Annotated in this window: 57 protein-coding genes (2 of these 57 running past the window's edge); 17 read left to right on the top strand and 40 right to left on the bottom strand. The window is 69.4% G+C overall.

Going from position 1 to position 55,942, the window contains the following annotated elements; all coding sequences use genetic code 11:
• The 9 genes from EV643_RS26505 to EV643_RS26545 form a co-directional block, all read right to left on the bottom strand.
• Positions 1-158 carry the start of a PH domain-containing protein gene (locus tag EV643_RS26505; protein WP_238165821.1) on the bottom strand. The gene continues 289 nt to the left of window position 1, outside the view, so the window shows 158 of its 447 coding nt (coding positions 1-158); it begins with the start codon at positions 156-158; its stop codon lies off the left edge, out of view.
• 17 nt (positions 159-175) lie between these two features.
• The gene (gene hisG, locus EV643_RS26510; RefSeq protein WP_133802864.1) at positions 176-1,024 is read right to left on the bottom strand and encodes an ATP phosphoribosyltransferase; all 849 of its coding nucleotides are present in this window, start codon (positions 1,022-1,024) and stop codon (positions 176-178) included.
• Positions 1,025-1,072: 48 nt separating this feature from the next.
• A complete protein-coding gene (locus EV643_RS26515) occupies positions 1,073-1,336 on the bottom strand; it encodes a phosphoribosyl-ATP diphosphatase (RefSeq protein WP_133802865.1) in 264 nt (87 codons plus the stop codon).
• Positions 1,337-1,397: 61 nt separating this feature from the next.
• Positions 1,398-1,745: a sec-independent translocase gene (locus EV643_RS26520; protein WP_133802866.1), complete on the bottom strand. Its 348-nt coding sequence runs from the start codon at positions 1,743-1,745 to the stop codon at positions 1,398-1,400.
• A gap of 68 nt (positions 1,746-1,813) precedes the next feature.
• A complete protein-coding gene (locus EV643_RS26525) occupies positions 1,814-3,427 on the bottom strand; it encodes a S1C family serine protease (RefSeq protein WP_133802867.1) in 1,614 nt (537 codons plus the stop codon).
• Positions 3,428-3,503: 76 nt separating this feature from the next.
• Entirely contained in the window at positions 3,504-4,568 is a 1,065-nt protein-coding gene (locus tag EV643_RS26530; RefSeq protein ID WP_133802868.1) for a sigma-E factor regulatory protein RseB domain-containing protein, read from the bottom strand.
• Between the two features lie 3 nt (positions 4,569-4,571).
• Positions 4,572-5,180 (bottom strand): anti-sigma factor family protein, encoded by a 609-nt coding sequence (locus tag EV643_RS26535; protein WP_133802869.1) that lies wholly within the window; start codon positions 5,178-5,180, stop codon positions 4,572-4,574.
• A complete protein-coding gene (gene sigE, locus EV643_RS26540) occupies positions 5,177-5,884 on the bottom strand; it encodes an RNA polymerase sigma factor SigE (RefSeq protein ID WP_133802870.1) in 708 nt (235 codons plus the stop codon). The genes EV643_RS26535 and sigE overlap by 4 nt, the downstream gene beginning before the upstream one ends.
• 159 nt (positions 5,885-6,043) lie before the next feature.
• A complete protein-coding gene (locus EV643_RS26545; RefSeq protein ID WP_202869771.1) occupies positions 6,044-6,265 on the bottom strand; it encodes a biotin/lipoyl-binding carrier protein in 222 nt (73 codons plus the stop codon).
• A 118-nt stretch (positions 6,266-6,383) separates the two neighbouring features.
• On the opposite strand from EV643_RS26545, the gene EV643_RS26550 reads away from it, so the two are divergent.
• On the top strand, positions 6,384-6,995 hold the full coding sequence (locus EV643_RS26550; protein ID WP_133802872.1) for a GNAT family N-acetyltransferase: 612 nt from the start codon (positions 6,384-6,386) through the stop codon (positions 6,993-6,995).
• Here the strand turns inward: EV643_RS26550 and EV643_RS26555 are convergent.
• Positions 6,978-7,859: an SIS domain-containing protein gene (locus EV643_RS26555; RefSeq protein WP_133802873.1), complete on the bottom strand. Its 882-nt coding sequence runs from the start codon at positions 7,857-7,859 to the stop codon at positions 6,978-6,980. The genes EV643_RS26550 and EV643_RS26555 overlap by 18 nt on opposite strands.
• Before the next feature lie 101 nt (positions 7,860-7,960).
• On the opposite strand from EV643_RS26555, the gene EV643_RS26560 reads away from it, so the two are divergent.
• From EV643_RS26560 to EV643_RS26570, 3 genes are all read left to right on the top strand, one after another.
• Positions 7,961-8,743 carry a DeoR/GlpR family DNA-binding transcription regulator gene (locus tag EV643_RS26560; protein ID WP_133802874.1) on the top strand — a complete coding sequence of 261 codons (783 nt, stop codon included), beginning with the start codon at positions 7,961-7,963 and terminating at the stop codon, positions 8,741-8,743.
• Positions 8,744-8,926: 183 nt separating this feature from the next.
• A complete protein-coding gene (locus EV643_RS26565; RefSeq protein ID WP_133802875.1) occupies positions 8,927-9,607 on the top strand; it encodes an O-methyltransferase in 681 nt (226 codons plus the stop codon).
• A 128-nt stretch (positions 9,608-9,735) separates the two neighbouring features.
• Positions 9,736-10,797, top strand: coding sequence for a Fic family protein (locus EV643_RS26570; RefSeq protein ID WP_133802876.1), 1,062 nt, complete (start codon positions 9,736-9,738; stop codon positions 10,795-10,797).
• A 3-nt stretch (positions 10,798-10,800) separates the two neighbouring features.
• Here EV643_RS26570 and EV643_RS26575 read toward each other — a convergent pair whose 3' ends face one another.
• From EV643_RS26575 to glgC, 8 genes are read right to left on the bottom strand one after another with little or no spacing between them, the layout of a single operon-like run.
• Positions 10,801-11,523 carry an alpha/beta hydrolase family protein gene (locus EV643_RS26575; protein WP_133802877.1) on the bottom strand — a complete coding sequence of 241 codons (723 nt, stop codon included), beginning with the start codon at positions 11,521-11,523 and terminating at the stop codon, positions 10,801-10,803.
• The gene (locus tag EV643_RS26580) at positions 11,516-12,535 is read right to left on the bottom strand and encodes an amidohydrolase family protein (RefSeq protein WP_133802878.1); all 1,020 of its coding nucleotides are present in this window, start codon (positions 12,533-12,535) and stop codon (positions 11,516-11,518) included. The genes EV643_RS26575 and EV643_RS26580 overlap by 8 nt, the downstream gene beginning before the upstream one ends.
• Positions 12,535-13,053, bottom strand: coding sequence for a 3-hydroxyanthranilate 3,4-dioxygenase (locus EV643_RS26585; RefSeq protein WP_133802879.1), 519 nt, complete (start codon positions 13,051-13,053; stop codon positions 12,535-12,537). The genes EV643_RS26580 and EV643_RS26585 overlap by 1 nt, the downstream gene beginning before the upstream one ends.
• Positions 13,054-13,058: 5 nt before the next feature.
• Positions 13,059-13,484 (bottom strand): RidA family protein, encoded by a 426-nt coding sequence (locus tag EV643_RS26590; protein WP_133802880.1) that lies wholly within the window; start codon positions 13,482-13,484, stop codon positions 13,059-13,061.
• Complete coding sequence (locus EV643_RS26595; RefSeq protein WP_133802881.1) at positions 13,481-14,989, bottom strand: 2-hydroxymuconic semialdehyde dehydrogenase; 1,509 nt, start codon at positions 14,987-14,989, stop codon at positions 13,481-13,483. Before EV643_RS26595 ends, EV643_RS26590 begins: the two co-directional genes overlap by 4 nt.
• Entirely contained in the window at positions 14,986-16,290 is a 1,305-nt protein-coding gene (locus EV643_RS26600; protein ID WP_133802882.1) for an FAD-dependent oxidoreductase, read from the bottom strand. Before EV643_RS26600 ends, EV643_RS26595 begins: the two co-directional genes overlap by 4 nt.
• Positions 16,287-17,549, bottom strand: coding sequence for a kynureninase (kynU, locus tag EV643_RS26605; RefSeq protein ID WP_238165838.1), 1,263 nt, complete (start codon positions 17,547-17,549; stop codon positions 16,287-16,289). The genes EV643_RS26600 and kynU overlap by 4 nt, the downstream gene beginning before the upstream one ends.
• Positions 17,550-17,554: 5 nt before the next feature.
• Entirely contained in the window at positions 17,555-18,820 is a 1,266-nt protein-coding gene (gene glgC, locus EV643_RS26610; protein WP_133802883.1) for a glucose-1-phosphate adenylyltransferase, read from the bottom strand.
• A gap of 228 nt (positions 18,821-19,048) precedes the next feature.
• On the opposite strand from glgC, the gene EV643_RS26615 reads away from it, so the two are divergent.
• Both EV643_RS26615 and glgA read left to right on the top strand, forming a co-directional pair.
• The gene (locus tag EV643_RS26615; protein ID WP_133802884.1) at positions 19,049-19,588 is read left to right on the top strand and encodes a GNAT family N-acetyltransferase; all 540 of its coding nucleotides are present in this window, start codon (positions 19,049-19,051) and stop codon (positions 19,586-19,588) included.
• Between the two features lie 18 nt (positions 19,589-19,606).
• Positions 19,607-20,764 carry a glycogen synthase gene (glgA, locus tag EV643_RS26620; protein WP_133802885.1) on the top strand — a complete coding sequence of 386 codons (1,158 nt, stop codon included), beginning with the start codon at positions 19,607-19,609 and terminating at the stop codon, positions 20,762-20,764.
• Positions 20,765-20,873: 109 nt separating this feature from the next.
• Here the strand turns inward: glgA and EV643_RS26625 are convergent, their stop codons facing one another.
• A complete protein-coding gene (locus tag EV643_RS26625) occupies positions 20,874-22,397 on the bottom strand; it encodes a leucyl aminopeptidase family protein (RefSeq protein ID WP_133802886.1) in 1,524 nt (507 codons plus the stop codon).
• Positions 22,398-22,539: 142 nt separating this feature from the next.
• On the bottom strand, positions 22,540-22,707 hold the full coding sequence (locus EV643_RS26630; RefSeq protein ID WP_012923066.1) for a DUF3117 domain-containing protein: 168 nt from the start codon (positions 22,705-22,707) through the stop codon (positions 22,540-22,542).
• A gap of 164 nt (positions 22,708-22,871) precedes the next feature.
• Between EV643_RS26630 and EV643_RS26635 the strand changes: the two genes are divergently transcribed.
• Positions 22,872-23,669, top strand: a complete 798-nt coding sequence (locus EV643_RS26635; protein WP_133802887.1) for a PaaX family transcriptional regulator — start codon at positions 22,872-22,874, stop codon at positions 23,667-23,669.
• A 33-nt stretch (positions 23,670-23,702) separates the two neighbouring features.
• Positions 23,703-24,494 carry an enoyl-CoA hydratase/isomerase family protein gene (locus tag EV643_RS26640; RefSeq protein ID WP_133802888.1) on the top strand — a complete coding sequence of 264 codons (792 nt, stop codon included), beginning with the start codon at positions 23,703-23,705 and terminating at the stop codon, positions 24,492-24,494.
• Between the two features lie 38 nt (positions 24,495-24,532).
• On the opposite strand, the gene EV643_RS26645 is transcribed toward EV643_RS26640, so the two are convergent.
• Both EV643_RS26645 and EV643_RS26650 read right to left on the bottom strand, forming a co-directional pair.
• Entirely contained in the window at positions 24,533-25,897 is a 1,365-nt protein-coding gene (locus tag EV643_RS26645; protein ID WP_133802889.1) for an FAD-binding oxidoreductase, read from the bottom strand.
• Entirely contained in the window at positions 25,894-26,319 is a 426-nt protein-coding gene (locus tag EV643_RS26650; protein ID WP_133802890.1) for a DoxX family protein, read from the bottom strand. The genes EV643_RS26645 and EV643_RS26650 overlap by 4 nt, the downstream gene beginning before the upstream one ends.
• A 114-nt stretch (positions 26,320-26,433) precedes the next feature.
• On the opposite strand from EV643_RS26650, the gene EV643_RS26655 reads away from it, so the two are divergent.
• Positions 26,434-29,619 (top strand): ATP-binding protein, encoded by a 3,186-nt coding sequence (locus tag EV643_RS26655; protein ID WP_133802891.1) that lies wholly within the window; start codon positions 26,434-26,436, stop codon positions 29,617-29,619.
• Here EV643_RS26655 and EV643_RS26660 read toward each other — a convergent pair whose 3' ends face one another.
• From EV643_RS26660 to EV643_RS26700, 8 genes are all read right to left on the bottom strand, one after another.
• Positions 29,620-30,180: a DNA-3-methyladenine glycosylase I gene (locus EV643_RS26660; protein WP_133802892.1), complete on the bottom strand. Its 561-nt coding sequence runs from the start codon at positions 30,178-30,180 to the stop codon at positions 29,620-29,622.
• Positions 30,177-30,590 (bottom strand): SRPBCC family protein, encoded by a 414-nt coding sequence (locus EV643_RS26665; protein ID WP_202869772.1) that lies wholly within the window; start codon positions 30,588-30,590, stop codon positions 30,177-30,179. Before EV643_RS26665 ends, EV643_RS26660 begins: the two co-directional genes overlap by 4 nt.
• Positions 30,591-30,646: 56 nt before the next feature.
• Entirely contained in the window at positions 30,647-33,436 is a 2,790-nt protein-coding gene (locus EV643_RS26670) for a DivIVA domain-containing protein (protein WP_166665589.1), read from the bottom strand.
• A gap of 105 nt (positions 33,437-33,541) precedes the next feature.
• Complete coding sequence (locus EV643_RS26675) at positions 33,542-34,420, bottom strand: LOG family protein (protein WP_133802895.1); 879 nt, start codon at positions 34,418-34,420, stop codon at positions 33,542-33,544.
• A gap of 43 nt (positions 34,421-34,463) precedes the next feature.
• Complete coding sequence (gene dapE / locus EV643_RS26680; RefSeq protein ID WP_202869773.1) at positions 34,464-35,525, bottom strand: succinyl-diaminopimelate desuccinylase; 1,062 nt, start codon at positions 35,523-35,525, stop codon at positions 34,464-34,466.
• On the bottom strand, positions 35,512-36,222 hold the full coding sequence (locus EV643_RS26685) for a VOC family protein (protein ID WP_133802897.1): 711 nt from the start codon (positions 36,220-36,222) through the stop codon (positions 35,512-35,514). The genes dapE and EV643_RS26685 overlap by 14 nt, the downstream gene beginning before the upstream one ends.
• Before the next feature lie 929 nt (positions 36,223-37,151).
• Positions 37,152-39,272 carry an HNH endonuclease signature motif containing protein gene (locus tag EV643_RS26695; protein WP_238165822.1) on the bottom strand — a complete coding sequence of 707 codons (2,121 nt, stop codon included), beginning with the start codon at positions 39,270-39,272 and terminating at the stop codon, positions 37,152-37,154.
• A 107-nt stretch (positions 39,273-39,379) separates the two neighbouring features.
• The gene (locus tag EV643_RS26700) at positions 39,380-40,105 is read right to left on the bottom strand and encodes a CGNR zinc finger domain-containing protein (RefSeq protein WP_133802899.1); all 726 of its coding nucleotides are present in this window, start codon (positions 40,103-40,105) and stop codon (positions 39,380-39,382) included.
• A 96-nt stretch (positions 40,106-40,201) separates the two neighbouring features.
• On the opposite strand from EV643_RS26700, the gene EV643_RS26705 reads away from it, so the two are divergent.
• A complete protein-coding gene (locus tag EV643_RS26705; RefSeq protein WP_133802900.1) occupies positions 40,202-40,861 on the top strand; it encodes a maleylpyruvate isomerase family mycothiol-dependent enzyme in 660 nt (219 codons plus the stop codon).
• Positions 40,862-40,898: 37 nt separating this feature from the next.
• Here the strand turns inward: EV643_RS26705 and EV643_RS26710 are convergent, their stop codons facing one another.
• The 5 genes from EV643_RS26710 to EV643_RS26730 are packed head-to-tail and all read right to left on the bottom strand — an operon-like array spanning position 40,899 to position 46,091.
• Complete coding sequence (locus tag EV643_RS26710; protein ID WP_133802901.1) at positions 40,899-41,975, bottom strand: hypothetical protein; 1,077 nt, start codon at positions 41,973-41,975, stop codon at positions 40,899-40,901.
• Positions 41,948-42,958 (bottom strand): DUF5005 domain-containing protein, encoded by a 1,011-nt coding sequence (locus EV643_RS26715; RefSeq protein WP_133802902.1) that lies wholly within the window; start codon positions 42,956-42,958, stop codon positions 41,948-41,950. Before EV643_RS26715 ends, EV643_RS26710 begins: the two co-directional genes overlap by 28 nt.
• A 16-nt stretch (positions 42,959-42,974) precedes the next feature.
• Entirely contained in the window at positions 42,975-43,775 is an 801-nt protein-coding gene (locus tag EV643_RS26720; protein WP_133802903.1) for a carbohydrate ABC transporter permease, read from the bottom strand.
• Positions 43,765-44,727 (bottom strand): carbohydrate ABC transporter permease, encoded by a 963-nt coding sequence (locus EV643_RS26725; protein ID WP_133802904.1) that lies wholly within the window; start codon positions 44,725-44,727, stop codon positions 43,765-43,767. Before EV643_RS26725 ends, EV643_RS26720 begins: the two co-directional genes overlap by 11 nt.
• Positions 44,727-46,091 (bottom strand): ABC transporter substrate-binding protein, encoded by a 1,365-nt coding sequence (locus tag EV643_RS26730; protein ID WP_133802905.1) that lies wholly within the window; start codon positions 46,089-46,091, stop codon positions 44,727-44,729. Before EV643_RS26730 ends, EV643_RS26725 begins: the two co-directional genes overlap by 1 nt.
• A 213-nt stretch (positions 46,092-46,304) precedes the next feature.
• Between EV643_RS26730 and EV643_RS26735 the strand changes: the two genes are divergently transcribed.
• The 3 genes from EV643_RS26735 to EV643_RS26745 are packed head-to-tail and all read left to right on the top strand — an operon-like array spanning position 46,305 to position 48,974.
• Positions 46,305-46,925: a KpsF/GutQ family sugar-phosphate isomerase gene (locus EV643_RS26735; protein WP_133802906.1), complete on the top strand. Its 621-nt coding sequence runs from the start codon at positions 46,305-46,307 to the stop codon at positions 46,923-46,925.
• Complete coding sequence (locus EV643_RS26740; protein WP_133802907.1) at positions 46,922-47,926, top strand: ribokinase; 1,005 nt, start codon at positions 46,922-46,924, stop codon at positions 47,924-47,926. The genes EV643_RS26735 and EV643_RS26740 overlap by 4 nt, the downstream gene beginning before the upstream one ends.
• Before the next feature lie 49 nt (positions 47,927-47,975).
• A complete protein-coding gene (locus EV643_RS26745) occupies positions 47,976-48,974 on the top strand; it encodes a LacI family DNA-binding transcriptional regulator (protein WP_133802908.1) in 999 nt (332 codons plus the stop codon).
• Between the two features lie 139 nt (positions 48,975-49,113).
• Here the strand turns inward: EV643_RS26745 and EV643_RS26750 are convergent, their stop codons facing one another.
• From EV643_RS26750 to EV643_RS26760, 3 genes are read right to left on the bottom strand one after another with little or no spacing between them, the layout of a single operon-like run.
• Positions 49,114-49,464, bottom strand: coding sequence for a hypothetical protein (locus tag EV643_RS26750; RefSeq protein WP_133802909.1), 351 nt, complete (start codon positions 49,462-49,464; stop codon positions 49,114-49,116).
• A gap of 41 nt (positions 49,465-49,505) precedes the next feature.
• Positions 49,506-50,399, bottom strand: coding sequence for a Rossmann-fold NAD(P)-binding domain-containing protein (locus EV643_RS26755; RefSeq protein WP_133802910.1), 894 nt, complete (start codon positions 50,397-50,399; stop codon positions 49,506-49,508).
• Complete coding sequence (locus EV643_RS26760; protein WP_133802911.1) at positions 50,396-51,250, bottom strand: phosphotransferase family protein; 855 nt, start codon at positions 51,248-51,250, stop codon at positions 50,396-50,398. The genes EV643_RS26755 and EV643_RS26760 overlap by 4 nt, the downstream gene beginning before the upstream one ends.
• Before the next feature lie 146 nt (positions 51,251-51,396).
• On the opposite strand from EV643_RS26760, the gene dapD reads away from it, so the two are divergent.
• Both dapD and EV643_RS26770 read left to right on the top strand, forming a co-directional pair.
• On the top strand, positions 51,397-52,338 hold the full coding sequence (gene dapD / locus EV643_RS26765; protein ID WP_133802912.1) for a 2,3,4,5-tetrahydropyridine-2,6-dicarboxylate N-succinyltransferase: 942 nt from the start codon (positions 51,397-51,399) through the stop codon (positions 52,336-52,338).
• A gap of 169 nt (positions 52,339-52,507) precedes the next feature.
• Complete coding sequence (locus EV643_RS26770; protein WP_238165823.1) at positions 52,508-53,479, top strand: VldE C-terminal domain-containing protein; 972 nt, start codon at positions 52,508-52,510, stop codon at positions 53,477-53,479.
• A gap of 102 nt (positions 53,480-53,581) precedes the next feature.
• Here the strand turns inward: EV643_RS26770 and fdxA are convergent, their stop codons facing one another.
• Positions 53,582-53,908, bottom strand: a complete 327-nt coding sequence (gene fdxA, locus EV643_RS26775) for a ferredoxin (protein WP_131285641.1) — start codon at positions 53,906-53,908, stop codon at positions 53,582-53,584.
• Between the two features lie 115 nt (positions 53,909-54,023).
• On the opposite strand from fdxA, the gene EV643_RS26780 reads away from it, so the two are divergent.
• Both EV643_RS26780 and EV643_RS26785 read left to right on the top strand, forming a co-directional pair.
• Positions 54,024-54,953: a GNAT family N-acetyltransferase gene (locus tag EV643_RS26780; RefSeq protein ID WP_133802914.1), complete on the top strand. Its 930-nt coding sequence runs from the start codon at positions 54,024-54,026 to the stop codon at positions 54,951-54,953.
• Between the two features lie 11 nt (positions 54,954-54,964).
• On the top strand, positions 54,965-55,405 hold the full coding sequence (locus EV643_RS26785) for a type II toxin-antitoxin system PemK/MazF family toxin (RefSeq protein WP_133802915.1): 441 nt from the start codon (positions 54,965-54,967) through the stop codon (positions 55,403-55,405).
• A gap of 115 nt (positions 55,406-55,520) precedes the next feature.
• On the opposite strand, the gene EV643_RS26790 is transcribed toward EV643_RS26785, so the two are convergent.
• Positions 55,521-55,942, bottom strand: the end of a protein-coding gene (locus tag EV643_RS26790) for a VanW family protein (protein WP_133802916.1). The gene runs 1,342 nt beyond the window's last position; 422 of the gene's 1,764 nt are visible here — the last part of the coding sequence; the start codon falls outside the window, past its right edge; its stop codon occupies positions 55,521-55,523.

Below are 55,942 nucleotides of genomic sequence, written 5' to 3' on the forward strand. Positions count from 1 at the left end.
GTGACCCGCTGGAACAGGCTGAACGTCGCCCGCGACTCGTCCGGCAGCCGGAACCAGATCACCCCGAAGACAGCGACCACCGACACCGCCATCGCCGTCGTCACCGCCGCGATGATCCGCGGATGAAAGGTCCACAACTGCCCGGTCTCCGCGGTCATGGCCGGTCCGGCCGCCATCAGATCCGGCAGGCGTGGATGTCGGTGGTGAGGATCGCGCGGGCGCCGACCTCCCACAGCTGGTCCATGATCCGCTGGGCGTCGGCTCGGGGCACCATCGCGCGGACGGCGACCCAGCCTTCCCGATGAAGCGGGGAGACCGTCGGGGATTCCAGACCGGGCGTCAGCGCGTTCGCGGCCTCGACCGATTCGGCGCGGATGTCGTAGTCCATCATCACGTAGTTGCGCGCGACCAGGACGCCCTGCAACCGGCGTACCAACTGCTCCAGACCGTTCGGGGGGTACTCCACTCCGCTGCGCTTGATCAGCACCGCCTCGGACTTGAGGATCGGGTCGCCGAACACCTCCAGGCCCGCCTGCCGCAGCGTCGTACCGGTCTCGACGACATCCGCGATCACGTCCGCGACCCCGAGCTGGACAGCGGTCTCGACCGCCCCGTCGAGCCGTACTACGGACGCCTCGACACCGTGCTCGGCGAGGTGGTCCTGCAGGACTCCCGCGTACGACGTGGCGATCCGCTTGCCGGCCAGGTCCTTCACCGAGTCCGCGATCCCGGGCGGCCCGGCGAACCGGAACGTGGACGAGCCGAACCCGAGTTCGACGATCACGTCCGCCTCGGCGTGCGAGTCCAGCACCAGGTCACGGCCGGAGATGCCGACGTCGAGGGTGCCCTCGCCGACGTACACGGCGATGTCGCGCGGGCGGAGGTAGTAGAACTCGACCTCGTTCGCGGAGTCGGTCAGCGCGAGGTCCTTGGTGGTCCGGCGCTGCTTGTAGCCGGCCTCGGTCAGGATTTCGGTGGCGGCCTCGCTCAGCGAGCCCTTGTTCGGTACTGCGACGCGCAGCATGGGATACGGCCTTTCTGAAGATGTGGTCCCGGGAATCCGCAGTGACTCCTACAGATGTCGGTACACGTCGTCGAGGTCGAGGCCGAGAGCGTGCATCATCACCTGAGCGTGGTAGAAGAGCTGGCTCAGCTCCTCCGCGGCCCGCTCCTTGCTCTCGTGCTCGGCCGCCATCCAGGACTCGGCGGCCTCCTCGACCAGCTTCTTGCCGATCGCGTGCACGCCGGCGTCCAGCGCCGCCACGGTCCCGGATCCCTCCGGCCGCGTCAGCGCCTTCTCACCCAGCTCGGCGAACAACTCCTCAAACGTCTTCATCGCGCGCCCAGCCTAGAGGTCCCGCCCCAACCCGCTCGCAACAGGTCTCGGCTGGCGGACGTCAGGTCGACTCGGGGTCGAACGGAGCTCGTTGTCCGGCGGGGAGCCGTTGGGGGGTGTCGTAGTCCATCGAGGACGAGACGGGCTTGTCGTCGTCGAAGTCGTCGTCGATGCCTTCGAGCAGGTGTTTGCGGACGAAGCTGCGGGGGTTCAGGTCGCGGACGTCGAGGTCGGCGAACTCCGGGCCGAGTTCGTTGCGCAGGTCGTTCTGGGCGTTGGTGATCACCTGCCGGGCCTGACGGAGCAGCCGTCCCGCCGTCCGGGCGAACTCGGGCAGCCGGTCGGGCCCGAAGAGGAGTACGGCGATGATGGCGATCACCACCAGCTCAAGCGGCCCGATGCCGAACATGGCCCCACCTTTCGCTTCCGTTTGCCCGCGGACAGCGTAGCCGCCCCCTGGTCAGGCTGCCTTCCCGGTCAGCCGATCTGCTGGCCCAGGGTGACGTTGGCCTGGCGGGGTTTGCCGCCGCGCTCGTAGTCGAGGCGGATGGTCTCGCCCGGCCGGTGGGTGCGGATCGCGACGATCAGGGCCTCGGCGCTGCCGACCAGCTGGTTGTTGATCGAGGTGATCACGTCACCGGGCCGCAGGCCGGCGCGCTGAGCGGGCGAGCCGGCGTTCACCTGATCGACCCGCGCACCGTCTCCGTTGAACTCCATGTCGACGTTCGCGCCGATCACCGGGTACGACGCCTTGCCGTCGGCGATCAGCTGCTGCGCGGTCCGCCGGGCCTGGTCGATCGGGATGGCGAAACCGAGACCGATGTTGCCGCTGGAGCCCTCCGTCGCCCCGCGGACGGTCGCGATCGCGGAGTTGACCCCGATCACGCGCGCGTTCATGTCCACCAGTGGTCCACCCGAGTTGCCGGGGTTGATCGCGGCGTCGGTCTGAAGCGCGTTGATGTAGGAGATCTCGCCCTCGCCACCGGCGGTGACCGGACGGTTCTTCGCCGACACGATGCCCGAGGTGACCGTCCCGGCCAGGCCGAGCGGCGAGCCGATCGCGACCACGTCCTGCCCGACGATCGCCTTGTCCGACTGGCCGAACTGCACCGACGGAGCCGCCAGCCCGACCACCTGGACCACGGCCAGGTCGTACGCCGGTGAGCGGCCGACCAGCCGGGCGGTCGAGGTCTTGCCCTTCTCGGTCACCACCTGGATCGAACCGCCCTGGGCCGCCCCGGAGACGACGTGATTGTTGGTCAGGATGTGGCCGGCGTTGTCGATCACGAAGCCGGAGCCGGTCGCGTTCGAGTCGTCCGCGCCCTCGACCTTGAGCTGGACCACGCTCGGCAGCAGCGTCGCCGCCACCGCGGACACCGACCCGCTGCGGATCTTCGGGTCGGCGCCGGTCCCGATCGCCGGGCCGGACTGGTCGTCAGCCGGGGCGTTGTTGTCGAGCGCGACGACGGTGGCGGCCGCACCGGCGCCCGCGATCAGGCCGACGATGAGGGCGACGATCGCGGCGATGGTCATCACCCGGCTGCTCTTCGGCGGCGGGGCCGGCGTGTAGGCGCGGGCCTGCTGCTGGTGCCAGTCGAGCGGTGGGGGCGGCACGTAAGTCAACTGTTGCGTCGGCCATGCCTGCCCCTGGTACACCGGGCGGAAGGCCGCCTGCCCGTTGCCGGAGCTGCTGCCCTGCCCGAAGCTGCGCTGTGTCATGGACCGCTCGGCCTGCCGGTACTGCGAGTTCCCGCCCGGCCGCGCCAGCGGCGTCGTACCGCTCCCCGGCGCAGGCGGCGTCAACGCCGAAACCGGAGGTCCGGAACCGGCCGCGCCCGCAGGTCCGGAGCCGGCCGCGCCCGCAGGCCCGGAGCCGGGCGCGCCGGAACTCGCCCCGTTCGAGCTGAGCGGGGCGCTTGCGGCGGCGGTCAGAGGCGTGGTGACCTCCTCGGAAGGGAGCGGCTTGGTCGCCTCGTCCGGGGGTACTACGGGGCCTGCCACCGGCCGGTCGGTGGTGAACTCGCGGGTTGCAGCCGGATCCGCTGGATCGCGCGGCATCCGCTGTGTCGGCTCGGCGTCATCGGAGCTCACGGTGCCCGCCTCACGTAGTCGTCGTCGTGGTCGGAGCGGCCCCGTCCGGTGTGCCGGGAAGGGCCTCCAGGATTGATTATCCCAGCTTCCACGAGAGCGCACTCATCGGAGTGAGCCAAGTCGCCATCCGGGCCAGTCCGGTACCGATCCGCTGGACGGCCGTGACGTTCACCGGCTGCTCGTGAGGGAACGCCGCGACCACCTGCTCGAGTACGTCGGCCGGCGCGTCCCCGACCACGGTGTAGACGATCCCCCCGGACGACCAGATCGCGTACGACGGCATCCCGTGGCGCACGTAGACGCCGGGCGTCCCCGTCGCCGTGTAACCCGCCAGGGCGGCCGGATCGAGGGTGCCGCGCTGTTCGAAGACGGACACGTTGAAGAGGCCGTCGGAGTACGAGAACTGCAGTGAACCGGTCGTGGTGTCCCGGCGGACGTCGTACAGCTTGAGCGACGACGGCAGGTCGGTCGAACACGTCCAGCCCTGCGTCCGGAGGTCGTCCACGCGTCCCATCCCGACCGATTCGGAACCGGGCGTCATCGGCGGCAGATGCCCGAGGAACTCGGCGCCCTCGATCGTCAGCTCGGTGAACACGGTCGCCCGGACCAGCGTCTTGCCGTCCGTGCTGAACAGCTGCCGCTGCAGCAGCAGCCCGGTCGCGTGGTCGATCCAGAACCGCGCCGCCAGGGTCTGGTCACCGCGCAGCGCCTCGACCAGCACCGCAGTCCGCCCGATCGTGTCCGTGCAGCACTTGTAGACCAGCTCGTACGTCGCCTGCAGCAGCGCGAGTGGTCCGCCGTCCACAGCCGGGCTGGCCCCTTGTCCGGCCCGCTGCACGAACCCCTTCGCGCCGGGCGAGGACGACGAGCCGATCACGCTGATCTCGGACCCCTGCGACGCGGCGTGCACGATGTCGAGCATCGCCGAACTGGACCCCTGTGGTCCCCACGCGGTGACGATCTGGGTGCCGTGGAACGACACGTGATCCGGCGCGTGCGCGGCACGCTCCAGCCAGCTGACGGCCGACGGCGAGTCCTCGCGTGACCCGGTCGGAACCGGTACGGCGGCCGCGGTCGGCAGGGGCAGGCCCATCCCGATCAGCGCGGTGCTGACCAGGACGGCGAGCCGGGAAAGGCTCACGGTTCAGCGCCCCGTCAGGGCCACCGGCTGGTACGTCGGATTCAGTCCGGCGTACACAGCCCCGTTGTAGGAATTCAGCAGCGCCACCGGGTCGGCGAACGGGCTCCCGCTCGTCGTCGCGGCGTGGTCCGCCGAGAAGCTCGCTACCGGCGGCTGCAACGCGGGCGGCTGCTCTCCACGCGCCGGGTCGCCCAGGACGAACGCCGTACCGAGCAGTGAGGCGACAGCGGCAGCAGACCCGGCCGCACCCAGCACGCCCGTACGCCGCCGCGACCGTGTGGCCCGTACGCCCGGGCGGGTGGCACCGCTTCGTCCGGCCGGAAACGCGGACCGCTGTGGGCTCAGCGACACCACCGGGGTGAGCACCGGGCGGACCTCCTCGCGCGGCTCCACGGAGAACGCGGAGACGCCGAGCAGGCGCTGCATCAAGTCATCGGACGGCTCCGGAGCAGCCAGCGCCGCCATCCGGGCCTTCAGCCGGCGCTGGGCCTCCACCTCGGCGCGGCAGTCGTCACAACCGACCAGGTGGCTCAGCACCTTGTCCCGCGAGTCGTGGTCCAGCTCGCCGTCGACGGCGGCGCTCAGCTTGTCGAGCGGGTGCTGCAGTGTCACCGGGCGTCACCTCCGGCGAGGAAGGCGCCGTCGGCAGGCGGACCGCTGATCCGGGAATGACCGGATCGCGGAGCGCGGTGCTCCAGGTGCTTGCGCAGCATCGAGCGGCCGCGGTGGATCCGGCTGCGCACGGTGCCGAGCTTGACGTCCAGCACCTCGGCGATCTCGTCGTACGTCATGCCCTCGATGTCGCACAGCACCACGGCCGCGCGGAAGTCCTCCGGCAGCGCGTCCAGCGCGTGCTGCACGTCGTGGTCGAACTGGTCCTGCTCGAGCTTCTCGGCCGGGCCCTCGCCCTTGGCCGGCAGCCGGTCGTGCGCGTCCTCGGGCAGCCCGTCGAAGCGGATCCGCTGCTTACGCCGCGCGCCGTCCAGGAACAGGTTGGTGGTGATCCGGTACAGCCAGCCCTCGAACGTGCCCGGTGTGTAACTGGACAGCGAGCGGAACACCCGGACGAAGACCTCCTGGGTCAGGTCCTCGGCGTCGTGCTTGTTCCCGGTCAGCCGGTACGCGAGCCGGTACACCCGGGCCGAGTGGGTCCGGACGATCTCGTCCCAGGACGGCAGCACCTCAGACTCGGCCTGACTCTCCGGCTGGATGAGTTGCGGCGGCTGATGGGGAGCCAGGGCAGGCGCCACGGAGGTGTCGACCGGCTTCACGGCAACGCCTCCCTGGGTCCTCTCGGCAACGAGCGTGACCACCATGGTGCCGTGTTCACCGTCCTCTGCGCACGTCGGGGACACCCGGGTTAGACCCTGAGATGCCGGTACGACGATCCAACGTGGCGTGTGGACGGGAAGTTCCCGGTGGTCTCTCTCCTCCCAGTAGACGCCTCGGAGACGCCTGCTGGTTGGCGGTGTGGCCTATTTCTCCTCGATCACCGCGATCGGGTCGCCGTCGCGGACGACCTCGCCCTCGGACACCTTCAGCTCGGTGATGGTCCCGGCCACCTCGGCGAGCACCGGGATCTCCATCTTCATCGACTCCAGGATGACGAGGGTGTCCTCCGGGCCCACCGTGTCCCCGGCCTTGGCGGTGACCTTCTGGACGTTCGCCACCAGCTCTGCCACCACGATGTGACTCACGCGCACTCCTCTGTTCCCGGATCCTCGGGCCCGATCCTAGGCCCCCGGGCCGGCATGACGGGCCCGGTACGCTACTACGCCACCCTCGCCGGCCTGACCCGAATCCCGGAGCCCACCCATGCACCCTGAACACACCGAACTGCATGCGTGGGCGCGCGGCTGGGCGATCTCCCGCGCCACGCCGACACCAGTGGAGGTTCCCGGCGGTTACCGGATCGACGTCGGCCTCCCCGGACACCAGGTTCGCTACGTGCTCGCCGCCTTCGACCAGGCGCTGGTGGACAGCCTTCATCACCCCGGCACCTGGCTGAAGATCTGCGCCGAGACGGTTCGGCTGGATCCCCGCTGGCACGTCGAGCCAACCGAGTACCTGATGAGCGCTCCGCTGTCCGGCGGCGTGGTCGCCGTCGCACCGGAGTACCGGCTCGAGGTGGTCGACCAGGCCGCAACCACCGAAGTACGGATCATGGCTGGGGCCGAACTGGCGGCGCGTGGGAAGGCGGCGTTGACCGGTGAGTTCGCGGTGATCGACCAGGTCGAGACAGACCCCGATCACCGCCGTCGAGGGCTCGGCAAATCGGTGATGAGTGCGTTGTCCGAAGCGACCACCCGGCGCGGCGCGACCACGGGCGTACTGGTCGCCACCGAAGACGGCCGGGCGCTGTACAGCAGGCTCGGGTGGACTCTGGTGTCGCCGGTGACCGCCGCGTGGCTAGTCGAGGATTACTGAGCGGGTGAGGCTTCGGGGCTGGTCGGGATTGAGGCCGAGGGACAGGGCCTTGGCGACCGCTACCCGTTGGGCGACCACCAGGGCGGCCATCGGGTCGAGGTCGGGGTGGTGGACGACGGTGGCGCCGGTGGCGGTGACGTCCTCGAGCAGGCCGGCCGGCGGCTCGCCGAAGATCCAGACGCCGCGGCCGGGCTGGGCGATCGCGATCGGGCCGTGCCGGTAGTCCATCGCCGGGTACGCCTCGGTCCAGGCCGCCGCCGCCTCGCGCTGCTTCAGGCCGGCCTCGTGCGCCAGGCCCACGGTCCACCGCGTCCCGACGTACGTGACCTGCTCCAGCTTCGCCAGCTCGTCCACGTCGATCGTCAGCGCGGTCTCAGCATCAGCAGCGGCCTGCGACAGGTCCTGCCCCAGCGACGCCCGGAGCAAGGCCAGCGTCGTGGTCGCGAACCGCGTCTGTACGACGGACTGCTCGTCGGCGAAGTCCAGCAGGATCGTCTGATCGGCCAGCTCGAAGATCGGCGAACCGACCGTCGCGGTGATGGCCACGGTCGGCACGGAGGTCTGCCGGATCAGGTCGAGCACCTCGGTGGTCGTCCCGGATCGGCTGATCACCACGATCACGTCGTACTGTCGCCCGAGCGGGAATTCGGACCCGGCGAACGCATCCGTCTCGCCCAGGCCGAGGTCCTCGCGCAGAGCGGCGTACGCCATCGCCATGAACCAGGAAGTGCCACAGCCCACGGCGGCGACCCGTTGACCGGGCTTGGGCAATGCGCCACCGTACTGCGCGAAACCGGTCGAGACCTGCCGCCAAAGGTCCGGCTGAGTGGCGATCTCGGTGCTCACGAACGGGGTGTCGGTCATGTCTTCTCCGGAGATGTAATGGTCGAAACTGCTCGAACGTGATCGAATGGTGCCAACCGGCAGCCGCCCGGCTGACCGATTGTGTGAAGGAGGAGCCCCGGGTGAAGCGTTATGAACGGCTGAACACCTTGCTCGAGTCGCTCGCGGAAAAGGGCGCCATCGACGTCGACGAGCTCGCCGAGCAGTTGCATGTGTCCGCGGCGACGATCCGGCGCGATCTGGACCACCTCGGCAAACAGCAGCTCCTCACCCGGACCCGGGGCGGCGCGGTCGCGAACGCGGTCTCGTACGACCTTCCTCTGCGCTACAAGACTGCGCGTTTCGCCTCGGAAAAGCAGCGGATCGCGCAGGCCGCGGCCACTCTGGTCCGTCGCGGCATGGTGATCGGGATGAACGGCGGCACCACGATCTCCGAGGTCGCGCGCACCCTGGCGACCCGGCCGGAGCTGTCCGCCGAGCACGGTGAACCCGCCTTCACCCTGGTCACCAACGCACTGAACATCGCCAACGAGCTGATCGTCCGGCCGCACGTGAAGATGGTGCTCACCGGCGGCGTGGCGCGCCCGCAGTCGTACGAGATGATCGGGCCGCTGTCGCACCGGATCCTGGCCGACCTGTCCCTCGACATCGCCTTCCTCGGCGTCGACGGGATCGACGAGACCGGCGCCACCGCCCACCACGAGGGCGAGGCGAACATCAACCAGCTGATCGTCAGCCGCGCGTCCAAGGTGGTCGTGGTGGCCGACTCGTCCAAGCTCGGGCAGCGCGCGTTCGCCCGGATCTGCGAGCTGAGCGAGATCGACACCCTCGTCACCGACGCCCAGGCCGACGAGTCCCAGCTCGGCATCTTCAAGGAAGCCGGCATCGACGTGATCCGCGCCTGATCGCGGGGCTGTTCCCGCGCTCGCCCTCCCGCCGTACCGCATCCCGCACCTCCTTGCGCCAGCCGATCCTTGCCTCAACATAGCGATCATATCTGACTCAAGATAGCGAGTTATGAGCAAGAGTGCGCAGTCCCAGCGCGGGAGGCACGGAATCCGGACCTCGGGACGCTAGGCTTCGAACAGATGAGTACCGCAGCGGCAGGAAAATGGGAGGGCATCATCGCCACCGGCATCGATCCCGCGTCCTGGGCCTACGCCGAGGACTACACCGGTGAGGACGACGTCGTCTCCGGTGCGCGGTCGAGCGCCGAGGACAGCGGGGTGTCACCGATCGGCCCCGGCGCGGCCACGGCCCTGAGCTTGCTCACGGCAGCCGTCGGCGCGAAGGCTGTCGTCGAGATCGGCACCGGGACCGGTGTCTCCGGCCTGGCCCTGCTCCGCGGCATGCGCTCGGACGGCACCCTGACCACGGTCGACATCGACGCCGAGAACCAGCGCCTGGCCCGCAAGACCTTCCTCGACGCCGGCGTCCCATCACGGAGTTTCCGCCTGATCGCCGGTTCCGCCCTCGACGTCGTCACCCGCCTCACCGACGGCCACTACGACCTGGTCTTCTGCGACGCCGACAAGCGCGAGTACACGGCGTACCTGCACGAGGCCCTCCGCCTGCTCCGCCCCGGCGGCGTGGTCGCGTTCAACAATGCCCTCGGCGGCGGCCGCGTCGCCGACCCCGCCCACCGCGACCCCGACACCACCGCGATCCGCGACCTGGTCCGCGCCATCCGCGACAACGACGACCTCGTCTCCGCCCTCCTCCCCTGCAGCGACGGCCTCCTAGCCGCCGTAAAACGCCCCACCTCCTGACCACTCCACGCAGCCGCAGCAGCGCGAAGAGTGAGGTTGGGATCGCGGAAACTACCTAAAGAAACCAACAATCATACTAATCTGGCCCTGGATTAGTATGATTGTTGCTTCTTTTGGGAGGTTTGAGCATGCGGTCCTTCGCGGATCTCGATCGATTGATCGGCCAGGTTCCAGCCTCTGTGGTCATCCGCCTTCGGGACATCGACACCGGTCGCGGCAGCGAGGGCCTCTACCGCCATCAACTCCCTGCCCTCCTCACTGAGTTGGCCGGCCGCGCACGGGTGCAGAGCATCACCGCTTCATCCGCCATCGAGGGCGTTGTCGTTCCGGACATCAGACGGGCCCAGCAGATCATCGACGGCAGTGCCGGAAAGCTGCGCGATCGCAGCGAGCAGGAGTTGGCCGGGTACAGGAAGGCACTCGACTACCTCTTCCAAGAGCACTGGCGCCCGCTGAACATCGGGCTGATCCTCCACCTGCACCGCCTGCTCTGGTCCGAGACCACGCTCAAAGGCGGCGACCTGAAGATCGATGACAACATCGTGGTGGATCGCTCACCGGACAGCACCGTCACGGTGCGGTTCGTGCCGGTCCCAGCGGCCAAGACGGAGAGCTACTTGGTCGACCTCCTCGACCGGTACGAGGCGGCACAGCAAGCCGGCGCACACCATCCGATCCTGCTGGTCGGGCTGGCCGTCCTCGATCTCCTGGTCATCCACCCCTTCGCCGACGGCAACGGGCGGGTCGCACGGGCGCTGACGAACGCACTCCTGCTCGACGCCGGCTACGAGGTGTGCCGCTGGGTGTCGCTGGAGCAGTCGATCGCCGATACCGCGGACGAGTACTACGAGACGTTGCTCCGCTCAACCCACGACTGGCACCAAGACGAGGCCGACCCGTGGCCGTGGCTCGGCTATTTCGTCGGCATCCTGGCGTCGGCATACGAAACCTTCGCCCGCAAGGCGGCCGCCGATCGCTCCGGAACCACGAAGCAGGAGCGGGTCCGGACTTATGTCCTCAGGCACGCGGCACCGGTGTTCCAGCTGTCCGAAGTCCGGGCGGCGCTGCCCGGCGTCAGCGATCAGACCATTCGGCTTGTTCTGGATCAGCTGAAGAATGAGCAACGGCTGATGCCAGAAGGAACAGGAAGAGCCGCGCGGTGGCGGCGGATTCCCTTACCGCGTGTGTAGGTCTCAGCCGGTGAAGCGGGTCAGGTCGGCGGTGAGCTGGTGCCAGGCTGGGGTCAGGGGGTCGATCAGCTCGTAGTGGCCTACGCCGTCCAGGCGGGTCAGGCGGGCTGTGGGGTGGGCGGTCACGAAGGATTCCGAGACCGAGAGCGGGACCCGCTGGTCGTTGGTGCCGTGGATGATGGCGACCGGGGCGATCGGGGCCGGCAGGTGGACCGGGTCCAGGTCGTTGCGGATGCCGTCGCCGATGAAGTCCCGTACGGCGCCTTCGTCGAGCCCCAGTTGATCCGCTAGGAGGAGGTCCGCCACGGGGGCGAGCGCGACCACTCCGCGGAGGCGCACGGGGTTGAAAGTCGCCGCGGCCCAGAGAGCCAGGTGTCCACCGGCGGAGTGGCCGACCAGGACGTAGCCGGCGTGCACGTCGACGAGGTCGGGTAGCCGGTCGAGCGCAGTACGGATGTCGCCGGCGGTCACGTCGGGGTTGCCCGGTTCGCGCCGGTACTCCAGCGACACCACCGGCCAGCCCTCGTCGGCGAGCGCCTCACCGAGTGGACGGGCGTGCGTCCGGTCGTACTCCGGTCGCCAGAATCCGCCGTGGACGTAGATCACCAGCGGCCGGTATTCCTTCGCGTGCCAGACGTCGATCACCTGGTCCGCGTGCTCGCCGTACCGGATCTCCTCGTCGGGGTCCCGCGCCTCGCGGGTCAGGACAGAGCGGTCCTCACTCATGCTGAGACCTCCCTAGGAAGCGCACCGCGTTCGTGGACAGCAACTTGTGTCGTTGTCCATCGGACAGGAAGTCGGCCTTGCGCACCACCTCTCCGGCCGGTCGTTCACCCAGCGGATACGGGTAATCACTGCCCACCACCAGGTGGTCTTCTCCCACAGTATCGACCAGCAGCCGTAACGCCGAGGGCTCGAAAACCACCGTGTCCACGAAGAATCTGCCCAGATAGTGGCTCGGGGCATGTAAAGACCGCCCCCGTACGACGTCGCCGCGGCGCCGCCAGGCGTTGTCCGACCGGCCGAGCCAGAAGGCGAAACTCCCACCACCGTGGGCGAAACAGATCCGCAGCGACTCGGGCAACCGGTCGAACGCCCCGCCGAGGATCATTGCCAGCAGCGACAGATGGGTCTCGGCCGGCATCCCGGTGAGCCAGCGGGCCATCCATCGATCCAGCCGCGGACCGCCCGGCATGTCCCACGGATGAACCAGTACCGGCGCCCCGACCTCGGCGCAGTGATTGAGGAAGGCAACGATCCCGTCATCGTCAAGGTCCCGGTCGCCGACGTGGTTGCCGATCTCCACGCCGACGTGCCCGGCGGCCAGGCAACGGTCCAGCTCGGCACACGCGGCGTCCGGATCCTGCAGCGGCACCTGGCAGAACGGGACGAGCCGCGGGTCGTCGGCCAAGGTCGTGAGCATCAGATCGTTGAAGATCCGCGCCACCTTGATCGCCTGATCGGCCGGCCGGTCGTAGGCGAAGAACACCGGCGTCGGCGACACCACCTGCAGATCGATGCCGTCGGCATCCATATCCGCCCGCCTGGTCCCCGGATCCCACGCCTGTACGCCGATCGGCCGCCACTCGGTCTCCCCCACCATGATCATGGCGGCCCGCTCCGAGTCGACCCGCAACCACGGCCAGCCCGTCCCACCGCAGGCGGCGGCGAGATCCGGCCATCCCTTGGGTACCAGGTGGGTGTGGACGTCGACGGCCGGATCAGTTGCCGAGGGCATCAGCCCTTACCTGGGTGGATGGTGCCGCACTTGGGGCAGGTACGGGCGTCCTCGCTTTCGTAGAAGGCGTTGAAGACCGGCGGCAGATCGGCGACGATGTCGGTCACCTGGAGTTCCACCTCGTGCACGATCGCGTCGCAGTTGGCGCAGTACCAGCGGAACTTCTCCAGCGTGCCCTGCTCCCGGACCCGTTCGATCACCAGGCCGATCGAGTCGGCGTCGCGCTGCGGCGAGTGCGGCATGTTCCGCGGCAGCACCCACATCTCGCCCTCGTTGATGTCCACCCGGCCCGGCCCGTCGTCGGTCATCACGTTCAGGTGCATCGATCCACGCACCTGGTAGAAGAACTCCTCGTACGGATCGACGTGGAAGTCCGTCCGCTGGTTCGGCCCGCCGACCACCATGGTGATGAAGTCGGCGCCGGTCGGGAACATCTGCTTGTTGCCGACCGGCGGCTTCAGCAGATGCTTGTTCTCCTCGATCCACTGCGGGAAGTTCGTCGACTCCAGATTGACCATCACACTCACCTCTCCTGTCCGGTGCGCGGGATCGCCGCGACGGCTTGTATCTCGATCAGCAGCTGGGGATGCGGCAGCTGATGTACTGCGACAGTCGTCCGGGCCGGCCCGGACTCGTCGAAAAACTCGCCATAAACCTCGTTGTACCCACCGAAGTCGTTCATCGACACCAGGTACGCCGTCACGCTGACCAGATCCTCGAGCCCGGCCCCCACCGCGCCCAGGATGTCCCGGATGTTCTCCAGCACGGCCCGAGTCTGCTCACGAATGTCCAGCGACACAGTCCCGAACTCGTCAACCGCCGCCCCCGCGATCGTGTTGTCGGCCCGCCGACTGGACGTCCCCGACACGAACGCAAACCCACCCACAACCTTCACATGCGGAAACCGCCCCCTCGGCACCGCCTTCCCAGGCACGACTTTCGAGCTCATGTCAGGTCCACGCAGATGTTGGTGAGGTCGGAGTAGAAGGCCAGGGAGTGGGTGCCGCCTTCTCGGCCCAGGCCGGACAGTTTCATGCCGCCGAAGGGCGTGCGGAGGTCGCGGAGGAACCAGGTGTTGATCCAGACCAGGCCGACGTCGAGGGCGGCGCCGGCGCGGTGGGCGCGGGCGACGTCGCGGGTCCAGACGGTGGCGGCCAGGCCGTAGCGGCTGTTGTTGGCCAGGGCGAACGCCTCCTCCTCGGTGTCGAACGGGGCGAGGTGGCAGATCGGGCCGAAGATCTCCTCGGTGTTCGTCCGTGCGTCAGCAGGGAGCCCGGTCACGACGGTTGGTTGCACGTAGCAACCGCCGTCGCGGGTGTCGCCGAAGGACGGGATCCCGCCGCCGGTCAGCACGGTTGCCCCTTCGGCCCGCGCGAGGTCGTAGTACGAGAGGACCTTGTCGCGGTGCTGCCGGGAGATGAGCGGCATGTTGAAGGTGGACTCGTCGGACGGCCAGCCGAACGGGAGTTCCGACGCACGCGCCGCCAGCCGGGCGGTGAACTCGTCGTACACCGATCGCTCGACGTACAGGCGTTCGGTGCACAGGCAGACCTGGCCACCGTTGGTGAAGACCGAGCGGACGGATCCCTCGACGGCGGCGTCCAGGTCGGCGTCGGCGAAGATCAAGCCGGCGTTCTTGCCGCCGAGTTCGAAGGAGACGGCCTTGACCCCGTCGGCGGCGGCTTTGGCGATCGCGGAGCCGGTGGTGGTCTCGCCGGTGAAGGTGATCGCGTCGACGCCCGGATGCCGGGTCAGGAACTCCCCCGCCGACGACGGGCCGAACCCGTGCACGAGGTTGAAGACCCCAGCCGGTACGCCGACCGCGGCCATCACCTCGGCGAGAACAGTGGCCGAAGACGGCGTCTCCTCCGAGGGCTTCACGACGACCGCGTTCCCACAGGCAAGGGCCGGTGCGACCTTCCAGGTGAGGAGCAGGAGCGGCAGATTCCAGGGCACGATGATCGCGACCACGCCCGCGGGTTTCCGTACTGCGTAGTTGAGGGCGCGGCGGCCGTCGGGCAGGACGGTGGTATACGACTCGGTCGGCGTGGTGGTCGCGAAGTCGGCGAAGGCCCGGAAGTTGGCCGCGCCGCGCGGGATGTCGAGGGTGCGCGCCTGGCTGATCGACTTGCCGGTGTCGCCCACCTCGGCCGCGACCAGGTCGTCGAACCGCCGCTCGAGCTCGTCCGCGACGCGGCGGAGTACGGCGGCGCGCTCCTGCTCACTCATCCGCCCCCATGGACCCTTCAACGCCTCCCGGGCAGAGGCGACCGCGGCATCCACGACGCCGGAATCGGCTTCGCAAACGTCGAAGATCTTCTGTCCGGTGACCGGGCTCAGTTTGGCGAAGGTCGAGGTGCCTTCGACGAACACGCCGTCGACGAAGTTGCGGAGTACACCCGCTTCACTCGGCTCCCCGGTCAGCAGCTCCGGCCGCCACAGAGTCGCACTCATCGCCGCCTCCCGACCATCCCGGCCACCGCGGCCAGGCCAGCGAGACCAATTGTTGCCCCCAGCACCTGATGCTGCCGGCGGACGCGCCGCTGGACTTCGGCGTACGGGGTGGTGGAGAAGGAGACCAGTTCGTAGCGGGACACGTACTGCCCCGGGAAGGCTCGCTCGAGGGCGTGCTCGATGCGTTTGTTCAACCGGAACACCGGCGACGCCACCTTGTCGCGCATCTCGACGAAGTTGGCCAACGCCATCTCGGCGATCGCCTCGGTATTCACCCGCCGGCGTTTCTCGAACATCCGCAACGTCAAGGCCCACGAACCGCCCGCCTCGGACAGGCAGCGGTCCAGCTCGACCACGTCCTCGAACGCGCAGTTCGCGCCCTGCCCGTAGAACGGCACGATCGCGTGCGCCGCGTCCCCGATCAGCACGGTCCGCCCGTGCGCCTGCCACGGTGTCGTGTGCACCGTGCCGAGTACGCCGACCGGGTTGTGCAGGTAGTCGTCCACCAGGTCAGGGGCCAACGGCAACAAATCCGGGTAGTGCGTGCCGAAGTACCGCTCGATCTCGGCGGCCGAGGTCAACGCGTCGAAGGACCCGGCCGGCCAGAACAACGTGCAGGTGAACGACCGGTCCGGGTTCGGCAGCGCGATCATCATCGACGTCCCACGCGGCCAGATGTGCAAGGAACCCGGATCCAGCGCGAACTCCCCGTCCACCGCCGGGATCGCCAGCTCCTTGTACCCGTAGTCCAGGAAGTCGACGTCCTCGGTCACCAGCCCCTCGGCCACCAACTGCCCGCGCACCGCCGACCCGGCACCGTCAGCACCCAGTACGACGTCCGCCTGCGCGTGCACCGTCCCGGCCGGCGTCTCGAACCCCATCAACCCGGCCTGCGAATCGAGCTCCACCAGCCGGTGCTCGAACCTGACCTCCACGCCCGGCGCCTTCTCAGCCGCGTCCAGCAACGCGTTGTTGAGCGTGCCCCTGCTGATCGAGTTGATCGCCCGATCTTGGGTCGCGCTGTACGGCTGGAAGTCCAACGGCCCTTCGACCGGATGGATCATCCGCCCCTTCATCGGCAGCGCGTCGGCCATCACCTCGTCGACCAGGCCGATCCGCCGCAACGCGTCCAGCCCGCGTTCGGAGATCGCCAGGTTGATCGACCGGCCACGTTCGGCCTGCCCGGTCCGCGGATCCGGGCGCCGCTCGTACAGCGTCACCGGCAGCCCGCGGCGCGCGAGGAAGCAGGCGAGCAGACTCCCGGTCAGCCCGGCACCGACGATCGCGATAGTTTCGCTCATGCGTTCTCCGGTACAGCTTGAGCCAATGCTGCCGCGGCCCGCCAGCAGTCGTGGTACGTCGAGTAGAGCGGGACGGGCGCCAGCCGCAGTACGTCGGGCTCACGCGCATCCGCGATCACCCCGGACTCGAACCGCAACCGCTTCGCCAGCTCCCCAGCCGTTCGAGTCCCGCCGATGCGCAACGACAACTGCGCACCCCGGCGAGCCGGATCGGCCGGCGTGATCACCTGCAACGCGCGCGTGGCGGTGACGGATCCGAGCAACTTCTCCAGGTACGCCGTGAGCCGGATGCTGCGCTCCCGCAGAACGACCATGCCGACCCGATCGAACAGCTCCAGCGACGTCCGGACCGGGCCCATCGAGAAGATCGGCGGATTCGACACCTGCCACGCATCGGCCGACGCGGGCGGCCTCGACTCCGGCGTCATCTCGAACCGGGTGGCCGGCTCGGTGCTCCACCAACCCTCGAACCGCGGCAGCTCCGCCTTCACGTGCCGCTCGTGGACGAAGGCCCCCGCGAGCGCGCCCGGCCCTGAGTTCAGGTACTTGTACGAACACCAGGCCGCGAAGTCCACGTCCCAGTCGTGCAAGGACAACGGCACGTTCCCGGCCGCGTGCGCCAGGTCCCACCCGACCACGGCGCCGGCCGCGTGACCCGCCGCGGTGATCGCGGGGATGTCCATCAGCTCGCCGGTCAGGTAGTTCACGCCGCCCAGCAGAACCAGGGCCACGTCCGAACCAAGCCGGTCCACCACGTCCGCAGTACGGAGGCAGTCTTCACCTGGTCGCGGCCTCACCCGGACGACGGCGTCATCCGCGTCGAAGCCGTGGAAGCGGACGTGGGAGCGAACCGCGTAGCTGTCGGACGGGAAGGCCGAGTCCTCGATCACGATCCGGAACCGGTCGGCGGCCGGCCGGTAGAACGAGACCATCAGCAGGTGCAGGTTGACCGTCAGCGAGTTCATCACGACGGTCTCGACCGGCAGCGCACCGACGAGCCGGGCCGCCGGGCCGGTGAGCAGTTCGTGGTACGGCAGCCAGGGCCGGGGAGCGTCGAGATGGCCTTCCGCGCCGAGCTCGGCCCACGCGTCGAGGTCGGCCAGCAGTTCGGTCCGGGTCGCCTTCGGGCGCAGGCCGAGCGAGTTGCCGGCGAAGTAGGCGACCTCGGGGTAGGAGCCGCCCTGGGCCGGCGGGATGTCGAACAGCTCCCGGTGCCCGGGATCCGCAGCATCCCGGTCGAGCGCATCCGACTCCGGCATCAGGATCAACCGACGCTCTCCTCGTCGGCCGGCTCAGCGGCCTTGGCTGGTTCGATGACCTGTCCCTTGCCGAGCACGGTGACGCCGCCCTTGGACACGGTGAACCCCCGCTCGCGGTCCAGATCCGGGTCGACGCCGATCTGGACGCCGTCCGGGACCACCACGTTCTTGTCCAGGATCACGTTCTTCAGCACCGCGTTCGCGCCGATCTTGCAGTTGTCCATGATCACCGAGCGATCGATCGTCGCCCCCGCGCTGACGATCACGTTGGTCCCGAGGACCGAGTGCTCCACGGTCGCCCCGGACACGATCGAGCCCTGGCAGACGATCGACTCGCCGACGGTCGCGTTGTCGGTGAACTTCGCGCCCGGCAGTTGCGGGTGCGAGGTGAAGATCGGCCAGTCGGAGTTGTAGAGGTTGAACACCGGCTGGATCGAGACCAGGTCCATGTGCGCCTCGTGGTACGAGTCCAGCGACCCGACGTCGCGCCAGTACGACCGGTCCCGGTCGAGCGCACCCGGTACGTCGTTGTCCTTGAAGTCGTAGACCCCGGCCTTGCCCTCGGCAACCAGCATCGGGACGATGTCGCCGCCCATGTCGTGCCGGGAGGCCGGGTTCGCCGCGTCCCGGCGGAGCGCGTCGACCAGGACGTCGGCGCTGAACACGTAGTTGCCCATCGACGCGAACGTCTCGTCCGGCGAGTCCGGCAGCCCGGGCGGATCGGCCGGCTTCTCCAGGAAGTCCGCGATCGTGTGCCCGTCGTCGGCGGTCTTGATCACGCCGAACTCGGACGCCTCGACCCGCGGTACCCGGATCCCGGCGACGGTGACGCCGTTGCCCCGCTCGATGTGGGCGGCGACCATCTGGGAGGCGTCCATCCGGTAGACGTGGTCGGCGCCGAACACCACGATGATGTCGGGTTTGTGGTCGTTGATCAGGTTCATCGACTGGTAGATCGCGTCCGCGCTGCCCTGGTACCACTGCGGGCCGAGCCGCTGCTGGGCGGGCACGCAGGTGACGAAGTTGCCGAGGAAGGTCGACATTCGCCAGGTCATCGTCACGTGCCGGTCCAGCGAGTGCGACTTGTACTGCGTCAGCACGCACAGGTTGCGATACCCGGCGTTGACCAGGTTGGACAGCACGAAGTCGATCAGGCGATAACTCCCGCCGAACGGCACGGCCGGTTTGGCCCGGTCCGCCGTGAGCGGCATCAGCCGCTTCCCCTCGCCACCCGCCAGCACGATTCCGAGAACTCTGGGCGCCTTTGCCATGTCCGCACCTTAACCGTGGAAGCCCCATCGCATAAGACGGTCGGGGGTGTCGCAGACAAGTGTCCCGCGTCGGACGGCCTCTGAGTGATTGCGGTGACCAGGTGCGTGCATCGCAAGGCGGAGGGCCGTCCTCGATGCGGGTTCATCGTGGACGGCCCTCCAACGCGGCGAGGTGCGTGCCTGGGCGCCGCAAGCGCCAGAGGACGTCCGACGCGGGACACTAGCTTCATGCCAACCCTCGTCGTGCCGACCACTGCCGTTCACCGTTCCTTCCTGGAGGCGTGGGACGAGCTGGAGCCGCACGAGGAGCGCTGGATGGGGGCGTCGGGCCTGGGCAAGCCCGACCGGAGCCGGACGGAGGTCGAGGACCCGGAGGTGTTCGCGCAGCTGGTCGAGGAGATCCTGGCCGAGGCCGACGAGGACACCGAACTGCCGGCGGACCTGGTGCACCAGACCGTGTTGTGGTTCGTCGACGGCGACCAATGGCTGGGACGGCTGTCCATCCGGCACCGGCTCACCCCGCATCTGCTCGAACTCGGCGGCCACATCGGGTACGTCGTACGACCGTCCGCCCGGCGGAAGGGGTACGCGACCCAGATGCTGGTCCAGTCACTCCCGTACGCCGCCCGGCTGGGGATCGATCCCGCACTGGTCACCTGCGACACCGACAACGACCCGTCCCGCAAGGTGATCGAGTCGGCCGGCGGCGAACTCGAGGACGAGCGACACGGAAAGCTCCGTTTCTGGGTACCCACCCACGTCAGTTGATGTCATATGGTCGGCTCCATGAAGGTGGCGATCCTGACGCGTGAGTTTCCTCCGGACGTGTACGGCGGGGCCGGGGTGCACGTGGACTTCCTGGTCCGCGAGCTACGCCGGCTGGCCGAGGTGGATGTGCACTGCATGGGCGAACCGCGTCCGGGCGCGCACGCCCACTCCGAGGACGACGCGCGGATGCCGGCCGCGAACGCCGCGCTGCGCGTCCTCTCCACCGACCTCACCATGACGGCCGCGGTCAGCAGCAGCGAACTCGTCCACTCGCACACCTGGTACGCGAACATGGCCGGCCACTGGGCAAAGCTCCTGTACGGCGTACCGCACGTGGTGACGGCGCATTCGCTGGAGCCGCGGCGACCGTGGAAGGCGGAACAGCTCGGCGGTGGATACCGGCTGTCGAGCTGGGCCGAGCGGACGGCGTACGAGGCGGCTGATGCCGTGGTCGCGGTGAGTCGCGGGATGCGGGACGACGTGCTCGACTGCTACCCGTCGATCGACCCGGCCAAGGTGCACGTGATCTCGAACGGGATCGACGCCGACTTCTACCACCCGGACCCCAAGACGAACGTGCTGGAACGCCTCGGCGTGGACCTGACCAGGCCGTACGTCACCTTCGTCGGGCGGATCACCCGGCAGAAGGGCGTGCCGCACCTGCTCCGGGCCGGGCTCCAGCTCGACCCGTCGGTCCAGCTCGTGCTGCTCGCCGGCGCCGCCGACACACCCGAGCTGAAGACCGAGACGGACGGCCTGATCGACGAACTGAAGGCGGCCCGGGACGGCGTGTTCGTGGTCTCGGAGATGCTGCCGCGCGACGAGGTCCGGCAGGTCCTCACCCATGCGCTCGCGTTCTGCTGCCCGTCGGTGTACGAGCCGCTCGGCATCGTCAACCTGGAGGCGATGGCGTGCGAGACAGCCGTCGTCGCCAGCGCGGTCGGCGGGATCCCGGAGGTCGTCGACGACGGCGTGACCGGGACGCTGGTCCGGTACGACGAGACCGACATCCCCACCTTCGAACGCGACCTGGCCGCCGGCATCAACGAACTGGTCGCGGACCCAGCCAAGGCCGAAGCGATGGGCAAGGCCGGCCGCGCCCGAGCCGTCTCCGAATTCGGCTGGGACGCCGTCGCCGACCGGACCTTGGAGCTCTACCGCACCCTGCTGCCGTAGCCCCCGTACCTGCACCACTCACCAACCTCCGCTCCCTGCGCCCGTTCACGCTTGAGCGCGAGCTCGGCGGCGCGGATGCGGTGGGTTGATGAGTGGTGGAGATACAGCCTCAGGCCTTGCCGACTCCTGCGATCGGGGCGTCGCCGGTGAGCCAGGTGGTGAGGAGGCGGGCGCCCGCGCCGGTGGAGCCCAGGGAGTATTCGAACTCGTCCCGCGGGGACTCCGCGATGCTGGACAGGTCGAGGTGCGCCCACGGGACGTCACCGGCGAACGCCTTGAGGAACAGGGCGGCCGTGATCGATCCCGGCCCCTTCGAGCTGTTCACCGAGTCGGCGATCGGGGTCGAGATCAGGTCCACGTATTCGGCTGGCAACGGCATCCGCCAGAGCCGCTCACCCGACACCTGACCCGCGTCGGCCAGGTTGTCGGCCAACGCATCGTCGGTCGAGAACAGACCGCCGTACAACATCGCGCCGAGCGACACCTTGATCGCGCCGGTCAGGGTGGCGACGTCGACGATGACGTCGGGCTTCAACTCCTTCACCCCGTACGCGAGCCCGTCGGCCATCACCAGCCGCCCCTCGGCGTCGGTGTTCTTCACCTCGGTGGTGCGGCCGCCATAGTGCCGGATCACGTCGTCCGGACGGTACGCCGTACCCGACGGCATGTTCTCGGCGGCACAGATCAGGCCCGTGACCTTGACCTTCGTGCCCAGTTCGCGCAGCGCGGACAGGGTGGCGATGACCGAACCGCCGCCGGTCATGTCCCGCTTCATCGAGACCATGCCCTCGCGCGGCTTGAGCGACAGGCCCCCGGTGTCGTACGTGATGCCCTTGCCGACCAGGACGACGTACGGCGTGTCCTTGGTCGAGCCGTCGGGAACGTAGTCCAGCCGGATGAACCGGGGCGGCCGGGTCGAGCCCTGACCGACCGCGAGGATGCCGCCGAATCCGTCGGCGGCGAGCAACTTCTCGTCCCACACCGTCACGGTCAGCCCACCGGTGGCGGCGACCTCGGTGGCGCGCTCGGCGAGCCAGGACGGGTCCTTCTCGTTCGACGGGGTGGTAGCGAACTCGCGGGCCAGCCAACCGGTCCGGCCGATCACTACCCCGCGCTCGATCACGGCGGCCCGGTCGGAGCTGGACCCGTCGGTCAGGGTGATCCGCTCGACCACCGGCTTACCCGGGTCGACCGTCTTGCGGTGGAACGTGAACGAACCGAGTACGACGCCCTCGGCGAACGCCTGCAGCGCCGCGTCCTCGATGCCCTCGGCAACGACCGTGGTCAGCTCCGGCTTGCCGCGGCCGAATCGCGCGATCGCCGCCCCGGCGTGTCGCAGTGCCGCCGCCGACCCGTCACCGGCGCCGACCAGCAGCACCTCGGTCACCTCACCGCTCAGCAGCGGGTACGCCGCGGTCGCACCGGCGGTCGGGCTGAACCCGGTCGCGGTCTGCGCCGCCAGCAGCCGGTCCAGGTCGAGACCGAGCCGCTCACCCGCATCCTTCGCCGCCGCCGGCAGACCGGCCTCGCCGACCACGACCACCCAGCTGCTGGAACCGTGGACGGGGAGCCCGGGCTGCCAGTGCACGGCGGGCAGAGTCGGGAAGACGAACTTGGTGCTTCGGCGAGCCACTGGGGGACCTCACTGGGTTTGATCAAACTGTCGAATACGTCCGGGCAACCGTAACGACCCCGGCCGATGCCTGCGCAGGCACCCACCGGGGTCGTCCAATGTCAGAAGGTGCGCCGGCGCGGGGGCACCCCGCGAGGGCGCGTCAGCCCACTACGGCCTTGAGCGCGTTCCCCAGTTCGGTCGCCTCGTCGGCGTTCAGCTCGACGACGAGGCGCCCGCCGCCCTCGAGTGGAACCCGCATCACGATCCCGCGGCCCTCCTTGGTGACCTCGAGCGGACCATCGCCCGTCCGCGGCTTCATCGCCGCCATGCGCGCACCCCTTCCCTCATCGGTTTTGAGCGACGACACCGCGTGGGTGTGCCGTCGCCGGCGCCACGCGGTGATGCGCCGTCGGCGCGTATCGCAGTGTGTATCAGAACCTATTATCCCCGATCACAGGCCAGAGCCGTGCACCATACGGCAGACTCGGGCACGTGCACGCCCGTTCTGCCCTCTTCGACCTGTACGGCGACCACCTGCGCGCGCGAGGTGGGAGCGCCCCCGTGGCAGCCCTGGTCCGGCTGCTCGCACCGCTCGGCGTCCAGCCGCCCGCGGTGCGCACCGCCGTGTCCCGGATGGTCCGGCAGGGCTGGCTCGAACCGATCCGGATCGAGGGCCAGCCAGGGTACGCGCTGACTGCCCGGGCGCGTCGCAGGCTCGACGACGCCGCGGCCCGGATCTACCGCACGCCCGTCGCCGGTGACGGGCCGGGTGAGTGGGATCGGCACTGGCACCTGTGCATCCTCCGTGAGGTGCCGAACGCGCGCCGCCGCGAACAGCTGGCGAGCCAACTTTCCTTCCTGGGTTGGGCTCCGCTGTCCGACGGCGCCTGGGTCGGGCTGCGCAACGACACCGAGGTGGACCAGATCCTCGCCGCCGAGGACCAGACCGCGGACCGGTTCCGGGCGCCGGTCGACGACGGCGGGCTGGAGTTCGCCCGGCGGGTCTGGCGGCTCGACGACCTCGGCGCGTCGTACGACGCCTGGCTGATCGAGGCGAAGGCGCTGGCCGAGAGCGCCGGCGACGACGTGACCGACGAGCAGGCGTTCGCGGTCCGGTCGGCGCTGGTGCACGAGTGGCGTAAGTTCCTCTTCGTCGATCCGGGGCTCCCGGCCGAACTGTTGCCGGACGACTGGGCCGGGACCAGGGCGGCCGCGTTCTTCGACTTCCACGCGCAACGTCTGTCCCCCGCGGCCGGGCGTTTCGTGGACAACTGCCTGACCAATCACTGACTTTTTCTCACCGAGCGTTGGGAGCTGGCAACGATGAGTGACTCCGTCCGGTACGACGTGGCTGACGGCGTCGGCACGATCACGCTGAACCGGCCCGAGGCGATGAACGCCCTGGACACCCCGACGAAGGTGGCGCTGCGGGACACCGTTCTGGCCGCCGCGGAGGACGACGCCGTTCGGTGTGTCGTGCTGACCGGGACCGGCCGGGCGTTCTGCGTCGGACAGGACCTGAAGGAGCACATCGGGCTGCTCGAGGCGAACGACCTGGACGCGTTGTGGTCGACCGTCCCGGTCCACTTCGCGCCGATCGCGCTGGCGCTGTCCGAGATGCCGAAGCCGGTGATCGCCTCGCTGAACGGCGTGGCCGCGGGCGCGGGCGCGTCGATGGCGTTCGCGTGCGACTTCCGGGTGGTGGCGGACACGGCGGGGTTCAACCTGGCGTTCACCGGGATCGCGTTGTCGTGCGACACGGGGATCTCGTGGACGCTGCCGCGGCTGATCGGTCAGGCGAAAGCGACCGAGTTGCTGTACTTCCCGCGGACGATCCCCGCGGCCGAGGCGATGACGCTGGGCCTGGCGACCAGCGTCGTACCGGCTGGGGAACTCGCGTCGGCCACCGCTGAGCTGGCGGCCAAGCTCGCGAACGGGCCGACGGTGGCGTACGGGTCGGTGCGGCAGTCGCTGGCGTACTCGGCGTCGCACACGCTGGCGGAGGCGCTGCAGTTCGAGGCGGAGAAGATGCAGCTCACCGGCGGTACCGAGGACCACCGCAACGCGGTCGCCTCCTTCGTCGCCAAGGAGAAGCCGACCTTCCAGGGCAGGTAGATGCTGGTACGCCGGTCCGCCGCGTCGGCCGGCCGCGATCACGGGCGGATGTTGGTGGTGCGGTGGAAGATGTTGGCCGGGTCGTAGGCGCGTTTCAGGTCCCGGAGCCGCGCGAGCTTGGCCGGCGAGTACGCCCGGCGGAGGGCGGAGTCGTCCTGGTCGGCGAACGTGTTCACATAGGCGCCGCTGGCGTACGGCTCGAGACCCGCCGCGTACCGGCGGGCGGCGGCGATCCGGGGACCGTCCTCGGCCGGGTTGGTCCAGCCTGCGGCCGTGGTGAACTCGACCAGGGCGTCGCGATGGCTGAACGCCGAGTCCTCGTCGGGCTCGTCCGCGATCGCACCGCCGTTCAGCGTCATCCGCGCCCCCGGCCGGAACGGATCGTTGTCCCAGGCAAGGAATGCGTCGATGGCGGCATCCGGTAGCTCCCGCAGGTAGTGATCCTTGCAGTACCGGCGCATCGCATGCCCCTCGACGTCGTCGTCACCGGTCTGCAGATCCAGGTAGCTGAGTTCGCGGACCTGCTGGGCGACCGGCCGCCCGATCCGCGAGTACGACGCGAGTAGCCGGCGGCCCTCATCCGGATCGCCCACCCAGACGTACCCGATACTCGCCATCGGCCGGGCTAGCCTTGATTCCTTCCCCGCCCCACCACCTCGGTCGTCGTCCCGCCTGCCGACCCTGGCCACTGGTGTCGCCCGTCGGGGAGTGTCCGCGAAGAGGTCCCGCCAGCCGCGCAGCGCCGTACCGGCGTCGTCCAGCTCGTAGATCAGGTCCGCTACCAGCGCGCGAGTACCGACCGGGTGCAGCCGGAACTCGAACTCGGTGACGACGCCGAAGTTCCCGCCACCACCACGCAGACCCCAGAACAGGTCGGGGTGCTCGGTCTCGCTGACCCGCAGTACGTCGCCGTCGGCGGTGACCAGTTCGAAGGACGCGACGTTGTCGCAGCTCAGCCCGTGCAGGCGGGCCAGCCAGCCGATCCCGCCGCCGAGGGTGAGCCCACCGACGCCGGTATGCGACACGTTGCCAGCGGTCGTCGCCAGTCCGTACCGCTGTGCGGCGACGTCCAGCGCGCCGAGCAGGGCACCGCCGCCTACCCACGCACGGCGGCTGCCCGGGTCGACCCGTACAGCGCTCAACCCGGACAGGTCGATCAGCAGGCCGTCCTCCACGACCGGCAGTCCGAGGAAGCTGTGTCCGCCGCAGCGCACCCCGATCTCCAGTCCGGCCTCCCGCCCGTACCGCAGCGCCGCGACCACGTCCGCAGTACTGGCGCACTTTGCGATCAGGGCCGGCCGGCGGTCCACGACGGCGTTCCACACCGCCCGGCCCGCGTCGTACCCACTGTCATGCGGCCGCAACAGCACGCCGTCGAAGCCACGGATCATCACCTCGGTCATCTCAGCGCACTACCTTGAACCGCAGGTGCGTGCCCCTTACCCGCCAGCTCGCGGATCGCGGCGCGCCGGGCCCAGGCGACCAGCCCGGCCAGCAGCAGGAAGCCGAACGGCACCGCTGGCGACGCGCCGAGCACGAACACGGTTGTGACGACCGCGCCCACCATCACACCGGCCAGCCCGAGTGCGGCGAGACCGCTCAGCCGCGGTACCAGCACGCCGATCGCGCCCGCCACCTCGAGCGCGCCGACCAGGTACCGGAACCACTGGCCGATGCCGATCTCGGCGAACATCTCCACCATCACCGCACTGCCGGACAGCTTCATCAGCCCGGCTGACACGAACTCCGCCAGCAGCACCTGCACCACCCACAGTCCGACCGTCGCCGGCCGGACCTTGCGCATCGTGACTGTCGTATCGCTCATCACTGCCTCCTTCGTCGTTGGATACGACAACGGTCGCGGCGCGGGCGGGGTGCGGACATCCGTGCTGGCCACGGATCCACCACGGAACGGGTACGGATCGGACATGATGTTCGCGTGACTCAGGTCGAGGTGTCCGCGCGTGAGGCCGAGGTGCTGGCCGCGCTCGCGGACCATCGCTCCAACGCGCAGATCGCGGGCTTGCTGCACATCTCGGTGCGCACGGTGGAGAGCCACGTGTCGTCGCTGCTGCGCAAGTACGGCGCCGCGGATCGGCGTGAACTCGCGGACCTCGTCGTGTCCGGCCGCGAGCCGGGGTTGGTTGGTCCGGGGATGGCCGGGCCGGGGACGGCCGGGCCGGGACTGGTTGAGCCGGGGGTCGCTGGGCTGCCGGCCAGTCGGACCACGTTTGTCGGGCGGACTGCCGAGTCGACGGCGGCAGTGTCAGCGCTGGAGCAGGACCGGCTGGTGACGCTGCTCGGACCTGGTGGGATGGGCAAGACCCGGCTGGCCGCCGTCGTCGCGGGGGAACTGGCCGTGCCGGGGGCCTTCGTGGACCTGGTACCAATCCGGGACGGCCTGGTCACCTGGGCCGTGGCGGGCATGCTCGGGGTGACCGAGCGGCCGCCGCAGACGTTGGAGCAAGCCCTGGTCGAGCGGTTGCGGGCGGGCCGGTCGCTGCTGGTGCTGGACAACTGCGAGCACGTGATCGAGGAGGTCACCGCCCTGGTCGAACGACTCCTCGCCGCCTGCCCCGAGGCGACTGTGCTGGCGACCAGCCGGGAACGGCTCGGCGTACCGGGTGAGCAAACCGTCCTGCTGCCGCCGCTGGCAGCGGACTCCGACGCGGTCGAGCTCTTCACCGACCGGGCGCGGGCCGTCGATCCGTCCTTCGCCGCTGACCGCGACGACGTCGCCGAAGTCTGCACGCGGCTGGACGGGATGCCGCTGGCGATCGAACTCGCCGCGGCCCGGATCGGTTCCCTCGGCCTGGACGGGCTCCGGACCGCGCTCGACGACCGGCTCCGGCTGCTCGCCGGCGGGCGCGGCGCGGACCCGCGACACCGGTCCCTCGGCGCGGTGATCGGCTGGAGCCACGATCTGCTTGACGACCGGGAACAACTCCTGTTCAGGCGGCTCGCCGTATACGTCGGCGGCTTCGACCTGGACGCGGCCGGCGCGACCAGCCCCGACCTGCCCCGCGGCGAGATCGCGGACCTCCTCGGCCGCCTCACCGACAAGAGTCTGCTGGTACGCCGTGCCTCCCGCTGGCGCCTCTTGGAGACGATCCGCCAGTTCGCCCTGTCCCGCCTGACCGACGCCGAACTGGCAACCGCCCGCCACCACCACCTCCACTGGGCCGCCACCACAGCCGCCACCCTGGAAAACCACCTAGTGTCCCGTGTCGGAGATTGCTTGACAGTGGGCGGTGTCCAGGTGCGTGCATCGCAAGGCGGAGAAGCGGCCTCGATGCGGGGTTCATCGTGGCCGCTTCTCCAACGCCGCGAGGTGCGTGCCTGGGCGCCGCCCACGTCAAGGAATCTCCGACACGGGACACTAGACCCGTCCAACCGCCCCCCGCCCCACCACGAAACGGTCGACGGCTCCGGCTGGCGCTCGGCGTACGACGAGGTAGTCGACGATCTGCGCGTGGCGCTCGCCGGGACCGCTGCGGCGCCGAACTCGACCGCGCATCGGCTGGCGCGCTCGCTGGGCCACCTCACCTTTGCCCGGCGCGGGTTCGTCGAGTCCATCGGTCACTACCGGTCGGCGGCGGACCGGGCCGAGGACGGAGTGGCGGCGGCCCGGGATCTGCGGTCCGCCGCGGACGCAGCCCTCGCGATCGCCGACGGCCAGACCACGGTCGAACTCCTGCTCGACGCCGCCGACCGAGCGGTTGCCGACGGCAACGTCCGCGCGACGATGCTGGCGTCCGCCGTGATCGCGATCAACCGGTACCCAACCGGGCCACTGTTCGACTTCCCCGCAGACCACACCGCGCGCCTGCTGGCGGAGGCGGTGGCCAACGCCGTACCGACAGACCCACATCACGCCACCCCACCAACACGTCCGGCCATCCCCCCGTCAGAAGCGGCGGCCGACGCCGCACCGACGGAACTGCACCTGGCCGTCCCACCAGCGGGGGTCAAGGCCGTACCGGCGGATCCGCAGGTTGCCGCTCTGCTGGCTACTGCGAAGGCGTGGGAGCACGGCGACCGCCGGATCGGTGCTGATACGGCGCTGGCGCAGGAGGCTGTCGAGGCGGCCCGGGTGGCCGGCGACCCGGTCCTGATCGCGGGAGCCCTGGACGCCCTGGGCACCGCGGCCGGGAACGCCGGGCGGCTGCGCGAGGCCCGGTCCTACGCCCTGGAACGGATGCGGCTGGTGGAACCGCTGCCCCGGCACGAGCCGTACGCGGCATCCGAGATCATCGACGCCTACTGGGTCGCGTCCACCACCGCGATCTCGACCGGGGACCTGCCGGCGGCACTGTCGGTCGCGCGTGCCGGGCTCGTGGACGATCCGGTCGGGGACCACGCGTACATCTCGCTGCCCCGGCTGATCCGGGTCTACGCCCTGACCGGGCGGTTCGACGCGTGTCTGGAACAGGCCGACGCGCTGTGGAACCGCTGGCAGCGAGCCGGGTCGCCGCCCATGGAGTGGATGGCGTCCGCGGTGGCTACGGCAGCATTGGTACACGGGCTGCGGGACGACGGATCGTTCGCCGACTGGCAGGCCCGAGCGCGTGAGATGGCGCGAGCCGACGACCCGAACACCGCGTCGTCGCTCGCGGCATCCGCGGCGTTCGCCCAGGCCCGAGTCGCCATACACACCTGGCCCCGCAAGGCCGCCGCCCACACCGGGTCCGGGAACGATGCCGCAGCTACCGGCCCCGGGAATGATGGCGTGCGAGTGGCGTCGGGCGGGCACGACGATCGTGCTGCCGAGCTGGTCTCACAGGCCTTCGCGGACTTCCAGGAACTCTGGTGGGCGCCCTATGCCCGCGCGTCCGGGGCGGAACTCGCCGTGGTGGCCGGCCTGCCGGATGCCGCCGACCGGCTCGTGGCCGCCGCGCCGGCCGGTGCCGAGAACGACTGGGCCGCCGCCTGCCTGACCCGCGCGGCCGCCCGGCTCACCGGCGATCTGGGCGGGATGCGGTCAGCCGTGGCGGCCTTCGAACGCATTGACGCCCGGTTCGAACGGGCCTGCACGCTGCTGCTGACCCCGGACGGCCAGACCGAAGGCCGAGCCGAGCTCGAGGAACTCCGCGTACCGATTCGCGCCGACGACTCCGTCCGGTGATCAGCGGGCGATGCAGTCGGCCAGGTGGTCGTTGACGATCCCGCTGGCCTGCATCAGCGCGTACGCCGTCGTCGGCCCCACGAACACGAAGCCCTTCTTCTTCAGCGCCTTCGACATCGCCACCGACTCTGGAGTGGTCGCCGGTACGTCGGCCAACGTCTTCGGCGCCACCCGCTCCCCCGGCCGGAACGACCACAGCAGCTCGGTGAACTCCCCCGGCTCCATCGCCACCAACGCCCTCGCGTTGGCCATCGTCGCGTTGATCTTGGCCCGGTTCCGGACGATCCCCGCGTCCGCCATCAACCGGTCGAAGTCCGTTTCGTCGTACTCCGCGATGACCTCGGGATCGAACTCCGCGAACGCCTTCCGGAAGTTCTCCCGCTTGCGCAGAATCGTGATCCACGCCAGCCCGGACTGGAATCCCTCCAGCATCATCCGCTCGAACAGCCCGCGGTCGTCCCGGATCTCCTTGCCCCACTCGTTGTCGTGATACTCGACGTACTCCGGCGCGGAGGTCGCCCACCCGCACCGCGGCTGCCCGTCCGGCCCGCTCACCGTCATCGCGCGATCTCCTTCGCCAGCCGCCGCAGCGAGACCCGCATCAACACCTCGAACCCGGGCCGCACGACCCGCCACCCGATCCGCCCCAGCCACCCGAACGGCGGGATCACATCCTCGGACCAGGTGAACCTGCTCCCCGCCCCACTGGGCTCGACCGCGAACGTCCCAGTCCCGCGAACAACCTTGGCGAGGTGCTTCACCGTGCATTCGCGCGGCGGATCCCAGTGCGTGATGACCATGTCGTCAGTAAACCCAACGCCACCGACAGAAGTCCGCGCCGCGACTCCGCCACCCACCCCACGACCGCCGTACTCCGTCGCCCACACCCGCGTCGCCACCATCCACCGCGACTGCCGCTCCCAGTCCACCACCACGCCCCACGCGTCCTCCGGCCCCAACGGCAACACCACTGAAGCCTCCGCATGACACACCGGCACGTCACCCGCCGCTGGACCGGGCGGAGAACTCACCAGCCCGGACGCCGAACGACGTCGCCCTCCGGCGCCGCACTATGCCGCCCGCGATTCCCCTGCCCATCGTCCGAGTCGTCTCCCGACTCACCCGACGATGCCTGGTTGTTCGCCTCCCCAACCGGCCCCTGCTGCTCGGCCGCCTGCGACGGCCCCTCCTGGAACCACGGCTCAGCCTGCCCCTGCACAGCCTGCCCCTGCCCCGCCTGATACGGCACAGCCTCAGTGGGCGCCTGCGTCCCGTACACCCCCTCCGCCTGCTGAGGCTGGGGTTGGTAGGGCGCCTCCGCCTGCCGAGCTTCCGGCTGGTACGACGACGCGGCCTGCTGAGCCTGCGATTGATACGTCGACTCGGCCGGGTGCGCTTCCGGCTGGTACGACGACCCGGCCTGCTGTGCCTGCGGCTGGTACGGCGGCTCAGTCTGCTGGGCCTGCGGGTCGGGCCAGAGCTGGCTCTGAGCCGGAGCCGTCGACGCTGCTTGCCCCTGCGGATCCGGCCAGAACTGCGCCGGCGCCTGCCCCGGCACCGCAGGCCAGAACTCTGCCTTCTCCTGAGCCGCCCCCACCTGCTCCGCTTGAACGGGAGCGCTCGACCGAGCAGACTGCGCAGTCTGATCAGCTGCCGTCTGCGGAGGTGCCGTGTCCGGCCAGAACTGCTGGTTCGCCTGCGCCGGCTCCTGAGCCGGAGCCGGAGTGTGTGGCTGGACCGGGTACTCGGGCTGAGGGGGCACCTGCTCGTCCGCCTGCGCCGGCGCCTGAGGCTCGGCGGAGTACTGGGTCTCGGCCGGACGTTCGGGCTGAGCCGGGTACTCGGCCTGTGCGGGGTACTCGGGCTGAGCCGGGTACTCGGCCTGAGCCGGGTGCTCGGGCTGGGCGGGGTGCTCGGGCTGGGCGGACTCGCCCGACCAGAACTGCTCGGCTGACTGAGCCGGGGGGTCCGTCTGCGGTGGAGGCGAGTCGTACGTCGATGCCTCGGGCTGAGGTGCGGCCTGGGCGGAGGTGTCAGGCCAGAACTGCGCAGTCTGCTGCTGCGGCGGCGCCTCGGGCTGAGGTGCGGCCTGGGCAGGCGTATCAGGCCAGAACTGCGCTGTCTGCTGCTGCGGCGGCGGCGCCTCGAACTGCTGCGCTGCCTGGTACTGCTGCGTCGCCTCGGGCTGCTTCGTCGCCCTGTACTGCCCCGGCGTCTCGAACTGCTGCTGCTCCTCGAACTGCTGCTGCTCCTCGAACTGCTGCGGAGCCTGCGGCTGCTCGTAGGTCTGCGCCTGCTGTTGCACCTGCGGTTCGGACTGAGCGTGCGGCGGTTGAGGCGCGGGCTGGGCTGCCGGCTCGGACCAGCTCTGCGGTGCCGGCTGAGCGGGGGTACCGGGCTGCTCGTCGACCGAGTACGCGGCATGGGGCTCGATCAACGTCGGCGGCTCGTCCTGGTCCGGCTGCTGGTCGATGGCTGAGGGCTCAGCGGGGCTCGGCGGCTGCTGGGGCTGGTAGGACGGCCCGGTCTCGTACTGCGACTCGGGCTGGCGCGGCACGTCAGGGTGGATCGGCCTGTCAGCGTGGATCGGCGGAAGAGGCGGGGCTTGGGCGTAGGGCCGGGCCTCCGTCTCTTGCTGCCCGGGCTGCGCCGCGAAGTAGGCAGGAGCCTGAGGCTGCGGCTCGGTGGGGCTCGCGAGGGCGTTGTCGCGCTGCGGGTCGGACGCCGATGGCTCGGCCTCGGGCTGCGGCTCGAACGATGGCTGAGCCTCGGGCTGCGGCTCGAACGCCGACGGCTGGGCCTCGGGCTGCGGCTCGAACGCCGACGGCTGGGCCTCGGGCTGCGGCTCGGACGTTAGCCGGGCTTCGGGCTGCCGGTCGGACGTCCACGGCTGGGCGTCGGGCTGCGGGGCGGACGCCGACTGGGCATCCGGCTGCTGCGCGGCCGGTGCTGGTCGGGCTTCGCCCTCGATCGGGCCGGGGTACTCGGCCGGTGCCTCAGCTCGGGCGGACGACTCGGGCTCAGGCTGGGCGGCGGACTCAGCGTCAGCCGGGGCCGACGACTCGCGCCGCCACTGGTCGGTCGCATGCGCGCCGGCCGCAAACTGATCCGTCGCTGGCTGCTCCGTCGCAGGCTCGCCCGTCACGGGCTGGTCGGACACCAGCTCGCCGGCCACCGGCTGGTCGGACACCGGCTGGTCGGTCACCAGCCGGTCGGACACCGACTGATCGGGCGCTGGCTGATCGGGCACTGGCTGGGCAGTCGCCGACTGATCGGGCACTGGCTGGGCAGTCGCGGACTGATCGGGCGCTGGCTGGGCAATTGTCGGCTGGGCAATTGTCGGCTGGGCAATTGTCGGCTGGGCGATCGCACGCTGGTCAGCGGCGAGCCGGGCGGTTGCCGGGTCGGCGGGCTGGGCGGTGGCGGGGGTGGCGGGGTCGGGTTGGGCGGATTGTTCGGGGAAGTCGCCGCCTACCAGGATGGGCTTCTGGTAGCCGGTGTCGTCGAAGTCGGCAGGGTCGTAGTCGGCGCGTGCGGTGAAGCCGGCACCCTCCGGACCGTGCACGATCGGGGTGATGGCGCGTTCCAGGTCGGCGATCCGGCGGTCGCGTTCGGCGACCTCGCGGGCGACCCGTTCGAGCAGCGCGTCGACCTCGTCCATCCGGTATCCGCGCAGCCCCACACCGAAGCGCGCCGTCTCGATGTCGTCACCGGTGAGCGCCTGCCGCGCCGGGACGGACACGTCCGGCCGATCGTCGTACGCCGTGCTCATACCGCCCCAGCGCCCGGAGGCGACCACGGCGACTGCTCCGATCAAGAGCACGACAATCAAACCGAAGAACCACATCACGGGACCGATCGTGCCACGCCGGGGTGCTGCAACGCACAATCGATCCGGGATTCAGCCGCCATCCGGGATGACTCAGCTGCCATCCGAGCCCAGCCGGTGCGCCTCACGCCGTTCGCGCGCCTCGGGGCTCTCCGCCTCCGCGACATCGCGCGCCGCAGCCGCGGCGGCTTCCTCGGCGGCCGCGTCGGCGATCTCGCCGGCCTTGAGGATGTAGCTGATCGCCTCGTCCACGTCGTCGGTGATGGTGAACATCTCCAGGTCCGCCGCCGAGATCTTGCCGTCGGCAAGCATGGTCTCGCGCATCCAGTCCACCAGCCCGCTCCAGTACGACGTACCGAAGAGCACCACCGGGAACGACGTCACCTTGCGCGTCTGGGCCAGCGTGAGCGCCTCGAACATCTCGTCCAGCGTGCCGAACCCGCCCGGCATCACCACGAACCCCTGGGCGTACTTGACGAACATCGTCTTCCGGGTGAAGAAGTAGCGGAAGTTCATCCCGATGTCGACCCACTCGTTCAGGCCGTTCTCGAACGGCAGCTCGATCCCGAGCCCGACCGACACGCCGCCCGCCTCGGAGGCGCCCTTGTTCGCGGCCTCCATCACGCCCGGGCCGCCGCCGGTGATCACCGCGAACCCCGCGCCGACCAGTTTGCCGCCGAACTGCTCCGCGGCGGCGTACATGGGGTCGTCCGGCTTCGTCCGCGCGGACCCGAACACGCTGATCGCCGCCCCGAGCTCGGCGAGCATGCCGAAGCCCTCGATGAACTCCGACTGGATCCGCAGCACCCGCCACGGGTCGGTGTGCACCCAGTCCGACGGACCACGGCTGTCCAGCAGCCGCTGCTCGGACGTCGACTGCTGCACCTGGTTGCGGCGCATCACCACCGGCCCGCGCTGCTGGGACGGCTGCGGGACCTGTGGACGATCGGGGTGGATCGACGGATCTGCCATGCCCCCAGATTAGATGCCCGCACCTACCAGGGCTGGACGACGCCTAGGCCGTCAACCAAGTCCTCAACCGTTGTTCACACTGCTCGATCTCCGCCTCCGGGACGAACTCCTCCTGCTTGTGCGCGAGCAGCGGGTCGCCGGGACCGTAGTTCACCGCCGGTACGCCGAGCAGCGTGAACCGCGCGACGTCGGTCCACCCGAACTTCGGCTGCGGCTCCCCTCCCACCACAGCGAGGAACGCCGCCGCGGCCGGCCGCCCCAGCCCGGGCAGACCACCCGGCGCCGAATCCGTCACCTGCACCTCGAACCCGTCGAACACTTCCCGCAGGTGCGCCTCGGCCTCCGCCTCCGACCGGCTCGGCGCGAACCGGTAGTTGACCGTCACCATGCACAGATCCGGTACGACGTTGCCCGCGACCCCACCGCTGATCCCGACCGCGTTCAGCCCCTCGCGGTACTCGAGCCCGTCGATCGGCACCCGGCGCGGCTCGTACGCCGTCAACCGCGCGAGGATCTCCCTGGCCGCGTGGATCGCGTTCTTCCCCATCCAGGAGCGCGCCGAGTGCGCCCGCTCGCCCCGGGTGGTCACCTCGACCCGCATGGTCCCCTGGCAGCCCGCCTCGACCACACCGTTCGACGGCTCCATCACCACCGCGAACACGCCTTCCAGCAACTCCGGGTTGGACCGCGACAGCAGGTACAGCCCGTTCCGCTCGGCCTCGACCTCCTCGCAGTCGTAGAACACGTACGTGATGTCCCGGTTCGGCTCGGCCAGCGTCGCGGCGAGCCGGAGCCCGACGGCGACCCCGCCCTTCATGTCACACGCGCCGAGCCCGTGGATCAGCCCGTCGGCGCGCCGCGCAGGCAGGTTGTCGTTCAGCGGGACGGTGTCGAGGTGCCCGGCCAGCACGACTCGTTCGTCGCGGCCGAGGTCGGTCCGCGCGACCACGGTGTTGCCGTGCCGAAACACCTTCAGATGCGCGTACGCCGAGAGCGCGGCCTCGACCTTGTTCGCGATCTTCTCCTCGGTCCCACTGACCGAGGGAATGTCGACCAGCGCCGCGGCCAGATCGGGTCCGGACTGGGTCAGCTCAAGCTTCGTCATCGGCATCCTCGGCAGCTTCGTCAACGGGCGGCAGGAACACGCAGAACTCGTTGCCCCCGGGATCGGCGCAGACGTGCCAGCCGACCTCGTCATCCTTCGGCCGCAGCAGTGTCGCACCCGCGTCGAGCACGGGCTGCAGCTCGTCGGCGGTGACGTCCCAGTGAATCCGGTTCTTCACCGTCTTCGGCTCGGGCACCGGCATGAACACCCAGTACGGGAACGGCAGCCCCGGCACGTTCTCCAGCCAGTACCACGGGTTGGCCGGGTTGTGGTTGACGTCACCGCCAACCACTCCCGCCCACCATCGAGCCTGCGCTTCCGGGTCAGCCGAGTCCACTATCAACTCCATCAGCCGGTACTGCGGGACGCTGTCGCGTACGAATCCGCAGAACTCCCCGCCCTCCGGGTCCTCCATCACGGCCCAGTGCTGCTCGTCCGTGATAGGGCGCTGCACCTTCGCTCCGAGCTTCTCCAGTTCGTCGATAGAGCTGGTGAGCACGTCCAGGTGAACCCGCTGCTTCACCGTTCGCGGCTCAGGCACCTTGTTGATCCAGACCGTCTTCTCAGGTACGTCGCCAACCAGCACGGTCGGGTTGTCAGCAGGCGTAGTCAGGCCCAGCACCCGCCCCCAGAACGCGGTCATCGCACTGGTCGACCCCACGTCGATGCACAAGTCCTTGTACCTGGCCAAACTCATACCCAGAACACTAGTGCCGCCGACGGACCGGCCCAGAGTTGCGTCGCCCCCCGCCAACAGAACCCGCAGCCCACTCCGGTCACCTCCCGCCCACCCCTCCAACCACCGCCCGCCCCAGCACCACCCGGCACTGCACACCACCCGGCACGAGACCCCCTCAGGACGCGACACCATTCGACGCGGCCCATCGCTCGGGCCGCGACACACCCGGGACGAGTCTCCACTGGGCGCGAGACGCGCTGAACGAGACGGACCTGGTGAAGAAGATTGCAGGGCTGATCGCGGCCGGCCTGCACACCACCGGGACGCCTCACCACCCGGGGTGGCACACCACTCAGGACGCAACGCCGCTGGGCGCGGCACACCACCCCGGGAGCAACACCACCCGGGACGAGGCACCGCCCGAGGTGGCACACCACTCAAGACGCAACGCCGCTGGGCGCGGCACACCACCCCGGCGCGGCACACCATCCCGGGAGCAACACCACCCGGCACGAGGCACCGCCCGAGGTGGCACACCACTCAAGACGCAACGCCGCCCGGCGCAGCACACCACCCCGGGAGCAACACCACCCGGCACGAGGCACCGCCCGAGGTGGGACGCGACACCGCCCAGGACGAGGCACCACCCGAGGTGGGACGCGACACCGCCCAGGACGAGGCACCACCCGAGGTGGGACGCGACACCACCCACCACCCGGGACTTGACCGGACGCGAGACACCGCCCGGCGTGGCCACCCGGCGCGAGGCAACGCTTGGGACGGACACGCTAGGGACGGGATGGGTTGCGTCTGCGCGTGGGCTAGTGGCGCGCGACGGCAGGGGAGGTCGAGTAGCCCGCTGGGGGCCTCACCGACCCCTCCTCGTCCAGGTAGTTGAGGACGGTGTCGACCAGGTAGTCGATGGCGGTCTGGTGGGGCCGCGTGGGTCAGTCGGCTCCGGCGGTGGCGGGTGGTGAGTCGGCGTGCGGTGTGATGGATTGAGTGGGGTCGTCGGCCCAGGGGTCTGGGTAGTCGGCGAGGTTGCGGCGTAGCTGGTCGGCAATGGAATTGCCGAGTGGGCGGGAGAGCTCGCCGAGGGCGTGGGGCACCTGACCGGGTGGGTTGGGCACTGGGTCGGACGGCTCACCTACTCGGTCCGCCCGTTGGGCGGGGTCGATCCCGGGACCGCTGCCGTGCGCGGGATTGCTGTCGGACGGAGGTGGACCACCGGAGGCGGTACTGCTGGCCGGCGCAGGTCTGCTACCGGGCGCGGGACTACTACCGGACGCAGGTGCACCACCCGACGCGGGACTGCTGGCCGGCGCAGGTCTGCTACCGGGCGCGGGACTACTACCGGGCGCAGGTGCACCACCGGTCGCGGGACTGCTGGCGGGCGCGGGTCTGCTACCGGGCGCGGGACTACTACCGGGCGCAGGTGCACCACCCGACGCGGGACTGCTGGCCGGCGCAGGTCTGCTACCGGGCGCGGGACTACTACCGGGCGCAGGTGCACCACCGGTCGCGGGACTGCTGGCGGGCGCAGGTCTGCTACCGGGCGCGGGTCTCGTGCCGGGTGGTTCCACGCCGGTGCCGGTGCCGGGGGTGCCGGGGGTGCCGGTGCCGGGTGGTGGGTTGGTGGACCGGGGGTCTGGTGGTGGGTTGGTGGGGGTGGCCCAGCCGGGGCGGGACAGCACCGGGCGGCCGTTGAGCATGGTGATGGTCCAGTGGCCGTGGTGTACGTCGATGTGATGGGCCTTGCACAGCAGCACCAAGTTCTCGACGCGGGTCGGGCCTCCGTTGGCCCAGTGCACGAGGTGGTGGGCCTCGCACATCGCCGGCGGGGCGCCGCAGACGATGCAGCCCTTGTCGCGGGTGTTCAGGGCGCGGCGCATGGCGCGGTTGACGAAGCGTTCCTCGGTGCCGACATCGAGGGGTTCGGAGTTGGCGCCGAGGACGAGGGGGATGATGCCGGCGTCGCAGGCGAGGCGGCGGATCGCGGCGGCGGACAGGGTGCCGCCGTGGGCGAGGTCGCCGGTGCCGGTGCCGGCGAGCAGGTCGGCCAGGTTGATGGTGACGGTGATGTGGGGTTTGATGCCGCCGTGTCCGGGCGCGGCCGTCCCGGTGCCGGCGGCGACGGTGAGGGCGGTGACGAGGCCGTCGGCGTGGCGTTTGCCGCGGGGGCGGGGATCGGGTTGCCCGTCGGGGGTCTTGTGGGGTTTGGCGCCGGCGAAGATGACGGTCTGGAGGAGTTCGGCGTTGTCGGCGGCGAGGAAGCCGCCGAACTGGATGCCGTCGTCGCGGCGTTTCAGCCACAGGGTTTCCTTGGCGTGGGCGCGTTTCTCGGCCGGTTCGGCGCCGTCGGTGTCGAGCCGGTCCCGGACCTGTTTGCCCATCTTGCGCAGTTCGCCCGGTGACAGTAGTTGCGCGGCTCGCACCATCTGTTCCTCGGCGACCCGCAGATTCTCCACCGGCACGTTCGCCGCGGCCGGGACCCGCTCCAGGGCGTCGATGATCGCCTCGGCCTGGCCCGGATGCAGCACCAGCGGGCCACCCTCCCCGCCATCCTCCACACCACCGCCCGGGGCGGCGGCCGCGGCACCCACATCACCGTCGGCGCCCGAGTCCGCGCCCGTGCCCGCGTCCGTGCCCGCGTCCGAGCCCGTGCCCGCGTCCGTGCCGCCCGGGTCCGCGTCGGTGCCCGTGGATGCGCCGGCGTCCGTTCCCAAGCCCGAGTCCGAGTCCGCGCCCCTGCCCGCGTCGTCGTCGGCGTTCGCGTTGGTGGTGGGGTCGGTGTGCAGGGCTGTGTTCACGGCCTCGTACTTCGTGAGGGCTTTGGCGGTTTTGAGGTCGTGGCGGACGGTGGTGGGGTCGAGGCGGTGGCGGATGGCGATGAGTTGGACGGTGTTGCGGGCGCCGATTTCGGTGGCGTGGCCGTTGGCGTCGAGGGCGGCCAGCAGTTCGAGGCGGTAGGTGTTCATTCGGTTGAGGTCGGCCTGGAGTGTGTCGAGGGCGGACAGCATGTCGCTGCCGCTCATCGACCACACAGGCCGTTGCTCCAACCGTTCCATGACTACAACCGTAGACGACGCCGCCGACAGTTTTGATCCGAAAGCCCTTATCTACAAGGGAATTCAGGATTGTCTGGTTTCGGCCAAGTTGTCCACAGGGCCCAGGTTCAGGGTGTTGGGGAGTGCGTTCTGTGGTAGTGGCGTTGGACTCGGCCTCGGTTGGCGCAGGTGGGGGTGCACCAGGTCTGGCGGGGGTCGGTTTGGACGAAGTACTTGACGCAGCGGGCGGCCGGGCAGGCGCGGAGGCGGTCGCGGTCGGGGCTGGTGAGGAACGTGATGGCGGTGTGGGCGGTGGTCGCCAGGAGGAGGGTGTTCGGGGACTTCAACCGGCCGGACCAGAGGAGGTGGGGGTCGCCGGTGGGGGGCCAGGCGAGGTGTTGGGTGCCCAGGTGGTCTGCGGTCTTGTTGAGGTGTGCGATGGCCGCGGCGGGGGCGAGCAGGTTGGGCACGTCCGCCCGGGTGGGCTGCTGGACGGCGTGAGCGAAGAGGGAACGGATCGCCCGCCGCAACTCGAGCAGACCAGGCCGAACCCGCTCGGGGTCGACGTCAGCTGAAGCGAAGGGCCGCTCGGGGGTGATGCCAGCTGACCGGGCCTGCTCGGGGTCGAGGTCAGCCGAAGCGAAGGGCTGCTCGGGGTCGAGGTCAGCCGAAGCGAAGGGCTGCTCGGGGTCGAGGTCGGCTGAGGTGAAGGGCTGGCCGAGGACTTCGGCGACGAGAGGAGCCGCCTGGGCGATCCATGCTGCCACTCCGTCGACCGTGTCCAGGTCGTCGGCGACGCCGCCGTGGCCGTCGTGGTGGACGGTGCGGGAGAGCTCGAACGCCAGCGCGGTCATACGAACATCCTAATGGGATCCGCCATTGCTGCCATATGGTTCGATGATCTAGAGTCACTAACGCCAACGAGGATGACTACCGTTAGGAGACTCCAGATGCTGAAGCCCGAGGTACGCGCTGCCGCCGACCGACTCAACGCAGTACTGGCCGGGGTTGACGACGACACGGCGCGGGCGGCGTCCGGGCTGCCCGGGTGGTCGCGCGGGCACGTGATGGCGCATCTGGCGAACTTCAGCGACGCGATGACGCGACAGGTGGAGGAGGCGCTCGCGGGACGGCTGGTCGAGATGTACGACGGCGGCCGGCCGGCCCGGGACGCGGCGATCGAGGCCGATTCGGGGAAGTCCGCTCAGGAACTCAAGGACCACGTGGCCGTGGCGACGGGCAACCTGATCGCGGCGTGGGAGAAGGTCGACGACTGGACCCGGCCGGTCACTTATCGGGACAGCGACCTGACCGCAACCGCCTACTGTGGCTGGCGCGAGCTCGAGATCCACACGATCGACCTGGCCCTGGAGCCGACCAGCGACGACTGGTCCGAGGAGTTCTGCCTGCACCTCCTGGACTTCCTCCGCCCGCGCACCCCCGAGGGCATCAAGCTGGTCCTCGATGCAGGCGACGCGAAGTGGGAGAACGGCGACGGCCCGACCCAGGTCGTCGAAGGCAAGCTCACCGACCTGACTGCCTGGCTGGCCGGCCGCGAGCCCCGGCAAGCCCTGGTGGGCGACCTGCCGGAGCTGCAGCCCTGGCCGTGACCAAGCCGAAGCCGGCCCGACCAGCGAGCGGCGCGGATCAGTCGATAGTGAAGTCGTCCAGCTGGATCCAGGTGTCGGTGCCGGGAGCGTTGAAGCCCGCGTAGACGGTGACCTCATGCACCCCGGCGGGGATGGTGACGGTCACCTCGTGGTGGACGTAGCCGGTTGACGCGCCGAAGGTCTTCGAGGCGAGATCCTGAGAGCCGACACGTACTCCGAACCGACCCTGGCCGTCCGGCAGCCCGGCTGACGCGTTGATCCACGAGCCGACCTTGTACGTCGTGCCCGGGACCACCGGCACCTTCTGGGTCAACGCGCTCCAGCCGGTGCCGGAGGTCCGGATCCAGCCGTTGTTCGCGCCGGAGTGGGCGAACCCGAGCCCACGGTCCACCCCGTTCGCCGCCGTCCCCTCGAAGATCCAGGCCGGCTTCCCACTCCCGAACGCCTCGAAGCCGCCATCAGCCAACTGCGCGACGTACCGGACCGCCACCTCGGCGACCGACGTGAAGCTCCGCGTCCCACCCGGCAGCCCGATCACCCGGATCCCGTCCGTTTCGACCGTCGGGAAAGTCAACGTGTACGTCGTATTCGCGCCCGCCGACGCGTCCCCCGGATACGCCGGCGACACCGACTGCGCGCCGACCTCGACCCACGAGCCGTCGACCTTGACCTGCACCCGCGGCCGACCCGTGAAGTACCCGCCCTGCGCCGACACCGCGCCCGAGGTGAACTCGACCCGGTTGATCCGGTGCTTCGCCGGCCACTCGTATCCCCACCACGAAGCACCCTTCACCTCGTCGTCGGAGTCGGTCTCGCTCCCGGTCGTCACCCCGTCGTTCAGCAACGCAAGGCTCCCCGACTGCGACGACTTCGAGATCGCGACCGCACCCGAAGCCGGCGCGGCCAGGTTGGCGTCGGACGGCAGCTCGGTCGCGGGCGCGTCGGAGCCAGGTGTCAGCACCAGTTTCCGCAGGTTGAAGTTGTAGACGGAGGTCCCGATCCCGCCACCACCGCACGGGCACACGTTCGCCTGCAGGTACATCGTCTTCCCGTCCGGCTGCACGAACTTGGACGGGATCGTCACCCCTAGCCGCCGTACTTCGAGGTCGACCACGGGTACCCGCCGAAGTCCTTGCTGAGGAAGTGTTTCCACGGCCCCCACGGCGTCGGCGCCTCGTAGAACTCGAACGTGTACTCCGTCCACGAGGTGTAGACATATCGCTGTTGCGCGGCCAAGTACGTAACCCCGCCTTGGCTGATCACGCTCAAGTTGCTCGCGTTCGTCCCGTACGTCTGTGCGTAGAGCCGGCGCTGATCCGTCAGCACCGGCCGCCGGTCGTCGAGCTTGGACGACCACGTCGGCCTGCCCCGCTCGTTGCTCCCGGCAAAGAATTCCCACGCCCTCCGATCCTGCACCTTGGTCTTCGGAACGCGAGCCAGATACACGCTCTGCGGGTCCGCCACGGTGTCGTCGAAGGAGTCCCGCCAGTTCCCGTCCAACCCGTACGCGTACACGTACCCGTCGGGCGCGGCCGCTCCGCCCTTGCCATAGTCGGCGAACCAGATCGTGGTGAACACGTGGTTCGCGAACATCGGCTTGTTCTTGTCCCACGTCCAGGTCCGCCCGTGATCGGTGGACTTGAGGATCGTCGCGGCCGGTACGTCGTTGAAGTCCAGCGCGAGATCCTGCACCGCCAAGTACATCGTGTCGCCGACGCACACCATGCCGGTGGGCTTGCGGTTGTACCCGCCTCCCGACCAGATCGAGCCGACCTGGTCACCCCGGGCGATCGTCGTACCGGAGAGGTTGCCGGGCTCCCCCTTCACCTCGTTGACCGCGATGTCGGCGAACTCGGCGTCCAGGCTGAACCCCTTGCCGTCCCCGTTCGCGGTGTACAAGTTGCCGTTGCCGGCCCAGCAGGACGGCCAGAGGTCGCCGTCGCTCGCACTCGGCATCCCCTTGGACTCCACCGTGCTGGTGCCGATGTACGTGCTCGCACCACCCGCGGGAGTCGAGCCGCCGGGCGACGATTGGGTCAGGACAGCGGCCGAGCCGAGTACGAGCGGCAGGACGGCCAACAACGCTCCACGTTTCACAGCACAGTCCCTGCTTTCACTTGAGGCCGGTGGTCTTCATCGCGTCGACCAGGCGTTTCTGGCCGGCCACGAAGACCACGACGGTCGGGATCGCCGCGATCACGGCGGCGGCGAGGATCAGGTTCCAGGCCGAGGAGTACTGGCCCTGCATGCCGGCGATGCCCTGCTGGATCATCCGCAGGTCCGGGTTCCGCGTGATCGTGAGCGGCCAGAGGAACGCGTTCCAGTTGGCCAGGAAGAAGAGCACGGACAAGGAAGCGAGTACCGGCCGGCTCAACGGCAGGATGACGCTCCAGTAACGCCGCCAGTACCCGCAGCCGTCCAGGTCGGCCGCTTCCTCCAGCTCGCGCGGGATGCTCAGGTAGTACTGCCGCAGCAGGAAGATGCCGAAGGCATGGAAGATGCTCGGCACGATCAGTCCGGCGTAGCTGTCCAGCAGGCCGAGCTGCTTGGCCACCAGAAACAGCGGCACCAGGATCACCGGCAGCGAGACGAGCAGCGTCGACATGATGGCGGAGAAGATGATCCCGCGACCCGGGAACCGCAGCCGAGCCAGCGCGTACGCCGCCATCGAGTGGAAGAACAACGCGATGATCGTGACGACCACCGACACCAGCGCACTGTTCAGCATGAACCTTGGCAGCGGAACCTTCAGCAGCACATACCGCAGGTTGTCCAACGTCCACGTCGACGGCCACCCCGAGGCGAAGACCTCCTCGGCCGGTTTGAACACGCTGACCAGAACCCACAGCAGCGGCGCCACCGCGATCAACGCCAGTACGTGCGCGAGCACTGGAAGAACGAACCTACTCCTCATCGAAGCGACCTCCCCGGGTCAGCGCGAACATGAGACCCGTACAGATCACCAGCAACGCGACAACCACGGTGGTGAGCGCTGTTGCGTAGCCGATGTTGTTGAAGGTGAAGGCCTGCTCGTAGATGTAGAGCACCACCGTGCTGGTGGACCGGGCCGGGCCACCGGCTGTGAGCACGTAAACCAGGTCGAAGGCCTGCAGCCCGGTCACCGCGCCGATCGTGGAGTTGACCACCACGAAGAAGCTGGTCGGGCGGAGCAACGGCCAGATGACGTAGCGGAAGCGCTGCCATGAGCCGGCCCCGTCGATGTGAGCGGCGTCCTCCAGCTCCTTCGGCACGTCCTTCAGCCCGGCCAGAAACACCAGCATCTGGTAGCCCATGATGAACCACACGCTGATCACCACGTAGGTGCCCAGCGCCAGGGACGGCGTGCCGAGGAACGACACGTCCTCCAGACCGAAAGGCGCCAGCAGGCTCGAGATCGCGCCCCGTTTGTCCACCAGGAGGAACTGCCAGAGCAGGCCGACAACGACCAGACTGACAACGTTCGGCAGGAAGAACGCTGAGCGGACCCAGCCGATACCCTTGAACTTGTTCCGGACCAGCATGGCCAGCGCGAGACTGACCACGAAGGCGATCGGCACGTACGTGATCACGTAGGTTCCGGTGACCTTCAGCGATGCCAGCAGCTGATCGTCCGAGCCCATCAGCTTGTAGTTGGCGAGCCCGACGTACTGGTAGTTGCCGAAGCCGTCCACCTTGAACAGGGCGACCGCGAAGGCGAGCACCATCGGCAACGCGACGAACACCAGCAGGCCGATCACGTCGGGCGCGAGGAAGGCGTACGCCGCTACCGCCTCGCGCTGCTTCCGCGTCAACGACCGCTTCTGCTTCTCCCCTGGCGTCCCAGCCTTCACCAGAGGCTTGGAGCGAGGTGCTGTTGTGGTAGCCATCAGCTGATGGGCGCGCCCTGGTAGGTCTTCAGGAAGGTGTCGATCTTCTCGGCCGCGTCGGCCGCCGCCTTGCCGGGATCAGTCGCGTTCAGCTGGCAGGCCTGGATCGCGTCCGCGATCGGCTGGTACACCTCCGGTGGGAACCGCGGCTCGGGCTGACCGGTCGGGGCGATCTCGCTGACGAACTTCTTCAGCACGCCTTCGGCGAACGCGCCCTGGCTGTCCGCGGCCTGCTGCACCGACTTGCGCGGCGGCACGTTGGTCTTGACCACGGTGTTCCACTGCCGGCCGCGCTCGACGCCCTCGGCATCGGTCGACCCGAGCGCCCAGGCGATGAACTTGGCCGCCGCCTCCGGGTTCTTTCCCTTCGCGTTCGCCACGAAGGCCCAGCCGCCGAGGTCGGTGGCCTGCTTGCCGCCCTCAGGGGTCGGGTGCGGAATGATCCCGTACTTGGTCTTCTGACCCTTGGCGCGCATGTCCGAGACCGCCCAGATGCCGCTCTGCTGCATCGCCGCAGCGCCCGCGCCCAGGTTCGCCAAGACGTCACCACCGCCGCCGCCGAGGGCCTTGCGCGGCGCCACCTTGCTCTGGATCGTGTCCTGCCAGAACTTCAGCGCCTGCACCGCGGCCGGCGTGTCAAAGGCGACCTTGCCGTCCTTGATCACGGCACCGTCGCCCTGCCACAGGAACGGGTACCAGGTGAAGTTCTGGTAGTACCCGGGCGCCGTCTCGAACATCACGCCGTACTTGTTCTTGCCGGTCAGCTTCTGCGCGACGGCGAGGGTCTGGTCCCAGGTCTTCGGCAGGTCCGCCTCGGACAGCCCGGCCTTCTCGAACGCGGCCTCGCTGTAGTACATCGCGAGCGGTTCGATCTCCATCGGCAGTCCGTAGATCTTGCCGTCGACGCTGCGCGCCTCCAGCATGCCGGGCAGGTAGTCGGCCTTCGTCTGGTCGGACAGCTGCGCGGAAAGGTCCTGCAGCACGCCGCCGTTGTAGTAGCGGAGGAAGTCGCCCGGGCTGATCAGGAAGATGTCCGGGCCCTGGCCGGCCTGGAACGCCGTCTGCAAGACGTTGCCGCCGAGATACTCCTTGCCCGGGATGTAGCGGAGCTCGACCTTGACGTCGTTGTTCGCGTTCCACTGCTCGGCGAGGGAGACGAACCACTTGCTCTGCGGGCCGTTGTCGTCGGCCGGTCCGTAGAAGTTCCAGAACGACATTTCTTTGCCGTCGCCGCCACCGCTGGAGTCACCTCCGCACGCGGTCAGCAGCGGTCCGGCGAAGGCCGAGGCCGCCAGCGCGCCGAGGCCACCGCGCAGCACAGAACGGCGGCCAATCGGCCGGTTGAGAAAGGGATCTGCGGACATCAGAAGCTCCAGGGGGTGTGCGTGTCCGGCGGGCAATCGATTTCTCGCAATCTACGAGGAGCGCCGGGAACGGTCAAGAGTCGACGGCCGGGAAGTTTGATCAGATCGAGCAAGCCGCCTTGTTTTGAACAACATGCAGGCGTTGACACTTCTCGCCCTGCTGCCTACGCTGCGGAAATCGATTTCTGACTACAGACCGAAAGCAGGTCGAGGATGCCCGTACCACGAGACCTCGTCACCGAAGGGCTGGCGGCGGCTCGGAACGCGATCGAGACCGAGGCCGCGGCTGTGTCCGCATTGGCCGATCGGCTGGACGGCGTCTTCCTCGACGTACTGATCGCGGTCGCGACCTGCGAAGGGCACCTGGTCGTCACCGGACTCGGCAAGTCCGGTCTGGTCGGCCGGAAGATCGCGGCCACCCTCGCCTCGACCGGGACACCGGCGACCTTCATCCACTCCGGCGACGCGCTGCACGGGGACTCCGGCGCGGTGACCTCGCGCGATCTCGTGCTCGCGTTGTCGGCGTCCGGGGAGACGGCCGAGGTGTGCGCGTTCGCCCGGATGCTGGCCGACCGCGGCATCCCCGTGATCGCGATGACCGGCGCGGAGCACTCCACCCTGGCCAAGCTCGCGCCGTACACGCTCGACACGATGGTGCTGCGCGAGGCCGATCCGCTGAACCTCGCCCCGACCGCGTCGACCACCGCCGCGTTGGTGATGGGCGACGCGCTCGCCTGCGCCCTCGTCGTACTGCGGGACTTCACCCACCACGACTTCGCGAAGTTCCACCCATCGGGCGCACTCGGCCGAAAGCTGCTGGGAGACCAGGCATGAGCCGGTACGACGTGTGCGTGCTCGGGTCGTTCATGAAGGACCTGGTGGCCAGCGCGGAACGGCGACCGCTCCCGGGCGAGACCTTGCACGGAACGGGTTTCGCGGAGTTCCTCGGCGGCAAAGGCGTGAACCAGGCGATCGCCGCGGCCCGGATGGGAGCGCGCACCGCGATCGTCGGCACCATCGGCGACGACCGGTACGGCGAGGAGTTCCTCGAGCTGCTGAAGACCGACGGCGTCGACACCGGCTGGGTGGTCCGGCATCCCGAGCTCGGGACCGGCGTGGGCCTGCCACTGGTGCTGCCGGACGGGAGCAACTCGATCATCATCGTGTCGCGGGCGAACGCGGCGATCACCCCGGACGACATCGAGGCCGCCGGCGAGGTACTGACCGGGAGCCGCGTCCTCAGTGTCCAACTCGAACTCCCGGTCGAGGCGAGTAGGGCTGCCCTCCGGCTCGCCTCGACCGCGGGTGTGACGACGGTCCTCACCCCGGCGCCGGTCGGACCGGTCGATCCGTCTTTGGCGGAGTTCGTCGACATCCTGGTCCCGAACGAGGTGGAGGCCGCTGCACTCACCGGACTCGACTGCGACGACTCGCAGGTGGCGGTGATCGCCCGGAAGCTCGCCGACGAGTGGGATCTGCGTGGGTGTGTGGTGACGCTCGGGTCGCGGGGTGCGTTCGTGCTGGATCGTTCGGCCGAGCTCGAGGTTCGCGTGCCGGCGTACAAGGTCGCCACTGTGGACACAGTCGGGGCCGGGGATGCGTTCTGTGGATCGCTCGCGGCCTCGCTGGCAGAGGGGGCCGGGCTCGCGGACGCAGTACGGCTGGCAAACGCTGCCGGGGCGCTGTCGACGACGGTCGACGGGGCAGCGGCCTCGGCCCCGGATCGGGCCGCCGCCCTGGCCCTGCTGGACGCGGGTGTTGATGCCGGCGTTGACGCGGAGGTTCCGGAGCCAGCTGACGCGTCACGCTTTCCCGTCGGACCGCCACCTTCGTGAGACGCTAGTGCCGTCCAGACGGCAAGCAGGCCTCAAACGGGGAGCGAGCATGACGACGATCTACGACGTCGCGCGTAGATCCGGCGTGTCTCCGGCCACCGTCTCCCGGGTGCTGAGCGGGCGGCGCAACGTCGACCCCGAGCTGTCCGAGAAGGTCCGCGCCGCGGTCGCCGAGCTCAGGTACCGGCCGAACGGCGTGGCCCGGAACCTGCGGAAGGCGAGTACCAACCTCTGGGCCGTGGTCATCTCCGACATCGAGAACCCGTTCTTCACCTCGCTGGTCCGCGGCCTCGAGGACGTCGCGCAGACCGAGGGCTACCACGTCGTGCTGTGCAACTCCGACGAGGATCCGGCCAAGGAGGCGGCGTACGCGTCCGCGGTACTGACCGAGCAGATGGCCGGTGTGGTCATCTCGCCGACGTCGACCGCCGATGGCGTCCAGGTGCTCGCAGAGGCGAAGACGCCGATGGTGCTGATCGACCGCCGGGTCGAGGGCGTCGAGGCCGACAGCGTCCTGGTCGACAACGAACACGGCGCCACCGAAGGCGTACGCCACCTGATCGAAGGCGGCTACCGCCGGATCGCCTGTATCACCGGGCCCCGGCGGGTCAGTACGGCGATGGACCGGCTGGCCGGATACCGCGCGGCCCTGCGTGGCGGCGGGATCCGGTACGACAAGGACCTGGTCCGGCACGCCGACTTCCGCGAGGCCGGCGGGTTCGCCGCGATGGAGAGCCTGCTGGAGCTGGGCGAACCCCCTGAAGCGCTCTTCGCCGCGAACAACCTGATGACCGTCGGCGCGCTCGAATGCCTGGCGAAACGCGGCCTCCGGGCACCCGACGACATCGCCGTGGTCGGCTTCGACGACATCCCCTGGGCCGACCTGGTCGTCCCCAGCCTCACCACCGTCGCCCAGCCCACCTACGAACTGGGCCGCACCGCCGGCTTGCTGTTGAAGGACCGAATCGCCTCCCCCGGCCGCCCACCCTCCACAGTCACCCTCCGCACCGAACTCCACATCCGCTCAACCTCAGCCCCCAAACCCTGACCCACGCCAACCTGAAACTGGTAGGCTCAGGATCACGAGGCCTTCGATGGCCGCGGAGAGAACGCCAGGTCTGCTGCCAGACCCTTCCGGTTCCACCGGCTGCGGCGCTCCGGACCATCGAAGGCCTCGTCCTTCCCCCTCAAAGCCCGCCGCCAGGCCACCACGGGTACGACTCCATCACCCGCTGCGCCAGCACGTTGAAGCCGTGCCCCCAAGACCTGCCGTCCACCCGCCGCAACTGGTGTCGAACCGCCAGTAGATGGTGCGCCTCGAACCCCCCGAACTCATCCGGCTCGAGCGCCGCCCGCAACATCCCGGCGTACTGATCCGCGGCCTGCAGACCGTCCAGCTGTCCGGCACCCAGAAACCTTGGCCGCCCACGCAGCAGCTCCCACGGCATCCACCCAGCCTGGTTCGCCTTCTTCTTCGCCAGGTACCCGAGCGTCTCCTGGTGCGGAAACCCACGGACATGCCCGAAGTTGGCCACCACGTCCCGAGCACCGCCGGGTCGTGTTGCGGCAGGTCCTTGGGTCAATGTGGTGGGGGTGGTGGGGTGTTGCCGGTGCGGATCCAGGTGATGTAGTCGCGGGCCGTCTGCTCCGGCGGGCGGAGGTTGAGGCCGGCGGTGCGGGCTCGGGAGTTGTCTAGTTGGAAGGTGCCGTCGTTTGAGCCGTCGTGGGGTAGGTGGAAGCGGTCGGTCGGAGGGGACCAGTTGATCGGGAGCTGCTCTGGTACGACGGAACGCCAGGCGTCGAGTAGTTCGGCCATCGGGAGAGTCCCGCTGACCGCGTTGAAGGGCCCCGACGCCTTCGTCACCGTGACGTGCAACAAGAAGTCGGCCAGATCGCGGGCGTCGATCAACTGGATCGGCTGATCGGGCCGCGCAGCGCACTCCAGCGTCCCGCTGGTCGCGAGCGCCTCGCCCCAGTTGCCGAAATCCGGGTTGTACGGCCCGACCACGAACCCGGACCGGATCGCCGAGGTCGCCGGCCCGAACACACTCGTCAGCACCTGCTCACACCGGACCTTCGACGGCCCGTACAGCTCCATGCTGAACTCGTCCTCCGGCGCGCCGATCGGCCACGACAGCAACTCAGCCGCCTCGGTCTGCCCCGGGATCACCTTGCTCGCATAAACAGCGATCGACGACATGAACGTGTAGTGCCCGACCCGGTCCCGCAGCACCTCGGCACTTCGCCGTACGTCGCGGACGAGGATCCCGGACATGTCGACCACGGAGTCCCACTCCCCCGCCGCAAGAGCATCCGGTTGAGCGCGGTCGCCCACGATCCGGCGTACGTCGCCGAACAGGTCCGGATTGGTGCGGCCGCGGTTGAAGAGCGTCACCTCATGACCGTCGCGCAAGGCGGACTCCACCAGATGGCGGCCCAGGTTCTTGGTCCCGCCGAGTACGAGCAATCTCATCGCAGCTCCTCGACGAGTTCGGCCAGCTCGGCGACCAGTGGATCGATCCATTCCTTCGACTCGGGAACGGTGCGGCGGCCCTCGTTGACGATCCAGTGCAGCGCTCGGAGGGTGAAACCGATCCCGCCGAGGCCGAGCTGGCGGCGTACCAGGTCCGGGTCGTTGCCGGATGCATCGATGTAGCGGGCAACGATCGCGTCGCGGTCGTGGCCGAGGGCAACGGCGTCGCGGGTCAGGGTGTAGAGGTCGCTCAGGTGTGGGGCGAGGTAGGCGTTCGGCCAGTCGACCGCGGTCCAGCGGCGGCCGTCGGTGACGAGGTTCTTCGGGACGAAGTCGCCGTGTACGACGACCACGGGTGCTTCGCGGTGCAACGCGTCCAGCGCGGGGCCGGCACGGGATACGAGCTTCTGCTTCAGTGTTTCGCCGAGCGGGTCGATGGCCGCCAGCTCGTCCAAGTGGAATTCGCTCGGTTCGTCGACCGGCTTCGATCGGATCTCCGCCAGCAGTTCGGCCGCGGCGAGGAATCCGTCGAGGGTCGGCTCCTGTTCGAGGGTGCTGCGGCCGACGTCGGCGAGCACCAGGACGGCCGCACCGTCGGAGTCGGTGAGGTCGATCAGCTCGGGCGCCGGCATGCGCATCGGCTTCACGAACCGCTCGTACGCCGCGGCCTCGGCGTACTGGGTGTCGGTGCCGCGTTTGACGATCACGCTCCGCAGGCCGAACGACAACCGCCAGACCTCGGACGAGCCCCACTGGCGAAGGAGTTCCCCGCTGAGCGCTTCGAGATCCGGCGCCTTGGTGGATTTCAGGACAGCTGCGGCGACGGCCTCGAGCCAGACCGGGCGGGACATGCGCGAACCTCCGGAGAATGCGGGCGGTCCGCCAGTACACCACGAACCCGCCCAACCACGCACCGGAGTTGCAGGCAGGCGGGGTGGGGTGTCCAGGGGCGTGGGCGGGGGCAGGGCGGGGTGGGGTGGTCTGGCAGGCTTGGGGTATGAGTGAGACTGCCGCGACCTACGCCTGGGGCTTCGGCCTGGCGACCGTGACCGAATCGGGCTCCGTCCTGGACGTCTGGTACCCCGCGCCCGAGCTGGGTCAGGCGCCCGAGGGTGCGAAGGCCCCGGCCGAGCTGATCGCCGCCGAGGGCAACGACGAGCTGCGCCAGGTACGCCGGGTCGTCGTGCGGGCGGAGATCGCGCTGGACCAGGCGCCGGCGGACACGGCGGACGCATACCTGCGGCTGCACCTTCTCTCGCACCGCCTGGTTCGCCCGCACGGTCTCAACCTGGACGGCATCTTCGCCGCACTCCCGAACAACGCCTGGACGTCGCACGGCCCGGTCCCGGTCGAAGAGGTCGAGCAGGTCCGGCTGCGGGCCCGGGCGGCCGGTCTGCACCTGAGCGTGACGAGTGTGGACAAGTTCCCGCGGATGACGGACTACGTCGTACCGTCCGGCGTGCGGATCGCGGACGCGGACCGGGTCCGGCTCGGCGCGCACCTCGCGGCGGGGACCACGGTTATGCACGAGGGCTTCGTGAACTTCAACGCCGGCACGCTCGGCACGTCGATGGTCGAGGGCCGGATCGTGGCCGGTGTGGTGGTCGACGACGGCAGCGACATCGGCGCCGGCGCGTCGATCATGGGCACGCTGTCCGGCGGCGGCAAGCAGGTCGTCTCGATCGGCAAGCGCTGCCTGCTCGGCGCGAACGGCGGCACCGGGATCTCCCTCGGCGACGACTGCGTGGTCGAGGCGGGGCTCTACGTGACGGCCGGGACCAAGGTGACGCTGCCCGACGGCCGCGTGGTCAAGGCGCGCGAGCTCTCCGGCCAGCCTGGACTGCTCTACATCCGCAACTCCGTCACCGGCGCGGTCGAGGCACGTCCCCGGCAGGGCCAGGGCATCACCCTCAACGAAGCCCTGCACGCCAACGCGTGACCCTGCCCCCCGTACGCCGACCGCAGGCGCGCCTTCGCGATCTAGCACCGCACGCCAACCGTCATCCGGCACCGCGCGCCAACCAATCAGGCGGGTTCGTCGTCAACCCTTTCGTGATCGAGGACACGGAACCCGGGACACGGTCCCGCACGTTGGGCTCGGTATGCCGATGAAACGGGGCGTGATCGTGGCCGTGGGTGCGCTTGCCGCCCTCGGGCTCGCGGTCGCGGCCGGGATCGCCTCGCTCAGCGGCAAGGGCATGGGTCCGTTGATCCCGCCCAGCGAGCAGTGCGAGGCGACCGTCAACGGCAGCACCGTCGTGCTCGACCTGGAGCAGGCGGAGTCGGCCGCGATCATCGCCGGCGTCGCAGTACGGCGCGCTCTGCCTCCCCGGGCCGTCACGATCGCCCTGGCGACGGCGTACCAGGAATCGGATCTGCGCAACCTCAACCACGGCGACCGGGACTCACTCGGCCTGTTCCAGCAACGGCCGTCGCAGGGCTGGGGCACCCCCGCACAGGTCCGCGATCCGCATTACGCGGCGTGGAAGTTCTACGACGCGCTGGTGAAGATCAAGAACTACCAGCAGCTCGAGGTCACGGTCGCCGCGGACCGCGTGCAACGCAGTGCTTTCCCGAACGCATACGCCGATCACGAGGACGACGCACGCATTCTGGCCTCGGCGCTGACCGGTCAGTCCAGGGGCACATTCAGCTGCACCGTGGACACCGACTCGCAGCAGGTCGAGTCGATGGGTGCGAACGGTCTGACTCCACGCGCGGAGGCGGTCCGCAAGGATCTGGTGAAGACGTACGGCAAGCTCTCCACCGGTGGGTACGCGGCGGGCGGGATCACCACCGGCCACATGGAGGGTTCGGCGCACTACGACGGCCGGGCGGTCGACATCTTCGTCAAGCCGATCTCGGCCGCGAACACCACCAGGGGCTGGGCGCTGGCCCAGTACCTCGTCGCCCAGGCCGACCGGCTGAAGATCCGCACCGTCATCTTCAGCGACAAGATCTGGACCGCGGGCTCTCGCTCGGACAACGGCTGGCGCGACTACACACCACCGCAACGAGCCGGAAACACCGACACCCTCCGCCATCTGGACCACGTCCACGTCGACGTGATCGAGGACTGAGACAGACTTCAAAAGAAAAGCGGCTCCTGTCCGGGGACAGGAGCCGCTCAGGGCGTACTGGTTCGGCCGAGCGGCGCGAAAACGCCCTCAGCCGAGGGGGGATCACTCGTCGTGTTCCTGCGGCGGCAGGGCGGCGATGAACGGGTGGTCCTTGTCGATCTTGCCCATCTTCGAAGCGCCGCCCGGGGAGCCGAGGTCGTTGAAGAAGTCGACGTTCGCGGTGTAGTAGTCCTTCCACTGCTCCGGGGTGTCGTCCTCGTAGTAGATCGCCTCGACCGGGCAGACCGGCTCACACGCTCCGCAGTCGACGCACTCGTCAGGGTGGATGTAGAGCATCCGGTTGCCCTCGTAGATGCAGTCGACCGGGCACTCCTCGACGCAAGCGAGGTCCTTGAGGTCAACACACGGCTGCGCGATGACGTAAGTCACTGGTACTCCTCCTATGGCCAGCAAGCGCAGCGGACTTGGAATGCTGCGGTGCGATGGTGCTCGGTGTCTCTAGTATCACGGTAGTACTTCGCCCACTCTGCCAGGAGTCCGCATCGTGTCAGGCCTCAGTGCCCGTGATATCGGCCACCGTGTCGTGGTCCGCCACCGGTTGCCCGGCGGGCAGTTGACCGATGTCATCGGCGCGTTACATTCGCTGGATTCGGACGCTCTCGTGGTCCGACACTCCGACAGTACGCCGTACCGGATCCGTTTGACCGATGTGGCCGCCGCGAAGCCGATCCCGCCGATGCCGCTGCGCCCGGTCGACGTCGAGCAACTCTTCCTCACGACCGCGCTCGGCCGGCCCGCCGTCGAGACCCAGTACGTCGGGCAGTGGTTGCTGCGGGCATCATCGGGCTGGACGGGGCGAGGCAATTCGCTGTTGCCCGCAGGCGATCCGGGGATGCCGGTCGAGGACGCGCTCAAGCATGCCCAGACGTTCTACGAGGAGCGGGAACTGCCGCCGCTGGCCCTGATCCGGCTCGGCAGCCCGGAGGACGAGGAGTTCCGCCGGCTCGGCTGGACCGATGCGCGACCGGAGCAGGCCGACGTCCTCGTCATGCACACCACGCTGGACCTGGTGAACGCGGAACCGGCGTACGAGGTGACTCTCACGGATCGGCCGGACACCGCCTGGTACGGGACGGCCTTCGAGGGTGAGGTGCCCGCGGCCGCGCCGGCCGTGATGGAGGGTGCTCCGAAGGTGGTCTTCGCCTCGGTATCACTGGACGGCAAGTTAGTTGCCGTCGGCCGGGGCTCGATGACGGGTCACTGGGTGGCGGTGGACGCGGTCCGCGTCGACCCGGCGTACCGGCGTCGGGGACTGGGGACAGCGGTTCTGCAGGGGATCACGCGGTGGGCGGGGCCGCTCGGTGGGCGGCGGAGTTACCTCGAGGTCGTCGAGGACAACGTGGCCGCGCTGACCACGTACACGAATCTCGGTTACCAGACGGCGTACAAGTACAGGTACCTGACCATTCGCTAAGGTCGGGCGTCATGGCGGACCATGTGGCGGAGCGGCCGGAGTACGCGGGGGACTTCGAGGGGACGGTGCAGGTCGAGTACACGCCGCACCCGGATGACGGGGTCGCGGATCCGGGCGAGATCGTCTGGACCTGGGTGCCGTTCGAGGAGGACCACAACCGGGGCAAGGACCGCCCGGTGCTGGTGGTCGGGTCGGACGGGCCGTACCTGCTCGCGTTGATCCTGACCAGCCAGGACCACGACCGGGACGCCGCCGACGAGGCGCGCTGGGGACGGGTCTGGCTGGACATCGGCAGCGGTCCGTGGGACCGGGAGGGCCGCAGCAGCGAGGTCCGGCTGGACCGGGTACTACGGATCGACCCGGGCCAGGTCCGTCGCGAGGGCGCCGCGATCGGCGAGCAGTTGTTCGCCCAGGTCGCCGCCGAACTCCACACCCTCCACCGAGGAGCCTGAACCGCCCGCCGTTCATTCGTCACCTTTTCACCCACCTAGGCCGCGGCCCAGTCGATCGAGCTGTGTCGCGGGTGAAATGGTGACGAATGAACGGCAGGTCGGTGGGCGGCAACCCTCAACTGGTGGAGGGTTTGGTGCTGGCGGGGGTGGGGGGCGGCGTTTCCGGGGTCCCCGGTGGCTTGGTACCGGGCTTGGGGCCGCAGCGGATGTCGTCGGCGGCGTTGTAGTTGGTGGTGAAGGACTCGGTCTTCACCCGGACGCCGTTCTTCGCGAAGTACCGGTAGATCTTGATGTCGAACCCGGCGGTCGGCGCCTGCGTCCGGCACTTCGGGTCCTGGCTGTAGACGACCTTCGGCGCGCGCGGGTTGTACTTCGCGGACTGGCCGGCGGTGATGTCCCAGACCTTGGTACCCCAGATCTTCACCGTGATACTGCCCTGCTTGCCCGGGGTGGACGCCGAGAACAGCGTCTGCACCAGGAGCCCGTGACCGGAGTCGTTCAGGAACTTCAGGTCCACCGACGGCCACGCCACGGTCG

Origin of the sequence: Kribbella caucasensis (assembly GCF_004361855.1) — a bacterium.
GTDB lineage: Bacteria > Actinomycetota > Actinomycetes > Propionibacteriales > Kribbellaceae > Kribbella > Kribbella caucasensis.

Excerpts from the sequence above, each read along its gene's own strand:
- hisG (WP_133802864.1), bottom strand. The coding sequence starts at position 1,024 with ATGCTGCGCGTCGCAGTACCGAACAAGGGCTCGCTGAGCGAGGCCGCC.
- EV643_RS26515 (WP_133802865.1), bottom strand. The coding sequence starts at position 1,336 with ATGAAGACGTTTGAGGAGTTGTTCGCCGAGCTGGGTGAGAAGGCGCTG.
- EV643_RS26520 (WP_133802866.1), bottom strand. The coding sequence starts at position 1,745 with ATGTTCGGCATCGGGCCGCTTGAGCTGGTGGTGATCGCCATCATCGCC.
- sigE (WP_133802870.1), bottom strand. The coding sequence starts at position 5,884 with ATGGTGGTCACGCTCGTTGCCGAGAGGACCCAGGGAGGCGTTGCCGTG.
- EV643_RS26550 (WP_133802872.1), top strand. The coding sequence starts at position 6,384 with ATGCACCCTGAACACACCGAACTGCATGCGTGGGCGCGCGGCTGGGCG.
- EV643_RS26555 (WP_133802873.1), bottom strand. The coding sequence starts at position 7,859 with ATGACCGACACCCCGTTCGTGAGCACCGAGATCGCCACTCAGCCGGAC.
- EV643_RS26565 (WP_133802875.1), top strand. The coding sequence starts at position 8,927 with ATGAGTACCGCAGCGGCAGGAAAATGGGAGGGCATCATCGCCACCGGC.
- EV643_RS26570 (WP_133802876.1), top strand. The coding sequence starts at position 9,736 with ATGCGGTCCTTCGCGGATCTCGATCGATTGATCGGCCAGGTTCCAGCC.
- EV643_RS26575 (WP_133802877.1), bottom strand. The coding sequence starts at position 11,523 with ATGAGTGAGGACCGCTCTGTCCTGACCCGCGAGGCGCGGGACCCCGAC.
- EV643_RS26580 (WP_133802878.1), bottom strand. The coding sequence starts at position 12,535 with ATGCCCTCGGCAACTGATCCGGCCGTCGACGTCCACACCCACCTGGTA.
- EV643_RS26585 (WP_133802879.1), bottom strand. The coding sequence starts at position 13,053 with ATGGTCAATCTGGAGTCGACGAACTTCCCGCAGTGGATCGAGGAGAAC.
- EV643_RS26590 (WP_133802880.1), bottom strand. The coding sequence starts at position 13,484 with ATGAGCTCGAAAGTCGTGCCTGGGAAGGCGGTGCCGAGGGGGCGGTTT.
- EV643_RS26595 (WP_133802881.1), bottom strand. The coding sequence starts at position 14,989 with ATGAGTGCGACTCTGTGGCGGCCGGAGCTGCTGACCGGGGAGCCGAGT.
- EV643_RS26600 (WP_133802882.1), bottom strand. The coding sequence starts at position 16,290 with ATGAGCGAAACTATCGCGATCGTCGGTGCCGGGCTGACCGGGAGTCTG.
- kynU (WP_238165838.1), bottom strand. The coding sequence starts at position 17,549 with ATGCCGGAGTCGGATGCGCTCGACCGGGATGCTGCGGATCCCGGGCAC.
- glgC (WP_133802883.1), bottom strand. The coding sequence starts at position 18,820 with ATGGCAAAGGCGCCCAGAGTTCTCGGAATCGTGCTGGCGGGTGGCGAG.
- EV643_RS26615 (WP_133802884.1), top strand. The coding sequence starts at position 19,049 with ATGCCAACCCTCGTCGTGCCGACCACTGCCGTTCACCGTTCCTTCCTG.
- glgA (WP_133802885.1), top strand. The coding sequence starts at position 19,607 with ATGAAGGTGGCGATCCTGACGCGTGAGTTTCCTCCGGACGTGTACGGC.
- EV643_RS26630 (WP_012923066.1), bottom strand. The coding sequence starts at position 22,707 with ATGGCGGCGATGAAGCCGCGGACGGGCGATGGTCCGCTCGAGGTCACC.
- EV643_RS26640 (WP_133802888.1), top strand. The coding sequence starts at position 23,703 with ATGAGTGACTCCGTCCGGTACGACGTGGCTGACGGCGTCGGCACGATC.
- EV643_RS26645 (WP_133802889.1), bottom strand. The coding sequence starts at position 25,897 with ATGACCGAGGTGATGATCCGTGGCTTCGACGGCGTGCTGTTGCGGCCG.
- EV643_RS26650 (WP_133802890.1), bottom strand. The coding sequence starts at position 26,319 with ATGAGCGATACGACAGTCACGATGCGCAAGGTCCGGCCGGCGACGGTC.
- EV643_RS26660 (WP_133802892.1), bottom strand. The coding sequence starts at position 30,180 with ATGACGGTGAGCGGGCCGGACGGGCAGCCGCGGTGCGGGTGGGCGACC.
- EV643_RS26675 (WP_133802895.1), bottom strand. The coding sequence starts at position 34,420 with ATGGCAGATCCGTCGATCCACCCCGATCGTCCACAGGTCCCGCAGCCG.
- dapE (WP_202869773.1), bottom strand. The coding sequence starts at position 35,525 with ATGACGAAGCTTGAGCTGACCCAGTCCGGACCCGATCTGGCCGCGGCG.
- EV643_RS26685 (WP_133802897.1), bottom strand. The coding sequence starts at position 36,222 with ATGAGTTTGGCCAGGTACAAGGACTTGTGCATCGACGTGGGGTCGACC.
- EV643_RS26695 (WP_238165822.1), bottom strand. The coding sequence starts at position 39,272 with ATGGAACGGTTGGAGCAACGGCCTGTGTGGTCGATGAGCGGCAGCGAC.
- EV643_RS26700 (WP_133802899.1), bottom strand. The coding sequence starts at position 40,105 with ATGACCGCGCTGGCGTTCGAGCTCTCCCGCACCGTCCACCACGACGGC.
- EV643_RS26705 (WP_133802900.1), top strand. The coding sequence starts at position 40,202 with ATGCTGAAGCCCGAGGTACGCGCTGCCGCCGACCGACTCAACGCAGTA.
- EV643_RS26720 (WP_133802903.1), bottom strand. The coding sequence starts at position 43,775 with ATGAGGAGTAGGTTCGTTCTTCCAGTGCTCGCGCACGTACTGGCGTTG.
- EV643_RS26725 (WP_133802904.1), bottom strand. The coding sequence starts at position 44,727 with ATGGCTACCACAACAGCACCTCGCTCCAAGCCTCTGGTGAAGGCTGGG.
- EV643_RS26730 (WP_133802905.1), bottom strand. The coding sequence starts at position 46,091 with ATGTCCGCAGATCCCTTTCTCAACCGGCCGATTGGCCGCCGTTCTGTG.
- EV643_RS26735 (WP_133802906.1), top strand. The coding sequence starts at position 46,305 with ATGCCCGTACCACGAGACCTCGTCACCGAAGGGCTGGCGGCGGCTCGG.
- EV643_RS26740 (WP_133802907.1), top strand. The coding sequence starts at position 46,922 with ATGAGCCGGTACGACGTGTGCGTGCTCGGGTCGTTCATGAAGGACCTG.
- EV643_RS26745 (WP_133802908.1), top strand. The coding sequence starts at position 47,976 with ATGACGACGATCTACGACGTCGCGCGTAGATCCGGCGTGTCTCCGGCC.
- EV643_RS26755 (WP_133802910.1), bottom strand. The coding sequence starts at position 50,399 with ATGAGATTGCTCGTACTCGGCGGGACCAAGAACCTGGGCCGCCATCTG.
- EV643_RS26760 (WP_133802911.1), bottom strand. The coding sequence starts at position 51,250 with ATGTCCCGCCCGGTCTGGCTCGAGGCCGTCGCCGCAGCTGTCCTGAAA.
- dapD (WP_133802912.1), top strand. The coding sequence starts at position 51,397 with ATGAGTGAGACTGCCGCGACCTACGCCTGGGGCTTCGGCCTGGCGACC.
- EV643_RS26770 (WP_238165823.1), top strand. The coding sequence starts at position 52,508 with ATGAAACGGGGCGTGATCGTGGCCGTGGGTGCGCTTGCCGCCCTCGGG.
- EV643_RS26785 (WP_133802915.1), top strand. The coding sequence starts at position 54,965 with ATGGCGGACCATGTGGCGGAGCGGCCGGAGTACGCGGGGGACTTCGAG.